Here is a 46,894-nt window from a genome sequence, read left to right on the forward strand (position 1 = left end):
GCGGCCGCGGCGGGCGGGGAGCGCGGCGGGGTGGGGGGGGCGGGCCCGGGGGAGGTGGCCGCCCGGGGCCCGGGGGGGGGGGGGGGGGGGGCCCCGGGGGGGGGGGGGGGGGGGGGGGGCCCGGGGGCCCCCCCGCCTCCCGTCCGTAGTCTCCGGAGCAATCCTCGCGGTTGGCTTGTCTTCCGGCCGGAGGTCCGGCAGCATGTCCCCAGAAGAGCGGACAGCCGCCGACGGGGGACCTCACCAGCTCCCGCCGTGTCGGACCGGCCCACCACCGGCGTCCGCGTGCACGGATCAGGAGCAACGATGTCAGGACAGTCCAGCGCGCCCGCTTCGCGGCGCACCAGGGCCGCGGCGCTCGTCGCCGGCGGCGCCCTCGTCGTCGGCGGGGTCGGGTACACGCTCGCGTCGTGGACGGACACCGAGTGGGTGTTCGGCGGGAACGGGACCGGAGGGCCGGGGATCGGGACCTCCACCTTCGAGGTGGAGCAGAACGTCACCGCGGCGCTCGACTCCGGGTGGACGCAGGCCGAGGAGAACCCCGGCCAGGAGATGACCTTCGGCCTCGACGGCATCGCGCTCTCGCCGGGCGACGCGACGTACGCCGGTGTCCGACTCCGGACGGTGGCGGGCTCGATCGCGGGCGACGTGCGGATGGCGGCGGCGGAGACCGCGACCGGGGTGACGACCTCCGACCCCGGCGAGCTGCTCTGGCAAGCCCTGCAGGTCCGCGTCGCGACGACGGCCGACGGCGTCCCGTGCGGTGCGACGGCCTTCACCACCGGCACCGTCATCGCCGACGGGCCCCTTGCGTCGACCGGAGCCGCCGCGAGCCAGGCGCTCGCGGCGGACGCCGGTTCGGAGCAGGCGTACTGCTTCGAGGTGTCGCTCCCGACCACGCCGTCGCTGCCCGCCGGGGTCGCGCTCGACGCACTGCAGGGACGGACCGCGGCGCCGGCATGGATGTTCGCAGCCACCTCGAGGTGACCGGGGTCGTTCCGGTGCAGGACAGCGCGGCAGTGGTTTCGACCGCCGCTGCACGCCGTCGCGGCGTGCTGCACCGCCTGCGAGCCGTCGTCGTCGCCGTGGCGGGGGTCGTCGGTGTCCTCTGCGTCGCGTGGTGGGTCGTCGCCACGACGACGGGGCTGTCGCTCGTGGTCGTGACCACCGGGTCGATGAGCCCGACGATCCCCGCCGGGGCGGTCGTCGTGTCCGAGCGGATCGCAGCGGCTGACGTGCGACCGGGGCAGGTCGTCACGGTCCCGCGACCGGGATCCGAGCTGCCGGTGACCCACCGCGTGGTCGCCGTCGATCGGGTGCCGGGTGACCCGGAGGCGAGGTCGCTGACGATGCGGGGCGACGCGAACGACACGATCGACCGTGATCCCTCGGTCGTCCGCGAGGCCCGGCTCACCGTCGCCAGCGCCCCCGGGCTCGGGCACGTGCTGCAGTGGTCCTCGACCCCCGTTGCCCGCGGGCTGGCGGTGGCGACGGTCGGCCTGCTCGTCGTGTGGTCGTTCTGGCCAGCACGACGGACCGCTCGGGACGACGACACCGGAGCGCGAGCATGAGTCGTACGGCGGGCGCTCGTGCGGGAGTCACCGCGGCCGGAGCGGTCATCTGCGCCGTCCTCGGGCTCGCCAGCGGCGGTGCGGCCGTCGCAGCGGGGTGGCACGTCGTTCCCGAGACCGGAGTACCGGGCGGTCTCGTGCTCGAGGCATCGCCGTACCCGCTGCGCGCACCCGAGCTGCAGCCCGGTCGACCGGTCCACTGGCAGGTGCGCACCAGTGTCGACCGACCAGGGCTGATCGCGACGGAGGTGCAACTCCGTCGGGACGGAGCGCTCGCCGAGCACCCGGACGGCCTCCGGGTCGCCGTGTCGGCGTGCGAGCGGCCCTGGCGAGGACTCGATGCCGTGCCGGTCTGCGACGGCGGGCAGCGGGTCCTGTCGGTCGGTCCGGGAGAGCCCGACACCCTCCGTGTGCCGGTCTCCGATCCCGACGGCGACGGTGCGACCTGGCTGCTCGTCGAGCTCGCCGTCGCCGACACCGCGGGAGCCTCGGCCGACGACGGGCTCATGGGACTCCGAGCGACCGTGGGGCTCGGGGTGACCGCGAGCGCGGACGACGCGGTCGCGGGGCCACCGGTGTCGCCGACGGCGTCGTCCACCTCGCTGGCCTCCACCGGTGCGGCCTTCGTGGCGCCGCTGTTCGTCGCGGCGGCGCTCGTGCTCGCCGGGGTGGTGGTCCGGGTGTGGCGGACAGCGGCGTCGAGCGACGGGTGCGCCCGGTGATCCCGCGCACGAGCCCCCGCCAGCGACCGCGCCACCGTGCCCGTCACCGCCCGGCGGTGCTCGGCATGCTGCGCCGTGGTCGTGGCGCCGTGCTGGTCGGGATCGTGGCGGTGGTCGGGGCGACCGCAGCGGTGACGGTCCCCGGACCCGCCCCGTCGACCGCGACGTGGCAGGACTCGGAGTGGGTGCACGGTGACGGTGCTCTGGGGACCTCGTCGTTCTCGTGCGGCGAGGACGTCGGCTACACGGCGAACTCCTCGAGCCGGTTCCTCGCCGGGAGCGTGGCGGGGCAGGACCTCGGGGCGGTCGCGGACCTGCGCGGGCTCGACGTGACGAAGACCGGCACGCAGGGCGTCTCGGTCAGCCCGGCGACCGCGCCCGAGATCACCCGCACGGAGACCACCGCCGCGTACGGCAACCCCCTCGACGTCGGCGTCCTGGGCAGTGTCGCCGGACTCGACCTGACCGGCCTCGGCACCGGACTGCCCGGAGGATCGGCCGGAGCGGTCAACCAGGTCGCGACGTCCGTCGCCACGGGCAGGTCGGTCGCCGCTTCCGGCCTGGTCAGTGACTCCGGGGGCGTGCTCGTCACCGACACCACGCCGACCGAGGCGCTGCCCGAGCCGGCGACGCTCGACCTCGGGCAGGCCCTGGCAGGGGTCGTCGACCTGCGGAACGTCTCGGACGTCGGGCTCGAGGTCGGGGCCGTGGGATCCTCGGCGCATCTCGACGGCTGCGACCTGCTCGAGGACGAGGTGTGGGGGACCGCGGGTCCCACCGCGGCCGGTGCAGGTGCTGACGCGCCCACCGTCCGACCTGCGTTGCTCGCGGCGACGGGGACCACGACGGCTCCCGTTGCGGCTGCCGCTGCCGACGGGTCGCGGCGGGTGACGCGCGACTACGGGATCGCCGGGCTCGACCTGCGGATCGACAGTCCGCTCGTCTCGTCGCTCACGAGCTCGGTGGACAGCACGGTGCGGACGCTCGACGGCGCGGTGGCCCAGCTCGCCGGTCCGGGCGGGCTGCTCGCGAACGCCGTCAGGGCCGAGATCGGCGCGGAGTTGCTCGGCGGCACGCTCCGCGTCGGGACCGTGCGCGGCAGCGTGACCCTGCAGGGAGCCGACCTCGGGACCGCGATCGCCCCGATCACCCGGGAGCCGCTGACCGACGGCGTCGTCACGGTCGACCTCGCGTCCGGCAGCGTCCACGTCGACCTCGCACGGCTCGTCGGTGGTCGGTCCTCGGGGTTGAACGGCCTGCCCCCGAACACCGAGATCGTCCTCGACGCCGGTCTCGTGGACCAGCTCACGGCCAGGGTCGCGGCGATGCTGGACGCCTGGACGCAACGCATCGCGGCGGTCCTGACCTCGACGCTCGAGGCGTTGCGCCTGCAGGTCGCGCTCGACGTCCAGCTGCTCGGCCTGCTCGGGACACCGGTCGTCGAACTGGACATCCACACGGACAGCGGGCTCGGGACCGCCGCCGGCGGGAGCGGGACCGTGACCGTCGGGTCGAAGCTGCTCGGGCTCGACCTCGGACTGGGCGGTCTCGTCAGCCTGCTCGTCAGCGGCCTCACGGAGGACCTCCCGGGAGTCGTCCAGGGTGTGGCGAGGGGACTCCTGGCCCAGGTCACCACCGCGGGCAGCACCCTGGCAGCGGCGACGGGGCCGCTCGTGGCCGCGGTCACACCGGTGCTCCGGGCGCTCCCCGCGCTGCTGTCGGTGCAGGTCAACGTGCAGCGCGACCTCCCCGGTTCCCGTGACGGTCGGTACGCGAGGACGGGCGCGTACTCGGTGACGGCGATCCGCATCGGTGTCCTCGGACCGGGCGGAGGCACACCCCTCGCCCGGGTCGACCTGGCGTCGTCGACGGTCGGGCCGAACCTGGTCGACCTCGGTACCCCGCGGTCCTGAGGGCCTCCGCCGCCGCGCTGACACGGAGCGGGTCGTCTCCTAGGGCTGCCGTCGGCGTCTCGACTCCGCTACCGTCGCGGTACGCGGGCGACGAGTCCGTGAGCGACCGGAGGGGGCACCGTGACGACGGACGACCGCGCGCAGGGCAGCGACCGACCGCTGCGACGACCGACGGTGGTCACCGCGGCCCTGGCGATCTGGGCGGTCGTGCTGCTGGTACGGGTCACCACGGTCTCGGTGGCAGCGGTGCAGCTGGCGCAGGACGAGTCCGGTGGTCCGCTCATCGCGGTGATCGGTGGGGTGCTCGGCATCGGGATCTGCGCGTTGCTCGCCTGGGCGACCCTGCTCGTGTGGCGTGGTTCCGGCACCGCGCGGGTGTGGCTCGGGGTGCTGGGTGCCTTCGCCCTGGTGAACGTCGTGATCGCCGTGGCCGTCGGGAGCGCGGACTGGCCCACGCTCGAGCCGGTCGCTGTCGTCGCCGCTGCCGTGCTGCTGTACCTGCCGTCGGCACGCCCGTGGTTCCCTCGCTGGGAGCGACGCCCGCGTGCGCAGGAACCGAGGACCATCGGCTGGGACCCGCAGACCGGGGAGCGGATCACGGAGCCGCGCGAGGCCGCCGACCAGCGCTGAACACGCCGCGCCCGCGCGCGACACGCCGAGCCGGGAACCGATCGCGTCGGTGCGGACACCACCTGACATGAACCAGATCACGGGGGACGGGGCCGACTGGGCCCTGAGCCTCGCGGGGGACGGGCAGGCCTTCGGCAGGATCTTCGACCGGCACGCCGCGAGGCTCCGGCGACATGCCGTCGGCCTCGTCCCGGCAGCAGCACCGGCCGACGCGGACGACGTCGTCGCGATGACCTTCCTCGAGGCCTGGCGGCGCCGTGACCACGTCCGTTTCGTCGACGACTCGCTCCTGCCGTGGCTCCTCGTCACGGCGACGAACACCGCGCACAACGTCACCCGGTCGGCGCACCGGCACCGGGCGTTCCTCGGCCGGTTCCCGGCGCCCGAGCCGGCACCCGACCCCGCGGAGCAGTTCGGCGACGGCGGTGCGGTCGCGGCCATGGGGCGGCTGTCGCTCGACGACCAGCGCGTCCTGACCCTCTGCGTGCTCGAGGGACTCAGCGAGCGCGAGGCGTCGGCGGTGCTCGGCGTCGCCCCCGGGACCGTCAAGTCCCGACTCCACCGGGCGAAGGCCCGGCTCCACAAGCGGTACACAGCCACAGCGGAACCCCTCGGAGGCGCACTGTGAACGACGACTTCTCCCCCCGCCTGACCGCCATGCGCGACGCGCTCGTCGCGGAGGTCGACCGCACCGGTGCTCCGGGGACCGCCCGGGCCCGTCGCCGACGCCCGACGCGTGCCACCGTGCTCGCCGTCCTCGCCGCGTTCGTGGTCGGCGGCGGGCTGACCGGCGGCCTCACCGCAGCGGCGCTGCCGGGCGCAGACCCCGACGCCGCGGTCGAGACCGGGCTGGCGATCTCCGCCCGGTACCAGGTCGAGGAGGGCGACCACGCGCGCGTGCTCGGGGACCCGGTCTTCCTCGTGGCGCACGGGGACCGGACGACGACGGTCGTCGATCCGCCCCGCGGTGCGGACGCACTCACCGTCGCGTGGACCTGCCTCGATGCCGGGAGCTTCCGCGTCGAGGTCGACGGCACCCCGGTCGGCGGCGAGTCCTGCACACCCGCACGCGACGGCCGTGATCCGGTCACGGTGGACTTCCTGCCGGTCGACGACGGGGCGGTGCGGGTGACGGTCGCGGCCTCGGGATCGGCACGGTGGGCGCTGTGGACGTCGTGGACGCAGCGGGCGACGATCGCGGGACCGTCGCCGCAGCAGGACGCCGAGACCGACGACGGGGTCGTCACGTTGCAGGAGTACACGACGGCGTTCAACCGGCTGCAGGCGTGCATGGCCCAGGCCGGCCACCCGATGGCCGTCGTCCCGCTCACGTACGCCGCGGACGGCCTGTCGAGCTCGACACCGGGCGGCGACGGGCCCTGGTACCGGTACGGCATCGCGTCGGAGAGCATCGAGGTCTACGACACCCAGTGCTACCCGCGCGAGTTCGAGGCCGTCGACACGATCTGGCAGGGCGAGCACCCGGAGCCCTGACCCGGCACCGCGGCGGACGGGAGGCACGGTGCCGGCTGGCACCGTGCCTCCCGTCCGTCAGCGGTGCGCGTTCCGCGACGTCGCGGCTGTCGAACGACAGCGGTCTCGTCGCAGGACGCGTGTCACGCGCCGCCGCCCGCGTGCCTCACACGCCCGCGGGCACCGCCACCCGTGTCAACCGCACCGGCACCGCCTTCGACACCGGCGTGTTGCTGCCCTTCGCCGCGCTGTCGAGCGGCACGAGCACGTTCGCCTCGGGGAAGTACGCCGCCGCACACCCGCGAGCACTCGGGTACGCGACGACCCGGTAGTCGCGCAGCACGCGCTCGACGTCGTCGTCCCACACCGTCGCGACGTCCACCCGGTCGCCGTCCTGCAGCCCGAGCTCGACCAGGTCGTCCGGGTTCACGAAGACGACGTGGCGGCCCTTCTTGATGCCGCGGTACCGGTCGTTCAGGCTGTAGATCGTCGTGTTGTACTGGTCGTGCGACCGCAGCGTCTGCAGCAGCAGGGTGCCCTCGGGGCGCTCCACGTGCTCGAGCTCGTTCACGGTGATCATCGCCTTGCCGGTCTTCGTGGCGAAGGTCCGGGAGTCGCGGGGACCGTTCGGCAGGACGAAGCCCTCCTTGCTCGCGGCGCGGCGGGAGTAGTCGTCGAAGCCGGGGACGACGTGGCTGATGTGGTCGCGGATCACGTCGTAGTCGTCCCGCATGCCCTGCCAGTCGACGGCCACGCGGTCACCGAGGGTGGCCTTCGCGAGCTCGCAGACGATCGCGACCTCGGACAGCAGCCCGGGGGCGACCGGCGGGACCTGCCCGTGGCTGCCGTGCACGGAGCACACGGTGTCCTCGACCGAGACGAACTGCGGGCCCGCGGCCTGCACGTCGATCTCGGTGCGGCCCATCGTCGGCAGGATCAGGGCTTCCTCGCCCACGACGGCGTGCGACCGGTTCAGCTTCGTCGACACCTGCACCGTCATCTCGGTGCCGCGGAACGCCGCCTCGGCGAGCTGGCTGTCGGAGATCGCGGCGACGAGGTTGCCGCCCATCCCCATCCAGAACTTGATCTCGCCGCGCTGCATGGCCGTGATGCCCTTCAGGGCGTCGACCCCGTGCTCGCGGGGCGGCTCGAAGTGGAACTCCTCCGCCAGGGCGTCGAGGAAGCTGTCCGGCATCTGCTCCCAGATGCCCATCGTCCGGTCGCCCTGCACGTTGCTGTGCCCGCGGATCGGCGAGGCGCCGGCGCCGGGTCGGCCGATGTTCCCGCGGAGGAGCAGGAGGTTGATGATCTCCTTGATCGTGTCGACGGCCTTGGTGTGCTGCGTGATGCCCATAGCCCAGGTGATGATCGTCCGCTCGGAGCGCATGTAGCGCTCGGCGAGCTCGTCGATCTCCTCGGTGGTCAGGCCGGTGGCGCGGAGGACCTCGTCGTCGTCGATCCGCAGGACGTGCTCGACGAACGCCTCGTACCCGCTGGTGTGCTCGGCGATGAAGGCGTGGTCGACGACCGTGCCGGGGGCGGCGAGCTCGGCCTGCACGACGCGCTTCGCGAGCGCCTGCAGCAGGGCCATGTCGCCGCCGAGCCGGATCTGCACGAACTGGTCGGCGATCTCGGTCCCGCGGCCGACGATGCCCCGGACCTTCTGCGGGTTCTTGTAGCGCCTCAGGCTCGACTCGGGGAGCGGGTTGACGGCGACGATCTCGGCGCCGTTCTCCTTGGCGTCCTCGAGCGCGGTGAGCATCCGGGGGTGGTTCGTGCCGGGGTTCTGGCCCATCACGATGATGAGCTCGGTCTCCTCGAAGTCGTCGTAGGCGATGGTCGACTTGCCGATGCCGACGACCTCCGCCATCGCGAGGCTCGTCGACTCGTGGCACATGTTCGAGCAGTCGGGCAGGTTGTTCGTGCCGAAGGCGCGCACGAACAGCTGGTAGACGAAGGCCGCCTCGTTCGAGGTGCGCCCGGAGGTGTAGAACGACGCCTGGTCGGGGGAGTCGAGCCCGTTCAGCTTGTCCGCGATGATCCCGAACGCCCGCTCCCAGCTGACCGGCTCGTAGTGGTCCTTCCCCGCGGGCTTCCACACGGGTTCGGTGATGCGGCCCTGCTGTCCGAGCCAGTACTCGGTCTTGTCGGCGAGGTCGTGGACCGAGTGCTCGGACCAGAACGTGCGCGGCACGAGCAGCGGGGTGGCCTCCCACACGACCGCCTTGGCGCCGTTCTCGCAGAACTCGGCGGTCTTGCGCTTGTCCGGGTCCGGCCAGGCGCAGCTCATGCAGTCGAACCCGCCCTTCTGGTTCAGGTTCAGCATGAGCTTGGCGGTGCGGGCCACGCCCAGCTGCTCGATCGCCGGGGCCATCGAGTGCAGGACGCCGGGGACGCCTGCGGCCCACTCCTTCGGTTCGCCGACCGTCATCTCGGCGTCGGTCACGTCGTCCTTCGGGGGCTGTTCGGTCACGGTGCGCTCACGGTCTCTCGAGGGGCTGGTGCTGGTTCGGTGATGCGTTCGGGGCGGCTGTAGACGACCATGCTCTGGCCGCGCAGGAAGCCGACGATCGTGATGCCGACCTCCTTCGCCAGGTCGACCGCGAGCGACGACGGCGCGGACACGGCGGCGAGCACCGGGATCCCGGCCATCGAGGCCTTCTGCGTCAGCTCGAAGCTCGCCCGGCCGGAGACCATGAGGACCGTACCCCGCAGGGGCAGCCGTCCTTCCTTCACGGCCCACCCGACGACCTTGTCGACGGCGTTGTGCCGACCGACGTCCTCGCGGAGCACGAGCATCCGCCCGCTGGCGCCGTCGAACAGCGCTGCGGCGTGCAGGCCGCCGGTCTTCTCGAACACGTCCTGGGCCTCGCGCAGCCGGTCGGGGAACGTCGCGAGGAGCGCCGGGTCGAGCACGAGGTCGTCGTGCAGGACGCTGTGCTGCGAGGTCGTCCGCACGGCGTCGATGCTGGCCTTGCCGCACAGGCCGCACGAGCTCGTCGTGTAGAACGCGCGCTCCAGGCTCGGGTCCGGCGCGGGGACGCCGAGTGCGAGCGTCACGTCGAGCACGTTGTAGGTGTTGAGCCCCTCGTCCGTCGCCCCGGCGCAGTACCGGGCGGCGGCGAAGTCGTCACCCCGGGCGATCACGCCCTCGGACACCAGGAACCCCGCGGCGAGGTCGACGTCGTTGCCGGGCGTCCGCATGGTGATCGCGAGCGAGTTCCCGCCGACGCGGATCTCGAGCGGCTCCTCGACGGCCAGCAGGTCGTCGCGCACCGACCGGGACGTCGCGACGGTGATGCGGGTGACGCGCTTCCGCGCCGTGATCCGGCTCATGCTCCGGGTCTACCACCCGTGCCCGGCACCCGCCAGGGCGGTGCGGTTCCCGCACGCCGTCCTGTGGCGGTCCTCAGGCCTGCCGTCGGACCGTCCGGCGCGCCCGTCAGCACCACGGCAGCCGGACGGGAGGCACGTCCTCGCCCGCCACGCCGCCCCCGGCCGGGACGACCAGCAGTCCGTCCGCGTCGGCCAGGCCCCGCAGCATCGCCGAGGTCTGGTGCGACGCCGGGACGGCACCCTCGGGCGTCGCGCGGTACGCGAGCACCAGCGCGCCCGGCCGGTCGTTGGGCACGTCGACCGCGAGCCGCACCCGTCCCACCGGCTCGAGCGGCCGCCCGAGCAGTCCGGCGACGAGCGGTCCACCGAGCAGCACGAGGCCGACCATCGCGGCCATCGGGTTGCCGGGCAGGCACAGGAACACCGTCGGGCCCCGGCGGGCCAGCAGCATCGGTCGACCCGGACGCACGTCGACCCGGTCGACGAGCAGCTCGGCCCCGATCCGGGCGAGCGCACCGCGGACGTGGTCGGTCGACGAACCGGCCGTGCCGCCCGTGCTCACGACGAGGCGCTCGCGAGCGGCGTCGAGCACGCGGGCGGTGGTGTCGGCGTCGTCCGGCACGCGGTCCGCGGCGACGGGGTCGGCACCGAAGGTCCCGAGCACCGCGGGCAGGGTGTGCGAGAAGACGTCGCGGACCTGTCCGGGTCGTGGGACCCCGGCGCCGACGACCTCGTCGCCGAGCACCGCGACCCGGGCGGTCGGGACCGGCGCGACGCGCACGTCGTCGACCCCCGAGGCGGCTGCCAACGCTGCACGCGGAGGCGTGAGCACCGTGCCGCCGGTGAACAGCACCTGGTCCCGGGTGACCTCCTCGCCCGCCGGCCGGACGTGTCGTCGGGTGGACGGCGTGTGGCGGACCAACCGGCCGTCGTCGTCGACGGTGGCGTCCTCGGACCGCACCACGGCCGCCGTGCCGGGCGGGACGGGTGCCCCGGTCGTGATCGGTCGGGCGTGCCCGGTCGTCAGCGGCGCGTCGGAGGGGACCGCTCCGGCGACGATCGGCGCGCCGAGCACCCACGGCCCCGGTCCCGCGACGGCCCACCCGTCCATGGCTGCGCCGTCGTGCCCGGGGACGTCGCCGCGGGCGGCGAGGTCGCCGGCGAGCGTCCGGCCGAGCGCCGACGCCAGGTCGAGCCGGACGGATCCGGCTCCCGGGTCGGCGGCGGTGTCGGCGGCGAGGCGGACGCCCTGCCGGTGTGCCTCGTGCCGGGCGTCTGACCAGGACGGCAGGACCAGCGTCACCGGGCGTCGGACCCGGTGGTGCCGTCGGTCCGGCCCGTGTGCTCGGGTCCGTCCGGGCCGTCGGTCGTGTCCGGGGTGTCCCCGTGCGCGAGCGCGAGCCGTGTCGCGGTCGCTGCGGCGTCGGCCAGGTCCGCCTCCGACCCGCCGCGGAGCCCCGCGGCGTACCCGACCAGGAAGGTGGTCAGCGGGGCAGCCGGACGGGCCACGCCGTGCGCGGCGTCACGGGCGAGGTCGAGCACGACGTCGCGGTCGAGCGCAGAGCCCTCGGGGAGGCCGAGCGCCTCGGCGAGCTCGGCGGTCCAGGCGGCGAGGACGTCGTCAGTGGTCATGCGGTCAGTCAAGCAGCCGGGCGTCCGCCGTGGCCCGCGTGGCGTCCTCCGGTTCGTCCACGTCCGCACAGAGTGCGGCGGGCAGCCGGACCTCGACGAGCCGGAGGCCGTCGGTCAGCCGTCGCACCGCCGCGCCGGTCGGGTCGCCGAGCGCCCGGACCGCGGCGCGCAGCGCGTCCGAGCGGTACAGCGCGAGCAGGTGCTGGCGACGCCCGTCCTCGTCGACCGCGACGACGCCGTCCGCGTCGTCGGGCGCCGCGCCGGCGGCGTCGAGCAGCAGCGCGGCCGCAGGCTCCGGACGCACGAGGTCGCACGCGAGCACGAGCGTCCACGGCGCGGGGTCGGCCACGGCGGCGAGTCCGGCGGCGATCGCGGCGACCGGCCCGCCGAGGGGCGGGTCCTCGCGCGTGTGCACGACCCCGGCGGGTGCACCCCGTCCCGCCCGCAGCCCGACGAGCACGGTCCGACGAGCGCCGGCGGCCGCGGCGACGGCGTGGTCGGACAGTGCGACGCCGTCGGCGACGAGGGCGGTCTTGTCGATCCCACACATGCGCGTCGCTCGGCCGCCGGCCAGCAGGACGGCGTCGTGGTGCGGTGCGGTCGGGGAGGTCATGCCTGCACCGTAGCCGGACGGCCCGGGGTCAGGAGCAGCGCTCGAGCGCGAAGGACTGGAGTGCGTCCCACTGCGACGGTCCCTGGCCCAACGCGGGGCCCCACCGGTGCAGGACGCGGCACCCGAGCGCGGTCGTGGCCTGGCGCACCGGGTCCGCGGCGCGTCCGTCCCGTGCGACGAGGAACAGCCGTTCCCGACCGGAGTGCACCATCGACTCGATCTGCGCCGCGGAGAACACGGCGACCTGACCGGAGAACCCGCCGTCGGTCAGGACCTCCTTCCCGGTGGCACCGATCACGTCCGACGCGACCCGCCACGAGTCGGTGAGGAACAGCGGGGCGCCGTCCTGCCCGCCACCTGCGCGCTCGGCGTCCCGCACCAGTTCGGCGTCCGCCGTGGGCAGGCCCTGCCCAGCGCCCCACGGGTCCGGTGCCGAGACGGTGAAGGGAGCGTCCTCGGTCGCCTGCCCGACGCGGCGGGGACCGCCTCGGCCCGGCGCCGACGCCCGCTGCGACCGCGCAGCGTCCCACGTCGCAGCGTCCTGTCGCACCCCGACCGACGCGTCGCCCCGGTCACCGTCGCGAGCGGCGTCGAGCGCCTGCAGGGAGAAGCACGCGGGCCCGAGCACGACCGCGGCGACGAGCAGGGCCCCCGCGGTCCGGCGCCCCGCCCCGCCCGGCGCTCGTCCGGTCGCCGCCGACCCGGACCGACGGCTCCGGACGGCGAGCACGACGAGGGCGGCGGCGGTCGTGCCGACGGCGACGGTCGCGAGCAGTGCCGGCTCTGCCGAGGTGCGTGCGAGCCAGGTCCACCAGGCGCCCTGCAGGACGAGCAGCCCGGCGGGGACGAGCCGCAGTCGGCGGTCCGGCGCGTCCGCGAGCCGGGCGGCTCCCCACCAGCCGAGGGCGGCGAGGGCGGCGAGCTGCACGCCGATGCCCGCGACGTAGGCGGTGTGCGGCAGGTGCATGACGGACAGGACCACCACCGCGGTCGCCAGCCAGACGACCAGCGTGCACAGCGTGGCGGAGGGGACCCGGGCCTCCCGGACGGTGCGTCGCGGCCACCAGCGGAACGCGCCGAGCACGATCCCGGCGAGCGCAGCGGGCCACGACCACCCGACCTGCGAGGCGTAGCGGGGGGAGAACAGCTGCAGGAGCGGGTGTCCGGCCGCGTGGCTGACCGCGAGCGACCACCGGTCCGCGGCCGCGTCACTCGCGGTCCGCAGCGCACTGACGGCGCCCGGCCAGGCGCCCGGCAGGAACCGGTCGACCCCGTTGTAGCCGAAGACCATCGCGAAGACGCTGTCGTCGGTGGAGCCGTCGACGAACGGGTGGTCGGCCGTCGGGAGCAGGGCGACGACGACCGACCAGCCGAGGCTCGCGACCAGCGTTGCCGACACCAGGGCGGCGAGGTGACCGGCGGCCCGACGCCAGCGCGGACCCGGACCGGCGGTCGCGACGAGGGTGCCGACCACCAGTGCCGGCAGGACCAGCCACGCCTGCAGCATCTTGGCCTGGAACCCGATGCCGACGAACAGCCCCGCGAGCAGCAGCGGCCACCAGGTGCGGGTCAGGGCGGCGCGTTGCCACCACACGAGGGCGACGGCGAGCGCAGCGGTGAGCAGGCCGTCCTCCATCGGGTGGCCGAACATCGACACGAAGATCGGGGTCGCGGCGGTCAGCGCGGCCGCGACCAGACCGGCGCGGGCCCCGAGCCAGCGGAGCACGACCACCGACACCGCCAGCGTGGTGACGGCGCCCTCGACGACCTGCGGCAGGCCCATCGCGGCCGCGGACATGCCGAAGAGGTGCACGCTGATCGCCTGGGGGACCGCGAAGCCGGCGAGCTTGTCGAGCGTGACGGTCGCATCCGGGTCGAAGGAGCCCGAGAGGAAGGCCGGCAGGGACTCGGACATGGACCGGACGGCGCTCGCGTAGAAGGACAGGTCGCCGCCGCGGCCGAGGTTCCAGCTCGTGAGCACCGCGCCGAGCACCACCACCAGGGTGAGGGTGGTCTGCTCCCACCGGCTCTGGTGCCACCACCGGGCCGGGCGTCCCGCGGCCGCGTCGATCGTCGTCATGCGGTGACTGTCCCGCCGCAGTCGATGGAGCAGCCGTGGGGAGCCGCCCGGGGGCAACGGATCCGTTCAGCCAGGCCCCCAGGGAACCGCGGTCTCCGGACGACGGTGGGGTCGGGGCTGTCGCGTCCGCCGAGCACCGGCTATGTTCGGCAGCACAACAAAACCGGACGACGGTGGCGACGCGGCCGCCGGAGGAGCAGCCCATGGTCGAGCACGGAGTCCAGCACGAGTCGGTCGCGCACCGCACCGGCGAGACGGTCCTGACGGTCGTCGACCACCACGGCGCACCGCTGCCGGACGTCGAGGTCGCCGTCGAGCAGACCCGGCACGCCTTCGGGTTCGGCAACATCGGGTTCGACTTCGTGGAGCTGGCGAACGACGAGGTCGACGGTGCCGGACGGGAGCGCCTCGAACGCCTCGCCGACCTGTACGCCGACGTCTTCACGACCGCGACGCTGCCGTTCTACTGGGGTCGCTTCGAGCCGGAGCGCGGGCGCCCGGACACCGCTCGGCTCCGGCGCACCGCGGAGTGGTTCCGCGACCGGGGGATCGCGCTCAAGGGGCACCCGCTCGTCTGGCACACCGTGCAGCCTGACTGGCTCCTCGGGCTGCCCCTCGACGAGGTCGAGCAGCTGCAGCGGGAGCGCATCCGCCGCGAGGTCGGCGACCTCGCCGGGCTGGTCGACACCTGGGACGCGATCAACGAGGTCGTCATCATGCCCGTGTTCGACAACGGCGACAACGCCATCACCCCGCTCGCCCGGGCGAAGGGCCGCATCCCGACGATCCGGATGGCGTTCGAGGAGGCCCGCGCCGCGAACCCGCACGCGACCCTGCTGCTCAACGACTTCGACCTGTCGAGCGCGTACGAGTGCCTGATCGAGGGCGTGCTCGAGGCCGGCGTGCAGATCGACGCCATCGGGCTGCAGACCCACATGCACCAGGGGTACTGGGGTGAGGAGACGATGCTCGCGATGGTCGACCGCTTCGCCCGGTACGGCCTGCCGCTGCACCTGACCGAGACCTCGCTCGTGTCGGGTGACCTCATGCCCGCGGACATCGTGGACCTGAACGACCACGTGGTGGACTCGTGGCCCTCGACGCCCGAGGGTGAGGCCCGACAGGCGGACGAGGTCGAGCGGCACCACCGGAGCCTGGTCGGGCACCCCGCGGTCGAGGCGGTCACCTCCTGGGGCATCACCGACGCGGGCGCCTGGCTCGGCGCGCCGATCGGGCTGGTCCGCGAGGACGGGACGCCGAAGCCGTCGTACGAGGCACTCCGTCGCCTGGTGAAGGACGAGTGGTGGACCGGGCCGACGGTGCTCCGCACGGACGAGCGCGGGCAGGTGCGGGTGCGCGGGTTCCGGGGGGAGTACCGGGCCGAGGTGCGGGGCGCGTCGGTAGCGGTCACCGTCGGGCGCGAGCCGGCCGAGCAGCGGGTGGTCGCGTCCGCGACGTGACCAGCGGCGGACAGGAGGCGCGGTGCGGGTCCGTCCCGTGCCTCCCGTCCGGTGTCGCCCCCGGTCCCGCGCCGCGCGGTGCGGTGCCGTCGGGACCGCGGCGCGGCCCTGCGTGCTCAGCCCAGGTCGAGCGTCCGTCCGAACGTCCGCGTGACGGGCGGCGCGGCGACGATCGCGGCGAGGGCCCTCGGGGCACCCTCGTCGGTCGCGCGCCAGGCGACGTAGGCGTCGTGGTCGGCGGGCGTCGTCCACCGCTCGAGCACGACGAGGTGCAGCGGGTCGGAGTCGTCGACCAGGACCTCGAGCGACTCGTTGCCGGCGAAGGTCGCCGTCTGGGCGAGGGTCTCGCGGATCGCGGAGTCGATCGTGTCCTGCGCGACGTCGTCTCGCAGCTGGACCTCGAGGAGGACCGTCTGGGTCATGTGCGTGCCTTTCGTCAGGTGCTCGTTCTCGGCACCCTTCCGTCGGGTGCCGAGTGCGCCAACGTCCGGGTGACCCGTGGTGTTCCGCGGACCGACGGAGAAGTGCAGAACGCAACGTCGGCGACTGCTCGCAGCGGCAGGGCGTTGCGGGGAACCGCCGGGGTTGCGCGTTGCGGGCTCGACGCCGACACATGTCGGAAAGAAAGCTTCCGGAGGAAGGTTTTCGGTGTTACTGTCCTGATCACCTAGCAGCACTAGGTATTCGAGAGGGCACGCCGCCCCCGATGGCTCGAGGAGGAGTCGTGTCGACACCGACGTCGAAGGAAGAACCGCAGTCCGGTCTCGCCGGTACCGCGAACCCGCCGGTCACCGCGGCCGCGGGAGCCACGAGCACCGACCCCGCAGCCGCATCGCGTGCGTTCTCGGTCGAGGGCCTCACGCAGAACGTCAGCACCGTCCGGGTCGGCCCGAAGTACCTCTGGGCACTCAGCCTTGCCCAGTTCGGCCTCTTCGCCGCCCTGCTCACCCCGGTGTTCGTGGGCATGGCGATCAAGGCGACGGTGCTGAACCCGGACAGCCCCGAGACGATCGTCGGGTCGGTCCTGCCGTTCGGTGCCCTCGGCGCCCTGCTCGCCAACCCGCTGGCGGGGGCACTCTCCGACCGCACCCGCACGCGCTGGGGTCGCCGTCGGCCCTGGATGGTCGGTGGCGTCGTCGTCTTCGTCGTCGCGCTGGCCTGGCTCGCGTTCGCGCCGGACGTCCTGCAGCTCACCATCGCGTGGGTGCTCGCCCAGGTCGCCGCGAACGCCGTCCTCGCCACCCTGACCGCGAGCTTCGCGGACAACGTGCCCGAGTTCCAGCGCGGCAAGGCGTCGAGCGTCATCGCCCTCGCGCAGAACATCGCGATCCTCGCCGGCCTCTACCTCGCCGTGTACCTGGTCGGGAACCTGCCGGTCCTCTTCATCGCGCCGGGCATCCTGGCGATCGTCGTGATCCTCGTCTACGCGGTCGTGGCCCGCGACGAGCTCCCGGCCACGACCAAGCCCTTCAGCTGGGTCACCCTGATCGCGTCGTTCTGGACGAACCCGATCAAGCACCCCGACTTCGGGCTCGCCTGGTGGGGCCGCTTCCTCATCACCTTCGGCACGTTCATGTTCACGACGTACCGCGTGCTGTACATGCAGGAGCAGATCGGGATCGAGGACCTGGCCGAGGCCACCGCCACCGTCGCGTTCGGTGTGCTCCTGTACACGGTCGCCCTGCTCGTCAGCGCCGCGGTCTCGGGCTGGGTGTCCGACCGCGTCCGACGCCGCAAGGTCTTCGTCTGGGGTTCCACCGCCCTCACCGCGGTCGGCCTGGTGATCCTCGCGCACGTCGACAGCGTCGGCGGGTTCTACTTCGCGGAGATCGTGCTCGGGTTCGCCTTCGGCATCTACGCAGCGATCGACACCGCGCTCGTCGTCGACGTGCTGCCCGACCCCGAGCGTCCGGGCAAGGACCTCGGTGTCATCAACATCGCCAACGCCCTGCCGCAGTCGCTCGCCCCGGCGGTCGGCCTGTTCCTGCTGGGCCTCGGCGGCGGCCAGAACTACACGCTCATGCTCTGGGGTGCCGGCGTCGCCGTGCTCCTCGGTGCGCTCGTCATCCTCCCGATCAAGAAGGTCCGGTGACCACCGTGGCACCCCGCATCTCCCTCCAGCTCTACACGGTCGACAAGGCGCTGGCGCCCGACCTCGACGGCGGCGTCGCCCGCCTGGCCGGAATCGGGTTCGACACCGTCGAGGCGTTCGCCTTCGTCGGCCGCGCAGCCGAGCTCCGGACGGCGTTCGACGCGCACGGCATCAGCGCCCGCACCGGCCACGCCTTCCTGGTCGAGGAGTCGATCCCGCTGCCGGACGGCACGGTGATGACCGCCCCGTCGCACGCCGAGACGTTCGCCGAGGCGTCGGCGCTCGGCATCGAGATCGTCATCGACCCGTTCGTCGGTCCCGGCCACTGGACGACCCGCGAGGGCGTCGAGCGGGTCGCCGCCCGGCTGAACGCCGCCGCCGAGGAAGCCGCCGTCCACGGCCTGCGCGTCGGCTACCACAACCACGACCACGAGCTCCGGCCGCGCATCGACGGGAAGCCCGCGCTCCAGGTGCTCGCCGAACTGCTCGACCCGCGCGTCGTGCTCGAGCTCGACCTGTACTGGGCGTCCGCCGCGGGCATCGACCTCGTGCCCTTCGTCGAGGAGCTCGGCGACCGCATCGTCGCCGTGCACGTCAAGGACGGCCCGATGCGCGAGGGGATCTCCACCGCGCAGGTGCCGACCGACCAGACCCCGGCCGGCCAGGGCGACGTCCGGCTGGCCGAGGCGCTCGCCGCAGCACCGGCGCTCGAGTACGCCGTCATCGAGTTCGACGGCTTCGACGGGGAGATCTTCGACGGGGTCGAGCAGTCGTACCGCTGGCTGCAGGCCGCGCTCGCCGGGTCGGACGAGACCGCCACCACGGGGGTGTCCGCATGACCCGCACCGGCCGCGTCGGCGTCGGCTTCATCGGCGCCGGGATGATCAGCGAGCAGTACCTGACGAACCTCACGACCTTCCCGGACGTCGAGGTGGTCCGGATCGGCGACATCGACACCGAGCGCGCCGCGGCGTCGGCGGCGAAGTGGGGCATCCCCGCGTCGGGCACCGGCGACGAGGTCCTCACCGACCCCGACGTCGAGATCGTCGTGAACCTCACCCTGCCCGCCACGCACGTCGAGGTCTCCACGGCGGCACTCCGCGCCGGCAAGCACGTCTGGAGCGAGAAGCCGATCGGCGTCGACCGCGAGAGCGCCGCCGGACTCGTGGCGCTCGCCGACGAGCTCGGCCTGCGTCTCGGCATCGCACCGGACACCGTCCTCGGCACCGGGTGGCAGACCGCGAAGCGCGCGATCGAGGCCGGCGCGATCGGCACCCCCCTCACCGCCGTCACGAGCTTCCAGTGGCAGGGACCGGACGTGTTCCACCCGAACGCGTCCTTCCTCTACGCGAAGGGTGCCGGACCGCTGTTCGACATGGGCCCGTACTACTTCACGGCGCTCGTGCACCTGCTCGGCCCGGTCGCGTCCGTCGTGGCGACGGGGTCCCGGTCGCGCGAGACCCGGCAGCTGGTGGTCGGTCCGAACGCCGGGCAGGAGTTCCCGGTCGAGGTCCCGACGCACCTCTCGGTGCTCACGTCCTTCGAGCAGGGCGGGAACGCGCAGTCGCTGCTGTCGTTCGACACCCCGCTGTTCCGGCACGGCGTCTTCGAGGTGAACGGCACCGAGGGCACGATCGTGCTCCCGGACCCGAACACCTTCGGTGGCGGACACCCGATCCGCATCGCACGACCGCTCGGCACGGACGTGTCGTTCCCGATCGAGCAGGCGTGGGAGACCCTCTCCGACGAGGAACCGACGGTCGGCCGCGGCCTCGGCGTGCTCGACATGGCACGGGCGATCCGCGGGGGCGGTGCGCACATCGCGACCGGCGAGGTCGGTTACCACGTGCTCGACACCATGGTCGCGGTCGAGGAGTCCGTCGCGCGCCGCGCGTTCGTCGAGGTCGCGTCGACGGTGGCGCCGATCGCGTCGCTGCCCGAGGACTTCGACCCGCTCGCCGCGACCCTCGAGGGTGCGTCCGCCACGGTCTGAGCGAACACACGACGGTCTGGAGGCTCGGCGCCGGTCGGCACCGAGCCTCCAGACCGTCACGTGGTGCGGGACGGCCGCAGGACGCTCGCGTAGACCGCCACCAGCTCGTCGACGCGCTGCTCGACGCGGCCGCGGGCCGCGACCAGCGCGGCGCTCGCCCGCACGAGCTGCTCCGGCTCGTCGTGGAGCCGTCGGACGACCGACGCGATCCCCGCGGCGTCCGGTGTGGGCGTCGTGAAGCCACCGCCCTCGGGGACGACCTCGGCGAGGTCCGGGTCGCAGTGCACGACGGGCAGGCCGGTGGCGACGGACTCGAGCATCACCATCGGCTGGTTGTCGAAGTCGGAGGAGCTCGACACGAGCACGTGTGCACGGCGCATGGCGGCGAGGACCTCGTCGTGCGGGGTCGACCCGTGCAGCCGGACCGGGGTGCCGGCCGCGGCCCGGGCGACCGCAGCACGCGCGACGCCGTCGCCGAGCACGTCGACCACGGTGCCGGGTGGGAAGGAGCGGGCAGCCTCGACCAGGACCTCCGGACGCTTCTCGGGCGACAGGCGCCCCACCCAGAGCACCCGGAGCGGCTCGTCTGCGGTCCTGGTCCGGACGGTCGCCGGTCCGATCGCGTCGAGGACCGCGGGCTCGATGCCGTTCGAGACGACCGACACCGGGGTCCGGACGCCCCGGTCGACGAGCTTGTCGGCGAAGTGCCGCGACGGGACCACGACGTGGTCGCTCGCCCGGGACTGCGCGAGCATGACCCGCCACATCCGCCGCGCCGTCCGGGTCCGGGTGTACGGGGTGTCGGCCGCGACACGGACGCCCCGGCGGGGGACCTGCGTCGCGTGCAGGAAGGCGAGCAGCGCGGTCGTGACGGCGGGCACGGGCAGGACGTTCCGCGTGTAGACGTCGATGCGGCCGTGCATCGTGTGCACCACCGGGATGCCGAGGTCCTGCGCGGCCCGGATCCCGCCGAGCGCCGCGAACATCTCGGAGTGGGTGTGCACGACGTCGACCCGGCGTGCGGCGAACTCGCGGCGGAGCAGGGCGCGGAGGCGACGCGGGGACCACGCGAAGGGGTAGCCGTCGGGGCGGAACACGGGGGAGACGGGCAGACCGACGACGGCCGGCACGGTGGCGGTGCCGGGTGCCTGCGCCGTGCCCGCCGAGTGCGCGGGGCCCGCCGGGTCGTCGGGACAGAAGACCGTGACGTCGTGTCCCGCTGCCGTGAGGGCCTCGGCCAGGGAGCGCACCGCCGTCTGGACGCCCCCGAGCGTCGGCAGGTAGTAGTCGGTGACCAGCGCGATCCGCACGCCCCGAGCCTAGGGGCCGTCGGCTCCTGCCGGGCTCGTAGGATCTGGGGCATGGGGGGAGCAGGCACCGGGGAGCGCGCGCTGGTCACGGGGGCGAGCGGGTTCGTCGGCGGTCACGTCGTGCGGACCCTGCGCGAGCACGGCTACCGCGTCACGGCGTCCGGTCGGCGGGCATCGGCGCTGCCCGCCGGGGACGTCCACGTCGGCGACCTCGACGACCTCGCCCGCGCGGACGTCCCCGCCGACGTCGTCGTGCACTGCGCGGCGCTCAGCTCGCCGTGGGGCCCGTGGTCGGCCTTCGAGCACGCCAACGTCACCGGGACCGCCCGGGTGCTCGAGTACGCACGTCGCGTCGGGGCGCGGCGGCTCGTGCACGTGTCGTCGCCCGGCATCTACGCCGCACCGCGCGACCGGCTCGACATCCGTGAGGACCAGGTCGACCCGAGCCGCCCGATGAACCACTACATCCGCTCGAAGCTGCACGCCGAGGCGCTCCTCCGCGCCGCGACCGGCGACCCCGACGGACCCGAGATCGTCGTCCTGCGGCCGCGCGGCATCATCGGTGCGGGCGACACCGGACTCGTCCCGAGGCTGCTCCGTGTGCACGAACGGGTCGGCGTGCCCCTCCTGCGCGGCGGACGCGGACTCGTCGACCTGACCGCCGTCGAGAACGTCGCGCACGCCGTCCGGCTCGCGGCCGAGGTGCCCGGGGCCGCCGGGCTGGCGTTCAACATCACGAACGGGGACCCGCGTCCGTTCGTCGAGCTCCTCGACCAGCTGCTCACCGGACTCGGGGTCCGGCCGCGGCACCTGCACCTGCCGGCCGGGCCGGTGTCCGCGCTGGCCACCGTGCTCGAGGCCGTGTGCACGGTGCTGCCCGGGCAGCCCGAGCCGCCCATCACCCGGTACACGGTGACGACGATCACGCACTCGCAGACCCTCGACCTGACCCGGGCCCGGCAGGTGCTCGGCTACCAGCCGGTCGTCGGGCTCGACGAGGCACTCGCGAGCTACGCGACCGCCGGCCGGCGCTTCGGTGGGCAGCCGCGTGGCTGAGCGCCCGGTCGGTACCCTGCGCGCTGCCGCCTGCGGGTGGACGACCCACGACGTGCACGGTCTGCTCCGCGGTGCACCCCGTGGCCGTCGGGTCTTCCCCGCGAACGTCTTCCACTGGTCCGGTCCGGACCGCTCCGTGCTGTTCGACACCGGGTACGCACCCCTGCCGTGGCGCACGGGTGCCGCCGGGTGGCTGTACCGACGCCTGCTCCCGCCCGTCGTCCCCCCGGGCAGCACACTCGCCGACGCGATCGACACGGACGACGTCACGCACGTCGTCCTGTCGCACCTGCACCCCGACCACGTCGGCGGGCTGGCTTCCGTGCCGCACGCGCGGGTGCTGGTCTCCGAGGGCGTGGCCCGGAGCACCGCCCGCCCGCGGGTGCTCGCCGGGCAGCTGCGGGGGCTGCTGCCCGCGGGGCTCGTCGACCGGCTGCAGGTCGTCCCGGACAGCGCCTTCGGCCCCGCCCCGACCGGGCCGCTCGCCGCGGTCGGTCTGTCGACGGCCGACCCGTTCGGCGACGGTCGCACGCGGCTCGTCCGGCTGCCCGGGCACGCCGACGGGCACCTCGGCCTCCTGGTCGAGGACCGTGTGCTGCTCGCGGGCGACGCTGCCTGGAGCCGCGACCTGCTCGGACGCGAGCGCGACCTGCGCCTCCTGCCGCGTGCGGTCGCCCACGACGCCCGATCGCAGCGCGACACCGCCGAGCGCCTGCTCGCCCTCGAGCGCGCAGGTGTCAGACTGCTGTTCAGCCACGACGAGCACCGGACCGGGGTGGACCTGCTCGTCGACGACGACGAGGACCGAGGGGGACCATGAAGCACTGCGCCATCGCCGGGTGGGGGACGGCACTGCCGGACCGGACGGTCACCTACGGCAGCGGTGCCCGCACCGTCACCCGGTACCGCATCGCCGACGACGTGTCGCACCTCGACATGCTCGCCACGGCAGCGTCCCGAGCCATCGAGCACGCCGGCATCGACGCCGCCGACCTCGACCTCGTGATCGCCGCCTGCGCCGCCGGCGTGCAGCCGATCCCCTGCACGGCGGCACTCGTGACGGAGCGGGTCGCGCCCGACGCCCGAGCGGCCGCGTTCGACGTGAACTCGACGTGCACGAGCTTCATCACGGCACTCGACATCGCCTCCCGCTACCTGGAGGACGGCGACCACGACCGGGTGCTCATCGTCTCCGGGGACGTCGGGTCACGTTTCCTCGACCCGGCGCAACGGGAGTCCGCCGAGCTGTTCTCCGACGCTGCGGCCGCGGTGGTGCTGACGCGCGGCGACGGGACGCAGGGGGTGCTGTCGGCGCTGCAGCAGACCTGGCCGGAGCACGCCCACGACACCGAGCTCCGGGGCGGCCTGTCCCGGTACCCGGCGCAGCAGTACGCCGACGGCGACCCCGCTGACTACCTGTTCGACATGCACGGCCGGCGCGCCCTGACCGGGATGCTCCGGGTCCTGCCCGGGTTCTTCGCGCGGTTCTGGGAGCGCAGCGGTCTCGGGCTGGACGACGTCGACCTGGTCGTACCGCACCAGGCCAGCGGCGCGATCGGGCTCGCGATGCGCCGGCTCGGGATCCCGACGGACAAGTACGTCGACGAGGTCGCGGCGTTCGGGAACTCGGTCTCGTCGTCGGTGCCGTTCATGCTCGCGCGGTGCCTCGACGACGGTCGGCTCCGGCGCGGGGACACCGTGCTGCTCTGCGGGACGGCTGCCGGCCTGACCGCGAACGCCCTCGCGCTGCGCCTCTGACGCGCCCGCGGTCGGCGCTGCGCCTCTGACGCGCGCGCGGTCGGCGCTGCGGCTCTGGCGCGCGCGGTCGGCGCTGCGCCGGGTTCGCCGGGGACACGACGACGCCCCCGCCGCTGCTGCGACGGAGGCGTCCGATGACCCCTGATCCCCGGGGAGGCCACCGCTGGTCCGGTGGACCGCCCAGCACCGGGCGGTCCACCGGGGTCGGTCAGCGGGTGGTGCGTCCGGCGCGGGGCAGGAGCACGCCGAGGACGATCATCGCGACGGCGAGGAAGGCGTGCAGGACGTTGTCGGCGCTGTTCAGCGGGACGAAGTTCGCAGCCCCGGCCATGCCGGCGACGAAGAGGCCGAAGACGAACAGCACGGCGTAGACGATGCCGCCGATGAGCAGGTACGAGCGCGAGCCCGCGGCCGAACGGGCGGCGAGCAGGCCGACGATGCCGAACAGCAGGTGCACGATGTTGTGGAGCACCGACACCTGGAACAGGCCGAGGAGCATGGCCATCGAGCTGTTGCCCGCGAAGGACAGCGTGCCCATGTCCATCGTGAGTCCGGGGATGAACCCGGCGATGCCGACGATGAGGAAGACGACGCCGAAGAGCAGTGCGCCCTTCTGGACGAGGGTCGACGCGAAACCGGTACGGGGTGATGCTGCGTTGCTGGTCATGGTGCGGTCCTTCCGAATGCGTTCCACGACGGCGTCTCCGGGTCACCGCGCAGGGGCAGCGTCGTCGTCGTACAGGGGTTTCGGAGCAGGTGCGCAGCCGGATTGGTGCGCCGTCCGGGTGTCCTTCCAGCGCGGCGTCCTCCTGCGGGATGACCCCGGGTCTCCGCCCCAGGGGGGACGCGCTCGACGGTGTTCCGGAAATAGCGTGGACCACGTGATCGAGATCGAGCATCTGTCCAAGCGCTACGGCGCCAAGACCGCCGTCGACGACATCTCCTTCGTCGTCCGTCCCGGCAGCGTCACCGGCTTCCTCGGGCCGAACGGCGCCGGGAAGTCCACGACCATGCGGATGATCATGGGCCTCGACACGCCCACGTCCGGACGCGTCCGGGTGAACGGCCAGGACTACCGGTCCTTCCGCGACCCGCTCCGCCAGGTCGGCGCGCTGCTCGAGGCGAAGGCCGTCCACTCCGGGCGCAGCGCGTACAACCACCTGCTCTCGCTCGCGGCGACGCACGGCATCCCGAAGTCCCGCGTGCACCACGTGATCGAGCTCACCGGCCTCGAGTCGGTCGCGAAGAAGCGCGTCGGCGGGTTCTCCCTCGGCATGGGGCAGCGGCTCGGCATCGCGGCGGCACTGCTCGGCGACCCGAGGACCCTGATCCTGGACGAGCCGGTCAACGGCCTCGACCCGGACGGCGTCGTGTGGGTGCGCCAGCTCGCCCGGCACCTGGCGTCCGAGGGACGCACGGTCTTCCTCTCCAGTCACCTCATGAGCGAGATGGCGCAGACGGCCGACCGCGTGGTCGTGCTCGGCCGCGGCAAAGTCCTGGCCGACGCCCCGATCGCGGAGTTCGTCGCGGGCAGCGGACAGGGCGGCGGCGCACGGACCCTCGTCCGGACCCCGCACCCCGACCAGCTCTTCGATGCCGTGGGATCAGCGGCGTCGTCGATCACCCCGCGCGAGGACGGCGCCTTCGTGGTCGTCGGTCCCGACGCACAGCAGATCGGCACCATCGCCGCCCGGGCCGGCGCGGTGCTCCACGAACTCACCCCCATGGGTGCGAGCCTCGAGGAGGCGTACATGGCCCTCACGAAGGACGAGGTCGAGTACCAGGCGGAGGTCGCACGATGAGCGCCGCGACGGCCACCGCGATGCCCGACCGCGTCGGACTCGGGTTCGGTCGACTCGTCCGCAGCGAGTGGATCAAGTTCCGCAGCATCCGGTCGACGTGGTGGTGCTACGCCATCATCGTCGCGCTGACCATCGGGCTCGGTGCGCTGCTCGGGCTCTACGCGCCGATCGTCGGTCTGCCCGAGGGCGCCGAGGTGACCCAGGCGGTCGCGAACGCCCAGATCGTCAACCTCAGCATCTCGTCGGTCGGCTTCACCGTGCTGGTCGCCGCGGTCCTGGGTGTCCTCATCATCACGGGTGAGTACGGCACCGGGCAGGTGCGCTCGACCTTCACGGCCGACCCCGGGCGCACCGGCGCGATCCTCGCCAAGGCCGTCGTCCTCGCCGTGGCCACCTTCGTGGTCAGTGCAGCGGCGACGTGGATCGGGGTCGTGCTCGTCGCGCTGTTCCAGGCGGACAAGGGCGTGCACGCCGACCTGGCCGACCCCGCCGTCTTCATGCCGATCCTCGGTTCGTCGGTCTACGTCACGGGGATCGCACTGCTCGCCTTCGGCATCGGCCTCCTGGTCCGGTCGAGCGCCGGTGGCATCGCGATCGCGCTCGGCGTGCTGCTCGTCCTGCCGATCGTGCTGCAGCTCTTCGCGGGGCTGGTGGACCAGCAGTGGCTCCTCGACGTGTCCCGCTTCCTGCCCGACCAGGCCGGCAGCCAGCTCTACACCTACGAGCGGTCCGCGGGCCAGCCCGCACCCGAGGGCGTCGTGCTGAACGGTTGGGCCGGCGGCGGGGTCCTGGCAGCGTGGGTCGTCGCGATCGGTGTCCTCGCCCTGGCCGCGGTCAAGAAGCGCGACGTCTGACGACGAGCCGCGCGGCCCGCGAGGCGGGGCGTGACGGAACGGAGGCTCGGTGCCGACCGGCACCGAGCCTCCCGTCCGTCCGCAGCCGGGTACGGGCGGTTCAGGCCGCCCGTGAGAACAGCCCGCGCAGGGCGCGCGTCAGTCGCCACGAGCGCCGCGGCTGCTGGACGACCTCGACCGCGCGGGTCGGCATCCGGAAGGCGAGGTCGTGGAGCATGTTCCGCTTCGAGCCGTCCCAGTTCGCGAACAGGTAGGAACCGCCGATGAACGACATGCTCCGGACCGGCGTCCGCTTCCACGAATCGGCCGCGACGTAGTAGCCGGCGTGCCCGGCGCGGATGTGGTCGATGACGGTGTCGACGTCGAAGACACCGGTCGTGGTGACGACGGTGGTGATGCCCGTCCGGTCGCGGGCGACGTACTCGATGAGGTGTTCGGTCACGGCGTGCTCTGATCTGTGTCTGACTCGACCGGCCCGTGAGGTCGGTGCTCGGGAGGTGTTCGGAACCGCCCTTGCTTCCGCCTGGATGGTACGCCGACAGGCGGTGGGGTCTCCAGGCGTCGGTGCGGTCGGGGGATGAACATCCGGGCAGCGCGGCGGGCAGGGTGGTCCCATGCGCACCACACGTCACTCCCGTCCCGCCGGCCTGCTCCTGATCGTCGCCGGGGCGTCCCTCGCCCTCGCGGGGTGCACCGGCGGGGGCGCCGGTGGCCCGACCGCGACCGTCACGCGGACGGTCACGCCCTCGAACTCGGCGTCGTCCTCGTCGTCGACGACGGGCAGCGGGACCCCGGGCCCGTCGTCGACGCCGACCGTGACACCCTCCTGCGGACCGTCCGACGGGGCCGCCGCCGCCGCTGGTCCGATCGCCGACCTCCCGCTGCCCGCCGGCCTCGAGTCGGCGCGGTGGGACGCGTCGAACGCCGACACCTCGGTCTACGACGGCTGCGCCGCGCTGTCCGCGGTGACCGTCAGCGTCGTCGACGGCACCGCGAGCTCGCCGGTCGCGATCCTGCTCTTCCACGACGGGACGTACCTGGGGACGGCGACGAAGGAGCAGTACCCGTTCGTCCCGCAGGTGACGCGGGAGTCCGCGGGGACGATCCGCGTCGAGTACCGCTACCCGCAGGGTGCGGACAGCAACGCCGACCCCTCCGGCCGAGCGACCGCGACGTACACGTGGGACGACGCTGCCGGTCGCGTTGAGATGTCCGGAGACGTCCCGCCCGCCCGGTGACGTCCCGCCGCCCTGTCACTCAGCGCGGTGCTCCGCGTCGACCGGCGGACCCGGACCCGGACCCGGGCCCTGACCCGGGGCGCAGCGCCCGCAGCACGTCCCGCAGGACGTCGAGCCGGGGCTGGGACGCGCTGAACGGTCGACCGAGTGCCGAACGCGGTTCGAGGACGAACGGTCCGCCGTCCGTCAGCGTGAGCCACAGCCCGTAGTCCCTCCGTCGTCCGCGGTGGTCCTTCGTGGCCAGGTCGATCCGTGCGACGCGCGTCCAGGGGATCGTCACCACCGGGTCGGGTGACACGGGGGACCAGCCGAGCAGCCCGCTCCGGTCGACGGTGACGAGCGCGATGCGCGGGTCGGGGAGGTCCTGTCCGGCGATGGTCCCGCGCGCGGAGACCGGGAGGTGGAACGCCGGTCGACCCTGGCCGTGGCCGTGGCCGTGGCCGTGCGCGTGCCGGAGCGCACGTCGGTCCCGTCGTCCGTCCCGCCAGGCGCTGATCGGCGCGACGACGCAGCCCACGGCGCCGAGCAGCGGCAGGAGGACGGCGATCGAGCCGCGGCCGGTGAGCGACGCCTGGTCGACGAACCGGGCCTCGACGACGAGCATGCCGACCGCGACGGCGAACAGGCCGAGCGCGCCCGCGACGAACGGCCACAGCGGCGGTACGACGCCGTCGCGCAGTCGCTGCACCCACGGCTCCGACTGATGGTCCACCACCTCAGCCTGCCCGTACCGCCTGGGCACGGAACGGTGGGATGCTGGACCGCATGCCCCTGTCCCGCCCGGCGCTCGCCGCTGCCCTGCCCGGTGTCGCGCTCGCCGTCGTGATCGGCGTCGCCGCGACCCTGGTCGGCCGCGCGGTCCCGGTCGTCGGCGGTCCGGTGCCGGCCGTCCTGCTCGGTGCGCTGGTCGGCTGGCTCGTCCGGCGTCGACGGGCCCAGGACGACGGAGCAGCCGACCTCGGTGGGCTCCAGCCCGGCGTGAAGTTCGCGTCGAGCCGCGTCCTGCAGGCAGCGGTCGTGCTCCTCGGCGCACAGCTGTCGATCGGCGAGGTGCTGCGCATCGGCGGCGAGACCCTCCCCGTGATGCTCACCACGCTCGTGGTGTGCCTCGTCGCGGCGTGGGGGATCGGCCGGCTGCTCCGGGTGTCGAGCACGCTCCGGACGCTCATCGGGGTCGGCACGGGCATCTGCGGCGCATCGGCCATCGCCGCCGTCACCCCCGTGGTCGGTGCCGCCAGCGCCGAGGTCGCCTACGCCCTGTCGACGATCTTCCTCTGCAACATCGCCGCGGTCTTCGTCTTCCCGCTCGTCGGCCACGCGCTCGGCCTGTCCCAGCACGCGTTCGGCGTCTTCGCCGGGACCGCCGTGAACGACACGTCCTCCGTCGTCGCGACCGCCACGGTCTACGGCCGTCAGGCGACGGACACCGCCGTCGTCGTCAAGCTCGTGCGGACCCTGATGATCATCCCGATCGTGATCGGGCTCGCCGGCCTGGAGGCGCGCCGCACAGCCCGCACGCAGCCCGCCGCCGTCGACGGTACGGGTCGCGCCGGGGGCGTCCGCGTGCTGCGGCTGGTCCCGTGGTTCCTGGTCGGCTTCCTCGTCGTGGTCCTGCTCCGGACAACCGGGGTCCTGCCCGCGGCGGCGGCCCCGGGGTTCTCGACGGCGGCGACGTTCCTCATCACGGTGGCGCTGGCGGCCGTCGGGGTCTCGACGGACTTCGCGGCGCTCCGCCGGGCCGGGTTCCGGCCGATGCTGCTCGGCATCGTGCTGTGGGTGCTCGTCGCGGGGACGAGCCTGGGCGTGCAGGCGGCCTTCGGCCAGCTCTGACGGGCCCGGCGTGCGGCGGCGGCGCCGTCGCGTCGGCGACGCCTGCGTGGCGTGACGTGCTCCTGCACAACGGAAGGCACGTCGCGCCGTGCGGTTCCGTGGCGTGACGTGCTCCTGGTTGTGCGGGGCGCCCCGCGCCCGGCGCGGCTGCGTTCCGGACGGGAGGCACGGTGCGGTCCGGCACCGTGCCTCCCGTCCGGCGGCGCCAGCGTGGCGTGACGTGCTCCCGCACAACGGGAGGCACGTCACGCCGCGCGGTTCCGTGGCGCGACGTGCTCCTGGTTGTGCGGGGCGCCCCGCGCCCGGCGCGGCCGCGTTCCGGACGGGAGGCGCGGTGCCAGCCGGCGCCGCGCCTCCCGTCCGTCGTGCGGCGACGTCAGCCGCGGATCGCCTCCGTCAGCTTCACCCGTCCGCCGGTCCGGAGCAGCGCGTTCTCGTAGATGCGCGCGCCCACGGCGACGACCACGACGACCGACGCGGCGACGAGCAGCAGCGACAGGATCGGCTCCCACCACTCGGCGGTCCCGAGGAAGATCCGCATCGGCATCCCGATCGGCGCGCTGAACGGGACGTACGACATGATCCCGACGATCGTCTCGTTGTCCGCCGCCGAGACGATGAGGATGTACGGGATCATCACGAGGAGCATCACGGGCATCGTGACACTGCCGACGTCCTCCTGGCGGGACACGAGCACGGCGGACGCGGCGAACAGCGCGGCGATGAGCACGAAGCCGACGGCGAAGAAGCCGACGAACCACAGCACGCTGGGGCCGAGCAACGTGAACAGGTTGTCCTGCCCGGTGACCGCGAGGGCCACGGCGCCGGCGATCGCGATGGCGATGATCTGCGCGAACGCCATGATGCTGCTGCCGAGCACCTTCCCGGCGAGCAGGGCACGGGCCGGGATGGCGGCCATCAGGATCTCGACCACCCGCGTCGACTTCTCCTCGACGACGCTCTGCGCGATCGACGACCCGAAGGTCACGGCGGAGGTGAAGAAGACGACGCCGAACAGGATGCCGATGGCGGACACCAGGCCCGCCGAGAGCGTGCCGGGCTGCAGGAGCTCCACCGCAGGGGTGACGCTGAGGGCACCGACGACGTCGGTCGGGGTGTCCTCGAGCCCGACGACGCTGTACCCGAGGGTGTCGTCGGACGGCACGACGGCGGCGTCCACGTCACCGCTCCGCACGAGGCGCTCGGCCTGGGCGACGGTGGTGGTCGGGGTGACGTCGAGGCCGTCGGCGGACTGGAGCGAGACGCCGTCGACCACCGCGACGGGCGTGGTGTCGTCTGCGGTCGCCTTGCCGATGATGCCCGCGATGACGACGGACACGACGACGGCGAGCACCAGGATCGCGGCGGAGACCACGAAGGCCTTGCTGCGGACGCGGGCCTGGATCTCGCGGACGGTCACGAGCCGGACGGCGTCGACGAAGTGGCTGGTCATCGGACGACCTCCCGGAAGACCTCGCTGAGACGGGGCACGCGCGGGGCGAACGAGCCCACCGTGCCGTGCTGGACGGCGCGCTGCAGGATGCGCTGCGCCGTGGGCTCGTCGGCCTCGAACACCGCGTACCCGCCGTCGAACTCGCGCACGGTCACGCCGGGTTCGTCGCGGATCCACGCGACGTCGCCGTCGACGAGCAGCTCCCACGCGGCGGGGCCGGCGCTGCGGCGCAGGTCCTCCTGGGAGCCGGCGGCACGGATCGTCCCGTCGGCGATCACGACGACGTCGTCGCACAGCCGCTCGACCACGTCGAGCTGGTGGCTCGAGAAGAGCACCGGGACACCCCTCGCCGCCTGCTCGCGGAGCACGCCGAGCACGGTGTCGACGGCCATCGGGTCGAGGCCCGAGAACGGCTCGTCGAGCACCAGGACCTCGGGGTCGTGGACGAGTGCCGCGGCGACCTGCACGCGCTGCTGGTTGCCGAGCGAGAGCTTCTCGACGGCGTCGCTCGCGTGCTGCGTGAGGTCGAGTCGTTCGAGCAGCGCGGTGGTCCGCTGCCCCGCGGTCCGCTTGTCGACACCGTGCAGGCGTGCGAGGTAGGTGATCTGCTCGGCGACCGGCATCTTCGGGTAGAGCCCGCGTTCCTCGGGCATGTAGCCGAAGCGGCGGCGGTCGGTCGGGCCGACCTCGGTGCCGTCGATCGACACGCGCCCGGAGTCGGCCTGCAGCACGCCGAGCAGGATCCGCATGGTGGTCGTCTTGCCGGCGCCGTTGCCGCCGACGAACCCGGTCAGCCGGCCGCTGCCGACCGAGAACCCCACGTCGTCGAGCACCCGGCGGTCGCCGAAGTGCTTCGTCACGCCTTCGATGGTGAGCATCGCCCGTTCCCCTTCCGCCGGCGGTCCTCGCCGACGTCTCGACGCTACGGTCCGGGAGGCGCTGCCCACCTCCGGCGGGAGGCGGGACTTCCCGACGCCCCGGCTCCACCGCGCGGGGGAGCGGGGTCCGTCAGGCCGCGGAGGAGACGCCGTGCTCGAAGGCCCACACGACCGCCTGGATGCGGTCGCGCACGCCGGTCTTCTGCAGGACGTTCGACACGTGCGTCTTCACGGTCGCCTCGCCGACGAAGAGCGCGCGGGCGATCTCGGCGTTGCTGCAGCCGCGCGCGAGCAGTCGCAGGACCTCGGCCTCGCGTTCGGTGAGCCCCGCGGCGGCGATGGCGGCCGCACCGTCGTCGACCGGGGACGCCGTGTGGCCGGCGTGCGCGGGGCAGGTGGGGCCGTGCCCGGCGGTCGCGCGGCTGATCACCCGGCGCGTGACGTCGGGGGCGAGCAGGGCGTCCCCGGCGGCGACCGTGCGGACGGCGTCGATCAGCCGTTCGGGGGAGGCGTTCTTCAGCAGGAACCCGCTCGCCCCCGCCTCGAGCGCCTGGAACAGGGCGTCGTCGTCGTCGAACGTGGTGAGCACGAGCACCGCCGGCGGGTCCGGGAGCGCGCCGATGCGTCGTGCCGCCTCGAGCCCGTCGACGCCGGGCATCTGGACGTCGAGGCACACGACGTCGGGTCGCAGCGCGACGACCGCGTCGACCGCGGCGCCGCCGTCCGGGGCCTCGCCGACCACGCGGAAGCCCGGCTCGGACTCCAGGATGACGCGGAAGCCGGCACGCACCAGGTCCTGGTCGTCCGCGAGCACGATCGTCAGGTCGTCGGCAGCCATGCCCGTACCAGGTACCCTCCCCGGGCGCGGGGCCCGATCTCGATGCGACCGCCCACGGCGGCGACGCGCTCCCGCATGCCGACGTGGCCCAGCCCGCTGCCGGCGGGGTCGCGGACCGCGCCGGCGCCGTGTCCGTCGTCGGCGACCTCGACCTCGATGCCGTCGTCGAGGTACCGCAGGCGCAGGTCCGCGCGGGCGGTGGGGCCGGCGTGCTTGACGACGTTCGTCACGGCCTCCTGCGCGATGCGGAACGCCACGGCCCCGACGGTCGGCGGCACCGAGCGCTCGTCACCGACCACGACGAGCCCGGCGTCCCGGCCCGAGGAGCGGACGGCGTCGACCAGCTCCGGCATCCGACCGAGCCCGGCCGTGCTCGGCGCGGTGTCGGTCGCGCTCGCGCCGGGGTCGTCCTCGCGCAGGGTCCCCAGCATGCGGCGGAGTTCCTCGACCGCGGTGCGTGCGCTGTCCTCGACCACCGTGAGCGAGGCGGTCGCCTGCTCCGGGTCGCGGCCGACCACGCGTCGGGCGGCTCCGGCCTGGACACCCATCAGCGACACGTGGTGGGCCACGACGTCGTGCAGCTCGCGGGCGATCCGCACGCGCTCGAGGGTGATCGCCTGGGCAGCCGTGCGCTCTCGTTCGGCGGCGAGCTCCGCGGTGCGTTCGGCGAGGTCGTGCTTGGCCACCGCGGCTGCCCACGCGCGGTTGCCGGCGTACCAGGCGCCGCCGAAGTACAGCACGTTGATGAGGATGTTGACGAGCGAGTACGCGATGTACGGCGGGATCAGGGCGTCGTCGTCGTTCGGCAGCGCGTTCGGCACCGCCCACCCGAACGAGAGCGCGAGGAACACCCACGCGAACATCCCGCCGATGATCACCCAGCGGACCACCTCGGCGCGGATCCGGTCCGAGCACCACGCCCCGACCGTGTACAGCGCGATGAAGAGGGTGAAGTTGACGAGGATGATCTCGGGGACGTGGAGCAGCTGTGTCGCGGTGAACGCCAGCGCGGACACGACGGCGACGGTCATCGGCCAGCGGCGGCGGAACGCGATCGGCGCGGCGTTCGCGACCACCATGAGCGCCGACACCCACCACGGCGCCTGGTCGTCCTCGTAGACGCCCGCGGCGCCGTACAGCGTGGTCGTGACGGCCAACCCGACGCCGAGCACGAGCGCGAGCAGTGCGTCCTGCCGGTGCTCCCGCGGTCCGACGGGCAACCGGGCCCACCCCTCCCTCGTCCACCCCATGCGGGCAACGCTACCGGGTGGGCGCCGCCGGCCGCAGGTCCCGCCGGGCGACGACGAGCGGTGTGGTGGCAGCGACCGCCACGACGGCGGCTGCCGCGGTGAAGGTCGTCGCCGTGCCCGCGGGCCCGACCAGCACGCCGGCCGCCGCTGCCCCGAGTGCCTGGCCGGCGACGAGCACCACGAAGAGCAGCGCGGTGCCCGCGGCCGCGTGACCCTGGTCGATCTCGGTCGTCCAGGCGATGAGCGCGCCCGTCGCCGCGGTGTAGCCCCACCCGAACAGCGCGCACGCCACCAGTGCGGCCCCGACGACGTGGGGCAGCAGGCCGAGCGTGAGCACCGCGACGGCGGCGAGCGTCGTCGTCAACAGCCACAGGCGGGCAGCGGGCAGCCTGCTCGTCCACCGCGCCGTCACCGCGACCGAGGCCCCGCCGACGCCGAGCGCGATCCACGCGACGACCGTCAGTCCGCTCGGCACGCCGGCTCCGACGAGCGCCGAGCGGCCGTAGGTCCAGACCACCGCCGAGCCCGCACCGAAGAGGAGCGCGACCACGACCGGCACGACCTGTGCGCCGAACCACGACCGGCCCGGGAGCGCCGCGTGGAGCGCGGGGCGCCGGGGCGCGGAGCGCCGGACCGCGGGGTGCCGGAGTGCGGAGCTCTGAGCCGGGGCGGAGCGCGCGTCCGGTGCCCCGCGCCCGGCCGCGAGGAACACCACCGCACCGACCAGCAGCGTGACCACGCCGGCGGCGGCCCAGGCGGTGCGCCAGTCCGGCAGCAGCACGAGCGCGAGGACCCCGGCCGCGACGAGCCCCGGGCCCGTCCCGGAGTTCACCACAGCCTGGGCCCGGTCGCGAGCGGCGCCGTCGAGCCGGCCGGCGACCAGCTGCACCATCGCCGGCGACGCCAGCCCGGCCCCGGTCGACGCCACCACGGCGGCCACCCCGAACACGACGGTCGTCGCGCTCGCCGCCGTCGTGATCGCGCCGAGGCCTGCGGTGAGCGCCGCGCCCACGACGAGCCACCGGGCGGCGCGGCCCGCGAGCAGGAACCCGACGACGGCACCGGTGCAGTACAGGACCGAGGCGCCCGAGGACACCGCACCGCCGACGTCCGCGCCGAAGCCGAGGTCGCGCTGGACGTCCGGCAGGAAGAGCCCGAACGCCAGGCGCACCAGGCCGTAGGTCGCAGCGACGAGCCCCAGCCCGCTCGCGAGCAGGACGGAGGTCGGTAACGAAAACGATCGTTTCACTTCTGCGACCCTAGGCTGGCTGCATGGCGATGCGTCCAGGGACCGAGCAACGGGTGCTCGACGCCGCCGAGGAACTGTTCTTCACCCGCGGGATCGCGGCGACCCCCGTCGACGCGGTGCTCGAACGCGCGGGGGTGTCGTCGGCGACGCTCTACCGCGGGTACCCGAGCAAGGAGGCCCTGGTCGCCGCGGCGCTCGACCGACGACACGACGACTGGGTCGCGACGTGGGACCGTGCCCTCGAGCGGGCGACCGACGACCGCGGCCGCCTGCTCGCCGTGTTCGACGCGCTCGACGAGTACCGGTCCACCCCGACGGGCTCCCGCTGGTGCGCCTTCCTCGGCACCGCTGCCGAGTACGTCGATGCCCCGGAGGACCTGCGCGCCGTCCTCGACCGCGAGACCGACACCCTGCGACGGCGGCTGACGGAGACGGCTCGTCCGCTCGTCGGCGACCGTGCCCCGGCGCTCGCCGAGCAGCTGCTGCTCGTCGTCTCGGGTGCGCTGGCGATGCGCCTGCGCGACCCCGCTGCGGACTCCGCCACCGCACGCGCGGTCGCGTCCGCACTCCTGCCCTGACGGCCGCGCCGCGGTGCGGTCGGGAGGCGCGGGCCGGGTGACGGACGTCCGTCACCCGGCCCGCGCCTCCCGTCCGCCCCGGTCGGCTCCGCGCCGAGCGGCCGGTCAGGGCGCGGGGACCACCAGGGCGTCGACCGCGGTCAGCACGTCCGCGACCTCGGTGCGCGTCGTGTAGTCGACGTGCACGTCAGCGGAGCGGACCACGCCGTCCGCGTCGATCACGAAGACCGACGGGAACGGGATCGCCGCGGTGTCGTCGGCGTTGCTGTCGGCGACGTCGAACCCGAGCTGCGTGTGCGCCGCCCGCGCGGCGTCGCTCGGCTCCGTGACGATGCCGAAGCGTCCGGCGAGCACGTTCTCCGGGTCGGTCAGCACCGGGAACTCCAGCTCCCCGTTCGCGATCGACTGCTCGGCGGCCTCCGGAGTCTGCGGCGAGACCGCGACGAGCTGGACGTCCCGCTCCCGCAGCGCCGGCAGGAGCTCCTGCTGGTAGGTGCGCAGCGTGATGTTGCAGTAGGGGCACCAGGCGCCGCGGTAGAAGACGACGACGGTCGGTGTGGAGCCGCGGACGGCGGCGAACGACGTCTCGTCGCCGGTCGGGGTGACGAGTCGCGCGTCCGGGGCGGTCTCGCCGACACCGACGACCCCGTCGGGCACCCCCGAGGCGCGCAGGTCGGCCTGCTCGCCGTCGAAGACCGCGGACAGCTCCGGGCCGATCTGGGTGGTGAAGCCCTGGTTGAAGTCGTCCACCTGGCGGGCGATGGTCTGGTCGGTCACGTCGGTCTCCTCGGGTCCGGGACGCCGGCGACTGGGCCGGTGCGTGGAGCGTAGGCACGTCACCTCGGCGGGGGAACGGGCGTCGTCACGGAGCGTCATCCGGGCTGCGGAGCGCGACCCGAGCGGCGGACGGGAGGCGCGGATCCGACCCGCCCCGCGCCTCCCGTCCGCCGTGGTGCGGAACGCGCGGCCCCGCGCCTCAGGCGCGACCGCGGTTGCGCCGCCGGATCTCCTTCGGGGCCCGGCCGGCCATGAACGACCGCGCGGGGTCGACCAGGAAGCCCTGGCGCAGCGCCTCGCGGCCGACGAGCATGCGGAAGCCCATCTGGTCGCGGTTGCTCAGCGTGACCTCGGCGTCGATCGTGCGACCCGCGAGCGTGATCGGCGTCAGCACGACGATGCGTTCCTGCGTGTGCCCCGTCGAGCTCCGGACGATCCGTCGGTCGTGCACGTCGCACTCGTGCGTGACGGCGTCGGCGTCGGTGTCCTGCCACGGGTGCACCGAGAAGCGGACGCGGTCGCCGGGGAGCTCCTCGAGGTCGAACGCGTGCAGTGCCGAGCTCCGCGCCCCGGTGTCGAGCTTCACCTTGATCCAGGGCAGGTCCAGCCCGGGCAGGGCAGCCCACTCACGCCATCCTGCGATCGTCGGGTTCCGGGCCATGTGCCCATCCTGTCGCATGCTTTGATTGAGCGTCGCCGTCGACGTCTCGACCCCGTGGAGCAACCCCGATGAAACTCGCCATCCTGTCGCGCGCCCCGCACGCGTACTCGACGCAGCGTCTGCGTGCCGCCGCGGTCGATCGCGGCCACGAGGTCAAGGTGCTCAACACCCTGCGGTTCGCCATCGACCTGTCCGGGGACGAGCCCGACCTGCTCTACCGGGGCAAGCTGCTCAGCGACTACGACGCCGTGCTCCCGCGGATCGGCAACTCGATCACCTACTACGGCACCGCGGTGGTGCGGCAGTTCGAGCAGATGGACGTCTACACGCCGAACACGGCGACGGGCATCACGAACTCGCGCGACAAGCTCCGGGCGAACCAGATCCTGTCCCGCCACCACATCGGCATGCCCGCGACCACGTTCGTGAACAGCCGTGCCGACGTCCGCGGGGCGATCGACAGCGTCGGTGGGGCGCCGGTCGTCATCAAGCTGCTCGAGGGCACGCAGGGCATCGGCGTGATCCTGGCACCCGAGGCGAAGGTCGCCGAGTCGATCGTCGAGACGCTGCACTCCACGAAGCAGAACGTGCTCATCCAGGCGTTCATCTCCGAGAGCCGGGGCCGGGACATCCGTGCGCTGGTCGTGGGGGACCGGGTCGTCGCTGCGATGCGTCGCAGTGCCTCCGGCGACGAGTTCCGCTCGAACGTGCACCGCGGCGGCACCGTCGAGAAGGTCACCCTGAGCCCCGAGTACGAGGAGGCGGCGGTGCGCTCGGCGCAGATCATGGGGCTCCGCGTCGCGGGCGTCGACATGCTCGAGGGCAACGACGGACCGCTCGTCATGGAGGTCAACTCCTCGCCGGGGCTCGAGGGCATCGAGCGTGCGACGGGTCTCGACGTCGCCGGCGCGATCATCGACTTCATCGGCAACCAGGTCGCGTTCCCGGAGATCGACGTCCGTCAGCGCCTCAGCGTCTCGACCGGCTACGGCGTGGCCGAGCTCCTCGTGCACACGAACGCGGACCTGGTCGGCAAGACCATCAAGGAGTCCGGGCTCTGGGACCGGGACATCACGGTCCTGACCCTGCACCGCGGCGCCTCGGTGATCCCGAACCCCCGCAGCGGCGTCGAGCTGCAGGCCAGCGACCGCCTGCTCTGCTTCGGCAAGCTCGAGGAGATGCGGTCGATGATCCCGGACCGTCGGCGTCGCCGGTCGAAGGTCCGCAAGCTGCCGAAGGACGCCTGACCGGTGCCGCCCAGCGCACCCGGATCGCACATCCAGGTCGGATGCGGAAGTATGTGTCGGTGACGATCATGACGGAACGACCGGTCGACCAGTCGACGAGCAGCGAACCGGAGCGCCCCGGCAACGCCACGGCGAAGCACCAGAACGTGTCGCTGCTGTCGGTGGCGACGACCGTCGCGGACCGTGTGACGACCTCCGCGGACATCGAGGCGAAGCTCCGCGGGGCGCTGCGTCGGCTCCGTCTCCCGACCGGTCTGCTCGAGCGGGTCGCCGGTGTCACCGAACGCCGCAACTGGGGCGAGGGGCAGACCTTCCAGGACGCCGCGATCGACGCCGGCCGTCGCGCGATGGCCGAGGCCGGCATCCGCCCGGAGGACGTCGGTCTGCTGATCAACACCTCGGTGACCCGTCCGCACCTCGAGCCGAGCGTCGCCGTCCGCCTGCACCACGGGCTCGGGCTGCCGACGTCGGCCATCAACTTCGACATCGCGAACGCGTGCCTCGGCTTCGTCAACGCGATGAGCGTCGCCGCGGGCATGATCGACTCCGGGCAGATCAAGTACGCGCTCATCGTGGACGGCGAGGACGCCGACCAGGTGCAGCTCAACACGATCGACCGCCTGAACCAGGGTGGTCGGAACCGCAAGGACTTCATGAGCGAGTTCGCGAGCCTGACCCTCGGGTCCGGCGCCGCGGCCGCCGTGCTCGGCCCGTCCGACGTCCACCCCGAGGGGCACCGCATCATCGGCGGCGTCACCCGCGCGGCGACGCAGTGGTACGACCTGTGCGTCGGCAGCGTGGACGGCATGTTCACCGACGCGAAGATGCTGCTGAAGGGCGGCATGGAGCTCGTCGTCGCCGCCTGGACCGAGGCGCGTTCGCACTTCGACTGGCAGGACATGGACCGCTACGTGCTCCACCAGGTCTCCGACGTGCACACGAACGCCTTCGTCGAGGCCATCGGCATCCCGCGCACGAAGGTCCCGACCACCTACCAGCGCTACGGCAACGTCGGCCCGGCGTCGATCCCGATCACCCTGGCCGACGAGGTCGACCGCGGCGGCATCACCCGCGGTGACCGCGTCTTCCTGGGCGGCGTCGGCTCCGGCATCAACACGGCGATGATGGAACTGCGCTGGTGAGGTCCGGCCTCCCGCGCGTCGCTGCCAGCACGTCCCCGGCGACGCTCCCGCCGCCCCTGCCCGGACTCGACCCGGCCTGGTCCCGTCTGGTCACCGTCCCCGAGTCGCCGGACGGCCGGCCGGGAGGCACACACCAACCCGCGCGCACCTGGCACCTCCTCGACACGGCCGGTCAGCTCGAGGCACTCGGCGTCACCCCGGTCGGCACCCTGCTCTGCGTGCACGGCAACCCCACCTGGTCCTACCTCTGGCGGTCCGTCGCGGCCCGCACGCTCAGCGTCGCCCGGGCCGGTGGCCCGGCCTGGCGCGTGATCGCCGTCGACCAGCTCGACATGGGCTTCTCGGAGCGCACCGCCGACCAGCACCGTCTGGCCGACCGCGTGCGCGACCTCGGCGCCCTGACCGACGAGCTCGGACTCGCCGGACCCGTCGTCACGCTCGGGCACGACTGGGGCGGCGTCGTCTCGCTCGGCTGGGCGGTCGACCACCCCGACCTCGTCGTGGGCGTGGCGACGTGCAACACCGCCGTGCACCAGCCCGACGACGCCCCGATCCCCGCACCGCTGCGGCTGGCCCTGCGTCCCGGCGTGCTCGGTCGCGGCACCGTCCTGACGCCCGCGTTCCTCGAGACGACGCTCGCCATCGCGCACCCGACGCTCGACCGGCCGACCGCCGACGCCTACCGGGCGCCGTACCGCGGAGCAGCCCGCCGCGGGGGCATCGGCGGGTTCGTGGCGGACATCCCCGTCGACGCCGCGCACCCCAGCGCGACCGAGCTCGACCGGATCGCGGCCGGTGTCGCGGCTCTCGAGGTCCCGGCGCTCGTCATGTGGGGACCGCGTGACCCGGTGTTCCTCGAGCGGTACCTCGACGACCTGGCCGACCGGTTGCCGCACGCCGACGTGCACCGCTTCGAGGGTGCCGGTCACCTGCTTCCGGACGACGCCGACGTCGCGGGCACGGTGCTCGACTGGCTCGGCGACCGCCTGCCGGACGGGCACGCGCCCGGCGGCGGCGAGTCGAGCCTCCAGGCCGACGCCCGGACGGCCGACGCCCGGACGGCCGACGCCCGGACGGCCGACGCGAGCGACGCGACCGGCGCGACCACCGAGGGCCCCGCGACCGACCGACCGCTCTGGGCAGCCCTCGACGACCTCGCGGACGACGCGAGCCCGGCGCTCGTCGAGATGGCCGCTCCCGGCGGCCCGCGGACGGTCTCGTGGCGGCTGCTCGCCCGCCGTGTCCGCGAGGTCGCCGTCGGTCTCGCCGACCTCGGCGTGCGTCCCGGCGACCGCGTCTCGTTGCTCGTCACGCCAGGGGCCGACCTGACGGCCGTCCTGTACGCCTGCGTCCGGATCGGTGCCGTGGTCGTCGTCGCGGACGCCGGCCTCGGTCTGCGCGGGCTCACCCGTGCCGTCCGCGGCGCCCGGCCGGACTGGGTGATCGGGGCGCTGCCCGGTCTCGGAGCTGCGCGCGCACTCGGGTGGCCGGGTCGACGCATCGCGACGGTCGCGCTCCCGGCCCCCGCGCGAGCGGTCCTCGGCGTGGAGCACACCCTGACCGAGGTCGCCCGACGTGGCGCCCGACGACTCGCAGCCGGAGCAGACCTGCCCGCTGCACCGTCGCCGGACGCACCCGCGGCCGTCCTGTTCACCTCGGGCTCGACCGGTCCGGCCAAGGGCGTCGTCTACACGCACGGGCAGCTCACCGCGGTGCGGGACGTCCTCGCGGCGCAGTACGGCGTCGGCGTCGGCACGGGGCTGGTCGCCGGCTTCGCGCCGTTCGCCCTGCTCGGTCCCGCCCTCGGTGCCCGGTCGGTGGCCCCGGACATGGACGTCACCCGTCCGCGCACGCTGACGGCGTCGGCGGTGGCCGACGCGGTGGCCGCCGTGGACGCGACCGTGGTGTTCCTCTCACCCGCAGCGCTGGCGAACGTCGTCGCGACGGCACCGGCGCTGGCGGCCGGCGACCGCGATGCCCTCGGTCGGGTGCGTCTGTTCCTGTCCGCGGGGGCACCGGTGCCCGCCGCGCTCCTCCGGGCGGCCACCGACCTCATGCCGAACGCAGCGGCGCACACGCCCTACGGCATGACCGAGGGCCTGCTCATGACGGACGTCGACCTGGACGGCGTCCGGTCGGCGGGTTCCGCTCCCGACGACGGCATCTGCGTCGGTCGACCGGCGGTCGGTGTGCGCGTGCGGATCGCGCCGCTCGACGCCGACGGCGCACCGACCGGAGACCTCACGGAGCAGGCCGGCGTCACGGGCGAGGTTGTCGTCGCGGCCCCGCACGTCCGCGACCACTACGACCGACTCTGGCGCACGGACCGCGTCTCGCGGCTCGGGGTCGACGACCCGCGCGGGCACCGCACCGGCGACGTGGGGCACCTCGACGCCGACGGGCGCCTGTGGATCGAGGGCCGGCTCCAGCACGTCGTGACGACCCCGCACGGTGTCGTGACACCCGTCGGACCCGAGCAGCGCGTCGAGCGCGTCGACGGCGTCGGCCGTGCCGGCATCGCGGGCACCGGACCGTCCGGCACCCAGCAGGTCGTCGCCGTGGTCGAGACGGTCCCCGCGGCCCGGCGTCCCGGCCTCGCGTCGGCCGAGCTCGCCGCCGCCGTCCGCACCGCCGCCGGGGTCCCGCTCGCCGCGGTGCTCGTCGTCCCGGTGCTGCCGACGGACGTCCGGCACAACTCGAAGGTCGACCGCGCCCGGCTGTCGCGATGGGCGACGACGGTGCTCGGCGGCGGCCGGATGACCCGCCCGTGAGGGTCCTGGTCACCGGTGCCAGCGGCTTCCTCGGTCGGGCGACCGCCGCTGCCGTCCGGGACGCCGGGTACGACGTCCGCACGTTCCAGCGTCGGCCGTCCCAGGTCGACGGTGTGGAGGACTCGCTCGGCACGATGACGGACACCGCTGCGGTCGCGCGCGCGGTCGAGGGCGTCGACGCCGTGGTGCACCTGGCGGCGAAGGTTTCGCTCGCCGGGGACCCGGCCGACTTCGCGCGGGTCAACATCGCCGGGACGAGCGCGCTGCTCGACGCCGCGCGGGCCGCCGGGGTGGGGCGCTTCGTCTTCGTGTCGTCGCCGTCCGTGGCGCACACCGGGTCGTCGCTGGCCGGCGCCGCTGCCGACCCCGCCGAGCCGATGGCCGCCCGCGGGCACTACGCGCGGACGAAGGGCGCCGCGGAGCTCCTCGCGCTGGCGGCCGACGAGCCGGGCTTCGCGGTCGTCGCCGTCCGCCCGCACCTGGTGTGGGGACCGGGCGACACGCAGCTGGTCGGACGCATCGTGGACCGGGCACGTGCCGGTCGGCTGCCGCTCCTCGACTCGGGCGCCGCGCTCATCGACACGCTCTACGTCGACAACGCGGCCTCGGCGATGGTCGCTGCGCTCGAGCACGCGGCGGACGACGCCGTGCACGGCAACGCCTACGTCGTGACGAACGGAGAGCCGCGGCCGGTGGGGGAGCTCCTGGCGGGCATCTGCACCGCGTCCGGCGTCCCTGCACCGCGGCTGCACGTGCCCGCCGCCGTCGCCCGTGCAGCCGGGTCCGTGGTCGAGGCGGTGTGGCGTGTGCGTCCGGGGGCGGACGAGCCGCCGATGACGCGGTTCCTCGCCGAGCAGCTGTCCACCGCCCACTGGTTCGACCAGCGACGGACGCGCCACGACCTCGGCTGGTCCCCGACGATCACGATCGACGAGGGCCTGGCCCGCTTGGCGGCCGCCGCCGGACACTGACCGGCCGTCGGTCGGGTGGGCGGACCGTCAGCCGGTGAAGCGCTGCCAGAGCTCGGTGACGATCGGCCACACGTCGCCCGCGCGGTCCGCCGAGGCGATGGCGATCGTCACCACGGGGTAGGCCGTGACCGCGAGGCTGACCAGGACCGCGAGCACGACGGCGAACACCGACGTGACCGTGTGCCGTCGGGTCAGCGCCCAGAGCAGCAGGGCGAGGACCACCACCAGGCCGAGCACGGTGACGAGGGCGATCCGGACGAACGGGAACGGCACGAGCCCCGCTGTGGTGGCGGTCACGCCGCCGAGGAACCCGACGAGCGGCAGGTACCCGCCGAGGGCCACGGCGAGCACCAGCACGATGCCGATGCCCGACGTGGTCCAGACGCCGCGCGGGCGAGGACGCCGGGCGGTGGTGCCCCGGCGTCCCGCCCACGCGGTCATCGCTGTGCCTCGCCGTCGCCGCTGCCGCTGCGGTGGGCGGCGGCCTGGTCGTGGCGGGCGTCGGCCTCGTCGCGGACGACGTCCGCGGCGTGCTCGATGCGGTCGGCCGCCTCGTCCAGCGCGTCGGCGACCTGCTCGTCCGCGGCGGGTGCGCTCTCCACCGACGGCTCGTCGGCGTCGGTGCTGCCCTCGCGACGTGCACCGTCCGCTGCGTCCTGCGTCGCGGTCACCGCGTCCTGCGTCGCGGTCGCTGCGGAGTCGGCGGCGTCCGAGGCCGCTGCGCCCGCGTCGGCCGCGGCGTCGGTCGCTGCCGAGGCAGCACCGGAGGCACGGTCGCGGACCTCCTGCGAGGCGTCCGCCGCGGCGTCCTTCGCCGCGCTGACGGCCCGCTTCGCCGCGTCGCCGGCGTCGGAGGACTTCTCCGCGGCACGCTCCGCCGCGTCGGATGCGGTCTCGCGCGCCGTGTCGACGGCGACGGCCGCCTTCGCCCGCGCGGTGTCCACGGCGTCGGACGCCCGCTCGCGCAGGTCCCCCGCGGTCTCCCGTGCCCGGTCGACGGCGTCGCCGGCGGCGTCGCGTGCGCGACCGGCGGCCTCGCGCGTGGCACCCGCCGCGTCCTGCGCGGCGTCCCGTGCACGCTCGGCGACCTCGGCGGCACCGCCGCGGACGTCCTCCGCGGCACCCGAGACGGCCTCCTTCGTGCGGTCCACCGCATCGCCCACGGCCTCCCGGGCCCGGTCGACGGGGGTCGGCTCGTCGTCGAAGGGTCCGTGCACGTCGAGCACGCGGACGTCGACCGTGGTGGGCTGTCCGGCGCCGAGCTGCGACACCGCGGCGGCCACCTGGCGGCGGACCTCTTCGGCGACCTCGCGGACGGGCTGCGGGTAGCTGATGACGACGGACACGGTCACGTCGAGCGTGCCGTCGTTGTCGTCGACCTGCACCCCGGGCGCTCCGGCGGTGCGGCCGAGCTGCGAGCGGACGCGGTCGGCGGCGCGGGCGACGAGCCCGCCCAGGTGGTGGACGCCCGGCACGCCGAGCGCCGTCTCCGCCGCGGTGCGGGCGGCGACCACCAGGGGCCCGGCATCCTCGGGGAGCGGGGTGGTCAGCTCGGGCGGCAGGTCGACCTCGGTGATCTGCGTCCGGGCGTTCGGATCGTGCTGCATGGCTTCCTCCTCTGTGAACAGGACGGCCGTCGCTCCCCTCGGGGAGCGACGGCCGTGGTCCGCTGTTACTTGAAGACGTCCTTGACGTCCTCGCCGGTCTGCTTGGCGCTCGCAGCGGCCTGGTCCTTCTTGCCCTCTGCGACCTTCTCGTCGTTGTTCGTCGCGTTGCCGAAGGCCTCCTTGGCCTTGCCGGTCAGGTCCTGTGCGGCGTTCTTGATCTTGTCGTCGAGTCCCATGGTGGGTTCCCTTCTCTCTCGTGGGCTGGTGCCCGGTGGTGACGGTCGGGAGGCTCGATCTGCCTCGTCCGACCGGGTTGCGGTGGTGCTGGTGGTGCGTTCGTGTCCGGCGTCGTCCGCCGGGTGGCGTCACTGGACGCGGGTGGTGCGTGCCAGTGCGGTGCGGGTGCCGCCGGTGAGGTGGACCAGGACCGGGATCTGTCGGCCGAGGGTCTGGTCGAGGGTGGTCAGGGCGTGGTCGACGGCGTCGAGGACGGTGACCGCGTCGCCGCCGCGGCGGACGTGGACCCGGATGCGTGCGGCGCGGGTCTTCTTGACCAGGTACGTGTCGACCTTCGCGGCGACGATGTCGTGGACGCCGGTGAGTTCGTGGTCGATGACGTCGCGCACGAGGGCGACGTTCACGGTGACCTGGTCCTCGCCGGAGCGTTCCCGGACCGCGACGCTGGTGCCGCCGCCACCGCGAGTGAACACCACGATCACGGCGAGGACGATGACCACCGCGCAGACCGCGGCGATGATCCACAGTGCCTGGTCGGGCACGGTGACCTGTTGCGGCAGCGTCAGGTAGGGCTGGAGGGCGTCGCGGACGGGTTGCAGGACCCCGGCGCCGATGGTGACACCGACGATGATGGCGATCAGGCCGATCAGGAGCAGCAGGACCCGGTTGACGCCGCGGTTGGTGGTGGTCATGCCAGGGTTCCCTTCTGTTCCACGGTGACCTGCACCGACGAGCCGTGCTTGCCGCCGAGGCGACCGAGCCGGTCCCCGACGGCGTGCTCGACGGCGCTGGCGTCGACGGGGATGCCGGACAGGGGCACCACGTGCACCTGGGTGCGGTGCCCACGAGCGGACGCGGTCGTGTTGGCTTCCGGGACGCCTGCTGCGTGGGCGGCGGCGTTCGCGGCGGTGGAGGCCAGGATGCGGGTGTCGATCACGACCGCACCGCGGTCACGGTCGATCCCGGACCGGGGCTGCCGGCCGGGCTTGAGGGCCAGCACGACCAGGACGATGCCGAGGATCACCAGGGCGGCGGCGATGACCTCGATGATGGTGGTGAACGCGGCGTCGGGCGTGAGGGCGGTGTCGACCACGGTCTGCGGGTCCGCCAGCAGCGGCTGCTGCCCGATGGCCTTCAGGACCGCTTCGGTGCCGATCCACGCCGCGACCAGTGCGACGACGACCAGGGTGATCGCGACCGCGGTGGACCGGGACCGGTGGATGCTGCGACGACGCAGCCGCTTCTCGAGCTGTTCGGTGCTCATGTGCTCTGTCTCCTACCGGACCCGGCCCTCGTGCGCACGCACGATCCCGGTCAGTTCGATGTGGGTCCGACCCACGTGACGGCCCGCCAACTCGCCCACCCTGCGACCCACCGCGTCAGCGGCGGCAGCGGCCGCGGCGACGATGTCGGCTTGTTCGCGCACGGGACCCGTGACGTCGAGGACGATGGACCCCCGGTCGTCGTCGAGTCCCACGCGCAGACGCTTCGCGGGCACGCCGAGCTGTTCGGCTGCGGCTGCCCGCGCCAGCGCCGTGAGCGCTCGTGCGGTGATCTCGACGCGGCCCGGGACGGCAGTCGCGTCGACTCCTACCGGGCCGGCGCTCACCGGGAGCTCCGGCGTCCGGTCAGCACGTCGGTCAGGGCGCCGCGGTCGATCTTCCCGGTCGTGATCGCGGCCACGAGGGCACCGACCAGACCGAACACGATCACCAGGACGAAGCCCCAGAACCCGAACTGCAGTGCCACGACGGCGAGGATGGCGCCGATCAGCGCACCGACGAGTGTGTTACTCAACGCGGGACTCCTTCTTGTCGTCGTTGTCGTCGTCATCACCCGGGATGAAGACGTCCTGGACGGTCACGTTCACCT

General features: G+C 73.8%; 48 protein-coding genes. 23 read left to right on the forward strand and 25 right to left on the reverse strand.

Annotated elements, in window-relative coordinates; all coding sequences use genetic code 11:
* Window positions 1-306 precede the first annotated feature (306 nt).
* The 7 genes from ACIP6W_RS15955 (at window position 307) to ACIP6W_RS15985 (ending at window position 6,330) form a co-directional block, all read left to right on the forward strand.
* Complete coding sequence (locus ACIP6W_RS15955) at window positions 307-987, forward strand: acyl-CoA dehydrogenase (RefSeq protein WP_209685865.1); 681 nt, start codon at window positions 307-309, stop codon at window positions 985-987.
* Between the two features lie 32 nt (window positions 988-1,019).
* Window positions 1,020-1,571 (forward strand): signal peptidase I, encoded by a 552-nt coding sequence (locus ACIP6W_RS15960; protein WP_200884110.1) that lies wholly within the window; start codon window positions 1,020-1,022, stop codon window positions 1,569-1,571.
* The gene (locus ACIP6W_RS15965; protein WP_066656170.1) at window positions 1,568-2,293 is read left to right on the forward strand and encodes a hypothetical protein; all 726 of its coding nucleotides are present in this window, start codon (window positions 1,568-1,570) and stop codon (window positions 2,291-2,293) included. The genes ACIP6W_RS15960 and ACIP6W_RS15965 overlap by 4 nt, the downstream gene beginning before the upstream one ends.
* Window positions 2,290-4,206: a choice-of-anchor G family protein gene (locus ACIP6W_RS15970; protein ID WP_400430420.1), complete on the forward strand. Its 1,917-nt coding sequence runs from the start codon at window positions 2,290-2,292 to the stop codon at window positions 4,204-4,206. The genes ACIP6W_RS15965 and ACIP6W_RS15970 overlap by 4 nt, the downstream gene beginning before the upstream one ends.
* 120 nt (window positions 4,207-4,326) lie before the next feature.
* Entirely contained in the window at window positions 4,327-4,836 is a 510-nt protein-coding gene (locus tag ACIP6W_RS15975) for a hypothetical protein (RefSeq protein ID WP_400430422.1), read from the forward strand.
* A gap of 67 nt (window positions 4,837-4,903) precedes the next feature.
* The gene (locus ACIP6W_RS15980; RefSeq protein ID WP_400430424.1) at window positions 4,904-5,464 is read left to right on the forward strand and encodes an RNA polymerase sigma factor; all 561 of its coding nucleotides are present in this window, start codon (window positions 4,904-4,906) and stop codon (window positions 5,462-5,464) included.
* Window positions 5,461-6,330 (forward strand): hypothetical protein, encoded by an 870-nt coding sequence (locus tag ACIP6W_RS15985; RefSeq protein ID WP_209685858.1) that lies wholly within the window; start codon window positions 5,461-5,463, stop codon window positions 6,328-6,330. The genes ACIP6W_RS15980 and ACIP6W_RS15985 overlap by 4 nt, the downstream gene beginning before the upstream one ends.
* A 145-nt stretch (window positions 6,331-6,475) precedes the next feature.
* Here the strand turns inward: ACIP6W_RS15985 and ACIP6W_RS15990 are convergent, their stop codons facing one another.
* The 6 genes from ACIP6W_RS15990 to ACIP6W_RS16015 form a co-directional block, all read right to left on the reverse strand.
* Window positions 6,476-8,740, reverse strand: a complete 2,265-nt coding sequence (locus tag ACIP6W_RS15990) for an FdhF/YdeP family oxidoreductase (RefSeq protein ID WP_066658674.1) — start codon at window positions 8,738-8,740, stop codon at window positions 6,476-6,478.
* Window positions 8,741-8,778: 38 nt separating this feature from the next.
* Entirely contained in the window at window positions 8,779-9,645 is an 867-nt protein-coding gene (gene fdhD / locus ACIP6W_RS15995; RefSeq protein ID WP_066656158.1) for a formate dehydrogenase accessory sulfurtransferase FdhD, read from the reverse strand.
* A 106-nt stretch (window positions 9,646-9,751) separates the two neighbouring features.
* Window positions 9,752-10,948: a molybdopterin molybdotransferase MoeA gene (locus tag ACIP6W_RS16000; protein ID WP_066656155.1), complete on the reverse strand. Its 1,197-nt coding sequence runs from the start codon at window positions 10,946-10,948 to the stop codon at window positions 9,752-9,754.
* Window positions 10,945-11,277, reverse strand: a complete 333-nt coding sequence (locus ACIP6W_RS16005) for a DUF6457 domain-containing protein (protein ID WP_400430427.1) — start codon at window positions 11,275-11,277, stop codon at window positions 10,945-10,947. The genes ACIP6W_RS16000 and ACIP6W_RS16005 overlap by 4 nt, the downstream gene beginning before the upstream one ends.
* A 4-nt stretch (window positions 11,278-11,281) precedes the next feature.
* Entirely contained in the window at window positions 11,282-11,890 is a 609-nt protein-coding gene (locus tag ACIP6W_RS16010; RefSeq protein WP_066656149.1) for a molybdenum cofactor guanylyltransferase, read from the reverse strand.
* Window positions 11,891-11,918: 28 nt separating this feature from the next.
* Window positions 11,919-13,970 (reverse strand): glycosyltransferase family 39 protein, encoded by a 2,052-nt coding sequence (locus ACIP6W_RS16015; RefSeq protein WP_400430429.1) that lies wholly within the window; start codon window positions 13,968-13,970, stop codon window positions 11,919-11,921.
* 203 nt (window positions 13,971-14,173) lie between these two features.
* On the opposite strand from ACIP6W_RS16015, the gene ACIP6W_RS16020 reads away from it, so the two are divergent.
* Window positions 14,174-15,430: an endo-1,4-beta-xylanase gene (locus ACIP6W_RS16020; RefSeq protein WP_400430431.1), complete on the forward strand. Its 1,257-nt coding sequence runs from the start codon at window positions 14,174-14,176 to the stop codon at window positions 15,428-15,430.
* 116 nt (window positions 15,431-15,546) lie between these two features.
* On the opposite strand, the gene ACIP6W_RS16025 is transcribed toward ACIP6W_RS16020, so the two are convergent.
* Window positions 15,547-15,852 carry a putative quinol monooxygenase gene (locus ACIP6W_RS16025; RefSeq protein ID WP_066656138.1) on the reverse strand — a complete coding sequence of 102 codons (306 nt, stop codon included), beginning with the start codon at window positions 15,850-15,852 and terminating at the stop codon, window positions 15,547-15,549.
* 302 nt (window positions 15,853-16,154) lie between these two features.
* On the opposite strand from ACIP6W_RS16025, the gene ACIP6W_RS16030 reads away from it, so the two are divergent.
* Genes ACIP6W_RS16030 through ACIP6W_RS16040 form a run of 3 tightly spaced genes read left to right on the forward strand, consistent with a single transcriptional unit; the run spans window position 16,155 to window position 19,515 of the window.
* The gene (locus ACIP6W_RS16030) at window positions 16,155-17,522 is read left to right on the forward strand and encodes an MFS transporter (RefSeq protein ID WP_066656135.1); all 1,368 of its coding nucleotides are present in this window, start codon (window positions 16,155-16,157) and stop codon (window positions 17,520-17,522) included.
* Window positions 17,519-18,361, forward strand: coding sequence for a sugar phosphate isomerase/epimerase family protein (locus ACIP6W_RS16035; protein WP_400338487.1), 843 nt, complete (start codon window positions 17,519-17,521; stop codon window positions 18,359-18,361). Before ACIP6W_RS16030 ends, ACIP6W_RS16035 begins: the two co-directional genes overlap by 4 nt.
* Window positions 18,358-19,515 carry a Gfo/Idh/MocA family protein gene (locus ACIP6W_RS16040; RefSeq protein ID WP_209685846.1) on the forward strand — a complete coding sequence of 386 codons (1,158 nt, stop codon included), beginning with the start codon at window positions 18,358-18,360 and terminating at the stop codon, window positions 19,513-19,515. The genes ACIP6W_RS16035 and ACIP6W_RS16040 overlap by 4 nt, the downstream gene beginning before the upstream one ends.
* A gap of 56 nt (window positions 19,516-19,571) precedes the next feature.
* On the opposite strand, the gene ACIP6W_RS16045 is transcribed toward ACIP6W_RS16040, so the two are convergent.
* The gene (locus tag ACIP6W_RS16045) at window positions 19,572-20,825 is read right to left on the reverse strand and encodes a glycosyltransferase (RefSeq protein WP_209685844.1); all 1,254 of its coding nucleotides are present in this window, start codon (window positions 20,823-20,825) and stop codon (window positions 19,572-19,574) included.
* 51 nt (window positions 20,826-20,876) lie between these two features.
* On the opposite strand from ACIP6W_RS16045, the gene ACIP6W_RS16050 reads away from it, so the two are divergent.
* The 3 genes from ACIP6W_RS16050 to ACIP6W_RS16060 are packed head-to-tail and all read left to right on the forward strand — an operon-like array spanning window position 20,877 to window position 23,639.
* A complete protein-coding gene (locus ACIP6W_RS16050; RefSeq protein WP_209685841.1) occupies window positions 20,877-21,881 on the forward strand; it encodes an NAD(P)-dependent oxidoreductase in 1,005 nt (334 codons plus the stop codon).
* Window positions 21,874-22,701 carry an MBL fold metallo-hydrolase gene (locus ACIP6W_RS16055; RefSeq protein WP_209685839.1) on the forward strand — a complete coding sequence of 276 codons (828 nt, stop codon included), beginning with the start codon at window positions 21,874-21,876 and terminating at the stop codon, window positions 22,699-22,701. The genes ACIP6W_RS16050 and ACIP6W_RS16055 overlap by 8 nt, the downstream gene beginning before the upstream one ends.
* A complete protein-coding gene (locus ACIP6W_RS16060; RefSeq protein WP_066656122.1) occupies window positions 22,698-23,639 on the forward strand; it encodes a 3-oxoacyl-[acyl-carrier-protein] synthase III C-terminal domain-containing protein in 942 nt (313 codons plus the stop codon). Before ACIP6W_RS16055 ends, ACIP6W_RS16060 begins: the two co-directional genes overlap by 4 nt.
* 208 nt (window positions 23,640-23,847) lie before the next feature.
* Here ACIP6W_RS16060 and ACIP6W_RS16065 read toward each other — a convergent pair whose 3' ends face one another.
* Window positions 23,848-24,306 (reverse strand): DUF4383 domain-containing protein, encoded by a 459-nt coding sequence (locus ACIP6W_RS16065; RefSeq protein WP_400430434.1) that lies wholly within the window; start codon window positions 24,304-24,306, stop codon window positions 23,848-23,850.
* A gap of 214 nt (window positions 24,307-24,520) precedes the next feature.
* Between ACIP6W_RS16065 and ACIP6W_RS16070 the strand changes: the two genes are divergently transcribed.
* Both ACIP6W_RS16070 and ACIP6W_RS16075 read left to right on the forward strand, forming a co-directional pair.
* Window positions 24,521-25,441 carry an ABC transporter ATP-binding protein gene (locus ACIP6W_RS16070; RefSeq protein ID WP_209685835.1) on the forward strand — a complete coding sequence of 307 codons (921 nt, stop codon included), beginning with the start codon at window positions 24,521-24,523 and terminating at the stop codon, window positions 25,439-25,441.
* Window positions 25,438-26,295: an ABC transporter permease subunit gene (locus tag ACIP6W_RS16075; protein WP_066656118.1), complete on the forward strand. Its 858-nt coding sequence runs from the start codon at window positions 25,438-25,440 to the stop codon at window positions 26,293-26,295. The genes ACIP6W_RS16070 and ACIP6W_RS16075 overlap by 4 nt, the downstream gene beginning before the upstream one ends.
* A gap of 100 nt (window positions 26,296-26,395) precedes the next feature.
* Here ACIP6W_RS16075 and ACIP6W_RS16080 read toward each other — a convergent pair whose 3' ends face one another.
* Complete coding sequence (locus tag ACIP6W_RS16080) at window positions 26,396-26,737, reverse strand: hypothetical protein (protein WP_066656115.1); 342 nt, start codon at window positions 26,735-26,737, stop codon at window positions 26,396-26,398.
* Between the two features lie 172 nt (window positions 26,738-26,909).
* Here ACIP6W_RS16080 and ACIP6W_RS16085 point away from each other — a divergent pair, with 172 nt between their 5' ends.
* Window positions 26,910-27,533: an LppP/LprE family lipoprotein gene (locus tag ACIP6W_RS16085; RefSeq protein ID WP_066656113.1), complete on the forward strand. Its 624-nt coding sequence runs from the start codon at window positions 26,910-26,912 to the stop codon at window positions 27,531-27,533.
* A 19-nt stretch (window positions 27,534-27,552) separates the two neighbouring features.
* Here ACIP6W_RS16085 and ACIP6W_RS16090 read toward each other — a convergent pair whose 3' ends face one another.
* On the reverse strand, window positions 27,553-28,245 hold the full coding sequence (locus ACIP6W_RS16090; protein ID WP_400430436.1) for a hypothetical protein: 693 nt from the start codon (window positions 28,243-28,245) through the stop codon (window positions 27,553-27,555).
* A gap of 53 nt (window positions 28,246-28,298) precedes the next feature.
* Between ACIP6W_RS16090 and ACIP6W_RS16095 the strand changes: the two genes are divergently transcribed.
* Entirely contained in the window at window positions 28,299-29,363 is a 1,065-nt protein-coding gene (locus ACIP6W_RS16095) for a YeiH family protein (RefSeq protein WP_251155784.1), read from the forward strand.
* Window positions 29,364-29,739: 376 nt separating this feature from the next.
* Here ACIP6W_RS16095 and ACIP6W_RS16100 read toward each other — a convergent pair whose 3' ends face one another.
* From ACIP6W_RS16100 to ACIP6W_RS16120, 5 genes are all read right to left on the reverse strand, one after another.
* On the reverse strand, window positions 29,740-30,816 hold the full coding sequence (locus ACIP6W_RS16100) for an ABC transporter permease (RefSeq protein ID WP_400430439.1): 1,077 nt from the start codon (window positions 30,814-30,816) through the stop codon (window positions 29,740-29,742).
* Window positions 30,813-31,694 carry an ABC transporter ATP-binding protein gene (locus ACIP6W_RS16105; protein WP_209685826.1) on the reverse strand — a complete coding sequence of 294 codons (882 nt, stop codon included), beginning with the start codon at window positions 31,692-31,694 and terminating at the stop codon, window positions 30,813-30,815. Before ACIP6W_RS16105 ends, ACIP6W_RS16100 begins: the two co-directional genes overlap by 4 nt.
* Window positions 31,695-31,824: 130 nt before the next feature.
* On the reverse strand, window positions 31,825-32,532 hold the full coding sequence (locus tag ACIP6W_RS16110) for a response regulator transcription factor (protein WP_066656102.1): 708 nt from the start codon (window positions 32,530-32,532) through the stop codon (window positions 31,825-31,827).
* Window positions 32,514-33,782, reverse strand: coding sequence for a sensor histidine kinase (locus ACIP6W_RS16115; protein ID WP_400430441.1), 1,269 nt, complete (start codon window positions 33,780-33,782; stop codon window positions 32,514-32,516). The genes ACIP6W_RS16110 and ACIP6W_RS16115 overlap by 19 nt, the downstream gene beginning before the upstream one ends.
* 10 nt (window positions 33,783-33,792) lie before the next feature.
* A complete protein-coding gene (locus tag ACIP6W_RS16120; protein ID WP_400430443.1) occupies window positions 33,793-35,031 on the reverse strand; it encodes an MFS transporter in 1,239 nt (412 codons plus the stop codon).
* Window positions 35,032-35,054: 23 nt separating this feature from the next.
* Between ACIP6W_RS16120 and ACIP6W_RS16125 the strand changes: the two genes are divergently transcribed.
* Window positions 35,055-35,609, forward strand: a complete 555-nt coding sequence (locus ACIP6W_RS16125; protein ID WP_066656095.1) for a TetR/AcrR family transcriptional regulator — start codon at window positions 35,055-35,057, stop codon at window positions 35,607-35,609.
* Between the two features lie 105 nt (window positions 35,610-35,714).
* On the opposite strand, the gene ACIP6W_RS16130 is transcribed toward ACIP6W_RS16125, so the two are convergent.
* Both ACIP6W_RS16130 and ACIP6W_RS16135 read right to left on the reverse strand, forming a co-directional pair.
* Window positions 35,715-36,386, reverse strand: a complete 672-nt coding sequence (locus tag ACIP6W_RS16130; RefSeq protein ID WP_209685816.1) for a peroxiredoxin-like family protein — start codon at window positions 36,384-36,386, stop codon at window positions 35,715-35,717.
* Window positions 36,387-36,585: 199 nt separating this feature from the next.
* On the reverse strand, window positions 36,586-37,047 hold the full coding sequence (locus tag ACIP6W_RS16135; RefSeq protein ID WP_066656091.1) for a RimK/LysX family protein: 462 nt from the start codon (window positions 37,045-37,047) through the stop codon (window positions 36,586-36,588).
* Between the two features lie 68 nt (window positions 37,048-37,115).
* On the opposite strand from ACIP6W_RS16135, the gene rimK reads away from it, so the two are divergent.
* The 4 genes from rimK to ACIP6W_RS16155 all read left to right on the forward strand — a co-directional run bounded on the left by rimK (window position 37,116) and on the right by ACIP6W_RS16155 (window position 43,178).
* On the forward strand, window positions 37,116-38,294 hold the full coding sequence (gene rimK / locus ACIP6W_RS16140; RefSeq protein WP_058727301.1) for a 30S ribosomal protein S6--L-glutamate ligase: 1,179 nt from the start codon (window positions 37,116-37,118) through the stop codon (window positions 38,292-38,294).
* 68 nt (window positions 38,295-38,362) lie between these two features.
* On the forward strand, window positions 38,363-39,436 hold the full coding sequence (locus tag ACIP6W_RS16145; RefSeq protein ID WP_066658652.1) for a 3-oxoacyl-ACP synthase III: 1,074 nt from the start codon (window positions 38,363-38,365) through the stop codon (window positions 39,434-39,436).
* Window positions 39,433-42,207: an alpha/beta fold hydrolase gene (locus ACIP6W_RS16150; protein WP_400430446.1), complete on the forward strand. Its 2,775-nt coding sequence runs from the start codon at window positions 39,433-39,435 to the stop codon at window positions 42,205-42,207. The genes ACIP6W_RS16145 and ACIP6W_RS16150 overlap by 4 nt, the downstream gene beginning before the upstream one ends.
* A complete protein-coding gene (locus ACIP6W_RS16155; protein ID WP_400430448.1) occupies window positions 42,204-43,178 on the forward strand; it encodes an NAD-dependent epimerase/dehydratase family protein in 975 nt (324 codons plus the stop codon). Before ACIP6W_RS16150 ends, ACIP6W_RS16155 begins: the two co-directional genes overlap by 4 nt.
* A gap of 27 nt (window positions 43,179-43,205) precedes the next feature.
* On the opposite strand, the gene ACIP6W_RS16160 is transcribed toward ACIP6W_RS16155, so the two are convergent.
* The 7 genes from ACIP6W_RS16160 to ACIP6W_RS16190 all read right to left on the reverse strand — a co-directional run bounded on the left by ACIP6W_RS16160 (window position 43,206) and on the right by ACIP6W_RS16190 (window position 46,819).
* Window positions 43,206-43,619 carry an MFS transporter permease gene (locus tag ACIP6W_RS16160; protein WP_251155789.1) on the reverse strand — a complete coding sequence of 138 codons (414 nt, stop codon included), beginning with the start codon at window positions 43,617-43,619 and terminating at the stop codon, window positions 43,206-43,208.
* Complete coding sequence (locus ACIP6W_RS16165) at window positions 43,616-44,785, reverse strand: Asp23/Gls24 family envelope stress response protein (RefSeq protein ID WP_251155790.1); 1,170 nt, start codon at window positions 44,783-44,785, stop codon at window positions 43,616-43,618. Before ACIP6W_RS16165 ends, ACIP6W_RS16160 begins: the two co-directional genes overlap by 4 nt.
* Window positions 44,786-44,850: 65 nt before the next feature.
* A complete protein-coding gene (locus ACIP6W_RS16170; RefSeq protein WP_066656081.1) occupies window positions 44,851-45,021 on the reverse strand; it encodes a CsbD family protein in 171 nt (56 codons plus the stop codon).
* Between the two features lie 129 nt (window positions 45,022-45,150).
* Window positions 45,151-45,714: a hypothetical protein gene (locus tag ACIP6W_RS16175; RefSeq protein ID WP_400430450.1), complete on the reverse strand. Its 564-nt coding sequence runs from the start codon at window positions 45,712-45,714 to the stop codon at window positions 45,151-45,153.
* Window positions 45,711-46,286, reverse strand: coding sequence for a DUF6286 domain-containing protein (locus ACIP6W_RS16180; RefSeq protein ID WP_066653411.1), 576 nt, complete (start codon window positions 46,284-46,286; stop codon window positions 45,711-45,713). Before ACIP6W_RS16180 ends, ACIP6W_RS16175 begins: the two co-directional genes overlap by 4 nt.
* A 12-nt stretch (window positions 46,287-46,298) precedes the next feature.
* Complete coding sequence (locus tag ACIP6W_RS16185; protein WP_066653408.1) at window positions 46,299-46,631, reverse strand: hypothetical protein; 333 nt, start codon at window positions 46,629-46,631, stop codon at window positions 46,299-46,301.
* Window positions 46,628-46,819: a DUF2273 domain-containing protein gene (locus ACIP6W_RS16190; protein WP_066656066.1), complete on the reverse strand. Its 192-nt coding sequence runs from the start codon at window positions 46,817-46,819 to the stop codon at window positions 46,628-46,630. The genes ACIP6W_RS16185 and ACIP6W_RS16190 overlap by 4 nt, the downstream gene beginning before the upstream one ends.
* Between the last annotated feature and the right edge of the window lie 75 nt (window positions 46,820-46,894).

Source organism: Curtobacterium sp. NPDC088465, assembly GCF_044753165.1.
Lineage (GTDB): Bacteria > Actinomycetota > Actinomycetes > Actinomycetales > Microbacteriaceae > Curtobacterium.

Bases quoted from the DNA above. Each gene is read 5' to 3' on its own strand.
- ACIP6W_RS16170 (WP_066656081.1), bottom strand. From the start codon at position 45,021: ATGGGACTCGACGACAAGATCAAGAACGCCGCACAGGACCTGACCGGC.
- ACIP6W_RS16065 (WP_400430434.1), bottom strand. From the start codon at position 24,306: ATGACCAGCAACGCAGCATCACCCCGTACCGGTTTCGCGTCGACCCTC.
- ACIP6W_RS16115 (WP_400430441.1), bottom strand. From the start codon at position 33,782: ATGGGGTGGACGAGGGAGGGGTGGGCCCGGTTGCCCGTCGGACCGCGG.
- rimK (WP_058727301.1), top strand. From the start codon at position 37,116: ATGAAACTCGCCATCCTGTCGCGCGCCCCGCACGCGTACTCGACGCAG.
- ACIP6W_RS16020 (WP_400430431.1), top strand. From the start codon at position 14,174: ATGGTCGAGCACGGAGTCCAGCACGAGTCGGTCGCGCACCGCACCGGC.
- ACIP6W_RS16025 (WP_066656138.1), bottom strand. From the start codon at position 15,852: ATGACCCAGACGGTCCTCCTCGAGGTCCAGCTGCGAGACGACGTCGCG.
- ACIP6W_RS16180 (WP_066653411.1), bottom strand. From the start codon at position 46,286: ATGAGCACCGAACAGCTCGAGAAGCGGCTGCGTCGTCGCAGCATCCAC.
- ACIP6W_RS15990 (WP_066658674.1), bottom strand. From the start codon at position 8,740: ATGACGGTCGGCGAACCGAAGGAGTGGGCCGCAGGCGTCCCCGGCGTC.
- ACIP6W_RS16110 (WP_066656102.1), bottom strand. From the start codon at position 32,532: ATGGCTGCCGACGACCTGACGATCGTGCTCGCGGACGACCAGGACCTG.
- ACIP6W_RS16050 (WP_209685841.1), top strand. From the start codon at position 20,877: ATGGGGGGAGCAGGCACCGGGGAGCGCGCGCTGGTCACGGGGGCGAGC.
- ACIP6W_RS16005 (WP_400430427.1), bottom strand. From the start codon at position 11,277: ATGACCACTGACGACGTCCTCGCCGCCTGGACCGCCGAGCTCGCCGAG.
- fdhD (WP_066656158.1), bottom strand. From the start codon at position 9,645: ATGAGCCGGATCACGGCGCGGAAGCGCGTCACCCGCATCACCGTCGCG.
- ACIP6W_RS16165 (WP_251155790.1), bottom strand. From the start codon at position 44,785: ATGCAGCACGATCCGAACGCCCGGACGCAGATCACCGAGGTCGACCTG.
- ACIP6W_RS16160 (WP_251155789.1), bottom strand. From the start codon at position 43,619: ATGACCGCGTGGGCGGGACGCCGGGGCACCACCGCCCGGCGTCCTCGC.
- ACIP6W_RS16040 (WP_209685846.1), top strand. From the start codon at position 18,358: ATGACCCGCACCGGCCGCGTCGGCGTCGGCTTCATCGGCGCCGGGATG.
- ACIP6W_RS16175 (WP_400430450.1), bottom strand. From the start codon at position 45,714: ATGACCACCACCAACCGCGGCGTCAACCGGGTCCTGCTGCTCCTGATC.
- ACIP6W_RS16015 (WP_400430429.1), bottom strand. From the start codon at position 13,970: ATGACGACGATCGACGCGGCCGCGGGACGCCCGGCCCGGTGGTGGCAC.
- ACIP6W_RS16125 (WP_066656095.1), top strand. From the start codon at position 35,055: ATGGCGATGCGTCCAGGGACCGAGCAACGGGTGCTCGACGCCGCCGAG.
- ACIP6W_RS15980 (WP_400430424.1), top strand. From the start codon at position 4,904: ATGAACCAGATCACGGGGGACGGGGCCGACTGGGCCCTGAGCCTCGCG.
- ACIP6W_RS16095 (WP_251155784.1), top strand. From the start codon at position 28,299: ATGCCCCTGTCCCGCCCGGCGCTCGCCGCTGCCCTGCCCGGTGTCGCG.
- ACIP6W_RS16075 (WP_066656118.1), top strand. From the start codon at position 25,438: ATGAGCGCCGCGACGGCCACCGCGATGCCCGACCGCGTCGGACTCGGG.
- ACIP6W_RS16010 (WP_066656149.1), bottom strand. From the start codon at position 11,890: ATGACCTCCCCGACCGCACCGCACCACGACGCCGTCCTGCTGGCCGGC.
- ACIP6W_RS15955 (WP_209685865.1), top strand. From the start codon at position 307: ATGTCAGGACAGTCCAGCGCGCCCGCTTCGCGGCGCACCAGGGCCGCG.
- ACIP6W_RS16135 (WP_066656091.1), bottom strand. From the start codon at position 37,047: ATGGCCCGGAACCCGACGATCGCAGGATGGCGTGAGTGGGCTGCCCTG.
- ACIP6W_RS16060 (WP_066656122.1), top strand. From the start codon at position 22,698: ATGAAGCACTGCGCCATCGCCGGGTGGGGGACGGCACTGCCGGACCGG.
- ACIP6W_RS16105 (WP_209685826.1), bottom strand. From the start codon at position 31,694: ATGCTCACCATCGAAGGCGTGACGAAGCACTTCGGCGACCGCCGGGTG.
- ACIP6W_RS16145 (WP_066658652.1), top strand. From the start codon at position 38,363: ATGACGGAACGACCGGTCGACCAGTCGACGAGCAGCGAACCGGAGCGC.
- ACIP6W_RS16100 (WP_400430439.1), bottom strand. From the start codon at position 30,816: ATGACCAGCCACTTCGTCGACGCCGTCCGGCTCGTGACCGTCCGCGAG.
- ACIP6W_RS15965 (WP_066656170.1), top strand. From the start codon at position 1,568: ATGAGTCGTACGGCGGGCGCTCGTGCGGGAGTCACCGCGGCCGGAGCG.
- ACIP6W_RS16085 (WP_066656113.1), top strand. From the start codon at position 26,910: ATGCGCACCACACGTCACTCCCGTCCCGCCGGCCTGCTCCTGATCGTC.